Source organism: Thermobifida sp., assembly GCF_017577275.1.
Classification (GTDB): Bacteria; Actinomycetota; Actinomycetes; order Streptosporangiales; family Streptosporangiaceae; genus Thermobifida; species Thermobifida fusca.
The window spans coordinates 1-56,972 of sequence record NZ_PITY01000025.1; the positions used below are offsets into that span (position 1 = coordinate 1).

Genomic DNA, 56,972 nt, shown 5'->3' on the forward strand with positions numbered 1-56,972 from the left:
TGTTCGACCGCAGTGTTACAGCCACCCGAACAGTATACAGCTTGGATCTATCTAATGTCTGAGGATCGAGAGGGATGGGCTAACCCCACGGCTGAAGCCGGGGGTCTGCGCCCAAGAATTTCGATCAGAACCTGAGGAGACGGCCGAAAGCTCCTACGATTCTCGGGGATAAAAGCGGGTCTCCGTCGGCCTGGGTAGTCCGGAAGCGGAAGAAGAGGAAAACGCGGTCACGCGCTGGAAACCGCCGGCGGCGGCCATGTCCGGCACACCTGACAGGTGCGCTGCCCGCGCGGGATTTCCGGCGTGCAGGGGTCGGACAGCGCGCACTCACCGCCACGTCGAGGAATTCTGGGGTCCGGTACGTCGCACGCCATTGTGGGGATACGCACCAGATTGGTGCGGTGGTACTGCGGATCCGCGGCGGGGCTGCCGGAAACATCACACCTGGGGATGGAGTAACAGCGCATTATTTCCGAGAGAAATGGTCTACATTGTGGGAGCGCTCCCAAAGAGTGATTGGACCACCGACCATGACTGTTTCTCCATCCCCCGCCCCTGTCGCTGACCGAAGCGCCACGAAGCACCCGCCGGTGTGGTGGCGGCGCACGGTAGGTGCCCTTGTGTTCGCACTCGCCTCCGCAGTGATGGCGGTGGCGGCGCTCACCACCGTCTTCGCGCCGGTTGAACTGTTATGGCCGGACGACTCTTTCCCGTTAGCCCCTGGAGCCGTCATCGCCCTTGGGCTTGCGGGACTCCTGGCCCTCATCGGGCTGTGGGGAGTGCTGCGCCAGACCCTGCACAGCCTCGGCGTGCCGCGAAGCGCCGTGTTCACCACCTTCGCGCTGGTCGTCCCCCTGGGATATGCGATCGTGCGGGCCGCGGTGTACGGCACGGTCCTCAGCGTGTGGTGGACGACAGGGCTTTCCGCGGCCTGCGGGGTGGTGGTCTGCCTGGTGGCTGCTAGCCTGCACAAGCGCAGGACAGTGCCGATGATCCTCACCGGGATCACGTTCGCCACCCTCATCGGCGGGGTTGTCACGGAGAGCCAGGTGACGCAGACTGTGCTGCGCGCTGAATACGACCGGTATTCCGCCATCCCGGTGCTCCGCCACCCCGACTGGACGCTCACCAGCGTGGAGCCCCACCCGGAGCAGCAAGACGTCCTCGTGGAATACCGGCACGTCAAGAAGGCGAGCGCCCAGCCGATCCAGCTCTACGTGTACCGTCCTGAGGAGACGAACGGGCGGTACAAGGGGCAGCCTGACGACCACAGGATCTACCAGGTCATCGAATACGACGGCTTCACCGTGCTCAGCGACCCGTTCAGCGGTCCAGTCCTCCACATCCCCCTCGACATCTCCACCCGGGTACAGGTCGTCTGGGAAGGGGCCAGCCAAGAGGACCTGGTTGAGCTAGCCGGGTACATCGGCGCGGCGACCGATGTCGAACGCGCGGAACTCCGCGGCACGATCGGCGCTTCCCGGTACCGGAAAGTGGCGTAAGCACGGCAGCGCCGCGAGGCGCTCTGTGCCCGCTTTCCCTGCCAGCGGCACCGGGGTCCCGTAACGCCGAGCGACGGTCGGCTTCTCTGCGCAATCGTCCAGCACCGACCGGGCATCCCTCGGCACGTGGGGTGCAGCAGAGCTGACCAGTGCCGCGGTCACAGCCTGAGCCAGGGAACGGCAAGCCTGTGCCACGTCCAGAGTATCCAGGGCATCCACGGACAAGGCCCCCTGGTGGGGTGCCCGTCGAGCCGAGGTGTCTCGGCGGGCAGGCACGTCCGGCGACAGTGCAGCGGCCCTGGCCGACACCGATTTCTCAGAGACGACTTATCCGGATGACTCTGGCAGGGAATTCCGTGTCGCGGAACAATTCTGTGTGCGCAGATGTGAAGAAAAGGGATAAGACCGGGCTTTAAGGTGTTGTCTATTGGTGAGGGCGCTGTTACTCTCGGGCAATATTTGTTCTCCAGGTGAGAAAGGCATTCGCTATGCCTGACAAAGAAGAGGAAATGGCTAGCCCGACCGTCCGCTTCGTGGAGAACAGCGAGACGGCAGCGCAAGGCGACCTGCTGGCCGCTGTGCCCATGGGAGACCTAGACACCCTCCTTGCAGGCGAGACCGAGGAGCGTGCCGCACCAGAGGCGGTGCTCCGGGCGTTCGAGCTCTACCTTTCCCAGGAGACGCAGCGGGGATAGCCCCACCAGCGAACCGACAATTCGGTCGATAAGGGGGCGAAAAGCAGGAATAGGAGAGAAAAGGATTTTCTGTACTCTATTGCTGTCCTGTGACGCCCCCGCGACCGGATGTCTTCCCCAGCGGAAGGACATTCCGAATCCGCTGCACCACCCGGGAAACCCGGGGTGCTGAATTGCTCCGGCGCTTCAGCCCAGTCCGAGCGCCCGCAGGCTCGCCGTGGTCGCCGCGGCGATCACCAGCACGAGCAGAAAAGGGACCCGCAGGAGGAGAGCCACCACCGCGGCCGCGATCCCGCCGAGCCGCGGCAGGTCGACGACCAACTGGTTGCCCTCCGCTACGGTTTGCAGGGCGATGAGCGCGGCCAGCAGGGCCACGGGGACAGCCATCGCGAACCGGCGCACCAGCGGGTGGTCGAGAAGCGCACGCGGCGCCGCCATTCCCGCGTATTTGAGCAGATAGCAGCCGAGCCCGGTGGCCACCACGGCGATCCACAACATCATTTCCCGTCCTCCTCCACCGTGGTCTGCGCGGTGTCCGCGGCACGGTCCCCCAAAGCGAGCAGGGCAGCGATCGACGCCAGCAGCACCGGGACGCCCGGCGGCAGCAGGGGAGTCGTGGCCAGTGCGATCGCGGCCCCCAGCAGCGCGATAGCCAGCACGCGGTTCCCTTCCTTCAACCGCGGCCACAGCAGGGCCAGGAAAGTCGCCGGACCCACCACGTCGAGACCGAAAGTCGCAGGGTCGCCGATGCGCTCGGTCGCGATCGCGCCGATCACAGTGGTGGCGTTCCACAAGAGGAACAGGGTGGCGAAAGTCGTGGTGAAGCCGGCGCGGATGTCTGCCCGCCCGTGCTGCGCCAGAGCCACCGCGGTGGTCTCGTCGATCACTCCGTGAGCGGCGAGGGCCCGCGCTGGGCCGCGCCAGCCGAGGAGCTCGCTCATCCGCAGGCCGTACAACGTGTTGCGGAAGCCGAGGAGCAGCGCGCCCACCGCCCCCGCGATGAGGTTTCCGCCTCCAGCCACCACCCCGGCCAGCGCGAACTGGGAGGCGCCGGTAAACGCCAGCAGGCTGAGCACGCACGCCTGGGCAACAGAGAGGCCCGCGGTGGTTGCCGTGGTGCCGAAAGCGAGGCCGGAGAGGCCGACAGCGAGCCCGACCCCGAACCCGTCGCGGACGGGGGGTCGGCGCGCCAGCGCGAAAAGGCGGGACAGCGGGGTTGGACGATTCACGCCAGAGAACCTAGCCGACCCGCAGCCGAAGACAGAAACCTGACCTGGCTATCGCCGCGGCGGGCGAGACCCCGGTGAAACCGCCATAGCGGAGCGTGCGCGCCCGAAGGGGCATCCGGCCAGCGGTCAGGCGTCCCGTCGCGGACCGTACGGGGGAGGAGGGGACAGGATGTATCAATCCCCGAGAATGTGAATTTCATTCGACTTCCCCGGGGTACAGTAGTCCACAGACTTACTCGTAAGTAACATCGTGGTGGTTGCGGCGATTCCCACCGAGTTCACCTGTGACGAAGGGCTAATGACAATCCCATGACGGTCGATGCACACCCGATCGCTGACCTGCCTAACCCGGCCGACTACGGGTTCACCGTGGTCGACCGCCACGAACTCCCCGAGGAACTCCGCACCTTGGTCGCCCAAGTGCGGGAACTGGTCGACGCTGTGGCACACACGGAGGCCGACCCGGACGAACTCGCCGAAGCCAACCGGATCGTCAAAGAACTCACCGGGCGGCTCAACACCCGCCGCCGTCCCGTCGGCGCCATGGTGCGGCAGACGTGGGACGGCGGACGAATCGACTACAACACGATCGCGAACGCGGTGAGCGGCCCCGCCAACCCGATGGCCCCCCTCCAGAACCTGCGCGTCGAAGGCGACGGCCTCTACGGGGAAGTCACCCTCGACAGCTTCTACGAAGGCCCTCCCGGATTCGTGCACGGCGGGTGGGTCGCCGCCCTCCTCGACCAGGTGCTCGGCGAAGCCACCGCTGTCTTCGGCCGCGTCTGCCTGACCGGCAACCTCACCGTCGACTACCGCCGTCCCACACCGCTCAACACGCCGCTGGTCGTCTCCTCGCGGATCACCGGCGTGGAACGCCGCAAAGTGTTCGTCTCCGGGGAGATCCGCTGCAACGGCGAAGTCACCGCGGAAGGCCGGGCCATCATGGTGCAGTTGGAAACCCCGCCTGCCTAGCCCCACAGTCCACCCCCACGTCCCGTGGGCCGGGAAGGCACCCGAAACCAGCACGGGCGAGCCGCCGCACCAACCCACGGCCCCCAGGCAGGCACTCCCAGCCCTGCGCCCCACCCATCCCCACAAACCCCCTGCTGCCCGACCCAGCCACCCCGCCCCGGCAGCAGAGCCCGCGCCCAGTCGGAGACCCTAAGCGTGCGGGCCGGACACCTCGCCACCCCACGGGTGCACCGGCCCACCCAGGCAGCACACCGGCCCCAGCCCCCTGTCTACGCCGCGCTGCGCCCCGTCCTCAGTTCCGAGGCACACTCGAGCCGAGACCGGCATGGGACATCCGCGCATTCCTGTGCCCGCCGCCGGGTAAGCCATCGAACAGCACCCGCAGGGGAGCAGGCGCCTGCCCTGCCAGGCCCGGGAAGCGGCCAGCAGCCGAACAGCGGTGCTCCAACGCCCCGGGGGGCACAGTCCCACGAGGACACCCCTGAGCGAAGCGGCAGTCAGCCCCGAGGTCCCGCCCGCGAAGGCGCGGGATGCCCGAACCCCGCCTCACACGACCGGCAGGCGGCACCCCCTCTGCCGTCAGCGCCGCCTCCCCGCAGCCAGACACGAAGTACGGAACCCGGCCGGCGCTGCCTGCCTACGCCCTGCGGAAACCGCCCCGGCTTCTCCCCCGATCGGCGCACCTAGAAAGATACGCCCATGACCGAACGCATCCTCATCACCGGTGCAGGAGGCCGGATCGGCACCCTGCTGCGCCCCCGCATGGTCCGCCCCGGACGTATCCTCCGCCTGCACGACCGTCGCCCGCTCGAACCCGGGCCGGGCGTGGAGATCGTCACCTGTGATGCGACCGACCTGGACGCGATGACCGAGGCGATGGACGGGGTGGACGCCGTAGTCCACCTGGCTGCCCGCAGCACCGAAGCGCCGTGGGAAGAAATCCTGCACACCAACATCCACGGCGGATACGTGGCAGTAGAAGCGGCCCGCCGGGCCGGAGTCACCCGCATGGTGCTGGCCAGCTCCAACCACGCCGTAGGATTCCACCCCCGTGCTGCGGGCACCGCCCCCGACTACCTGTTCCCCCGACCCGACACCTACTACGGGGTCAGCAAAGTCGCCCTGGAAGCCCTGGGCAGCCTGTACGCCGACCGCTACGGCATGGACATCATCTGCCTGCGCATCGGCTACTGCGGACCCCACCCCTTCGGCCGCCACGGGCTGGCCACCTGGCTGTCCCCCGACGACTGCGCGAACCTCGTCGAAGCCTGCCTGCGCGCGCCCTCCCCGGGATTCCGGGTGGTGTGGGGCGTCTCCGACAACACCCGGCGCTGGTGGTCCCTGGACGAGGCCCGTGCCCTGGGATACACCCCCCGCGACGACGCTGAAGTGTTCGCCGACAAGTGGGAAGGGGACGCTCCGGAAGAAGACCTCGACCCCGAAGGGCCCACCGTCGGCGGTCTCTTCTGCGAACCCGACCTGGACGCCGACCGCCTCACCTAGCCGGACATCCGCCCACCCGCGGGCACTCCAGGACCACGCCGGGATTTCTCCCCGCACCCATGTGAGAAAAGTGGGCGGTTTGGGAAGTGGCGGCCGGTAAGTGAGTGCCTGACTGGTTTGCGTTCGGGGGGACTTTCATGGCGGTTTCTGGTGAACTGGGCACGGTTCCCTACGCCCTCGTCGACGACGTCGAAAGCACCGACGAACCCGAGGAAGAGCCGGAGCAGATCGGCGGGCACCGGATCGTCGAACGGATCGGCACCGGAGGCGCCGCGGCGGTCTACGCCGCCCTCGACTCCGCAGGCCACTGGGTGGCAGTCAAAGTCCTCCACCCGATGGTCGCCGCCAACACCACTTGCCGGAACCGGTTCGCCCGCGAAGTCGCCCTGCTGAGGGAGGTCGCCGACACGTACACGGCCCCGCTCCTCGACGCCGACATCCACACCGAGCGGCCCTGGCTGGCCATGCGCTACATCGCAGGCCCCACCGTGGGCCGCCGCGTCGACGCGGAAGGACCGCTCATGGGGGTAGAGCTCCTCGAGTTCGCCGCCGGGCTGGCCGAAGCGGTCGCGGCCCTCCACCGTGCCGGGATCGTGCACCGCGACCTCAAACCCGGCAATGTCCTCCTCGCCGGAGACGGCCCGAAGATCATCGACTTCGGGATCGCCCGGCGCACCAGCGAAACCGGCGACGCGGACAGCGGCAAGATCCTCGGGTCCCCCGGGTGGATCAGCCCAGAACAGTTCCACCACCGCGTTCCCGGACCCGCCGCCGACGTCTTCGCCTGGGGCGGCCTCGTCGCCTACGCCGCCACCGGGCGGCGGCCGTTCGGATCCGGCACACTGCGGCAGACCGTGGAACGCGTCCTCCACGGGGAAGCCGACCTGCGCGGCACCCCCAGCCTGCTGCTGCCCTGGGTGCAGGCCGCCTTGGACACCGACCCGGACCGCAGGCCCGCGGCAGCGGAACTCGCCGCAGCAATCCGCGCCCTCCGGGACGGGCACCAGCCCGTTCACGACGCGAGAAGCTGGGCTTCGATCAGCTCCCGGTAGAGGTCGTCGATGAGAAGCAGGTCGGTGTGTCTGCCCACGGCCCGAATCCGGCCGCCTTCCACAACCGCGATCCGGTCCGCGTCCACCACCGTCGACAACCGGTGCGCGATGATGATGACCGTCGTCGTCTTCGCGATAGCGACGACCACGTCCCGCAGCGCGGTCTCGTTGGTCGCGTCCAACTGCGACGTCGCCTCGTCCAACAGCAGCAGCCGGGGCCGCCGCAGCAGGGCCCGGGCGATCGCCACCCGCTGGCGCTCACCCCCCGACAAGGTGGTGCCCCGGTGGCCGACCTGCGTGTCCAACCCGTCCGGCAGCCGCTCCACGAGAGAGGTGAGCCGGGTGAGTTCCACGACCCGCCGGATCTCTTCTTCGTCGGCGTGTGGGGCCGCAAAGCAGAGGTTGTCGCGCAGCGTGCCCGCCAGGATGGGGGCGTCCTGCTCCACGTAGCCGATCATGGACCGCAGCCGGACCAGCGGAATGTCGCGCACGTCGACGCCGTCGATGGCGACCACGCCCTCATGCGGATCGTAGAACCGCTCCACCAGGGAAAACAGCGTAGTCTTCCCTGCCCCGGAGGGGCCCACCAGTGCGGTCAGCCCGCCCGCGGGCACGTCCAGCGTCACATTCCGCAAGGTCCACGGCCCGTCCTCGCGGTACCGGAACGACACCCCGGTGAACGAGACCGAAGCCGCGGAGGTCGCGGCCGGGGTGCGCCGCGGCGGTACGCCGATGTGCTCCACTGGGAGCTGCTCCACTTCCGCGATGCGGCGCATCGCAGCCAGCCCGCTCTGCAGGCTGCTGACCGCCTGCGCCAGTTGGGCGACGAAACCGGTGAGCCGCATCAGGTAGAGCAGGAACGCGATCAGCTCGGAGACGTCGATCGCCCCCATCGCTACCCGGGCGCCGCCTGCCCCCAGCACCACGAGGAACGCGGCCTGCGACGTGACGACAACAGCGACGTTGGTCGCCGCGGTCCACGCCGCGGAACGCACCCCTTCCCGCCACGCGGTCCGCACCGCGGCCTTGGCCGCGCTGATCTCCCGCCGCTCCGCTGAGCTGGCTTTGAGCGTGCGGAACGCGCCCAGTGCGCGCTCCACCAGCGCGCCCACCTCGCCCACAGCCCGCTGCGAACGTTCGTTGGCCCTGCGGATCGGCGGCATCATCACGGCCGACCCCACCCCGATCACCCCGATCACGGCCAGGCACACCAGCAGCAGCGGCAGGTCGATCCAGGCCATGAGCACGATCGAGCCGATCGCGACCAGCAGCGCGCTCCCGGAGTCGACCAGGGCCTGGCCGGCCGCGGAACGGATGTAGGTGGTGTCGGACGTCACCCGGGAGAGCAGGTCGCCGGGCTTGAGCCGGTCGAGCTCGGGCACGCGGAGCAGCAGAATGTGGGAGACCAGGCGTCTCCGGGCCGCGGCGACCATGCTCTCGGCGGTGCGGTGCAGCACATAGGAGCTCAGCCCGGCAAGCGCGGCCCCGCCGACGACCAGCACGGTGAGCAGGGCCAGCAGCCAGCCCAGCGGGGACCCTTCTCCTAGTGCGTCCACCACGGCCATGGCCACCAGCGGCTCAGCCAGGGTGCCGATACCGCCGAGCAGTCCGAGGAGCGCACCGAAGGCCACGGCCCGGCGGTGCGGCCACAGGTGGGCGACGAGCAGGCGCAGGGAGCGGGGAGGAGACAGAGGCACGGCAGGGTCAGTCCACGGTGATCAGACGGCTGAAGTAGTCGTAGCCGACGCCTTCTTCCACGAGGCGTCCTTCGGCCTCCACCCAGGCGTGTCCGATGAACGGCGGGCGGCGGGGAACCCCCACACACCAGGTGGCCCAGGTGCCGCGCATCCGGCACAGCAGTGCGATAGCCAGCGAACGCTGCAGGCAGGCCCGCAGTCCGGCGCAGCGCAGGCTGACCGCGAGCACCGCGTCCCGGGCGGCTTTGGCCTCTTCGTAGGTGGCGGGCCGCACCTCGCCCCGGAGACGCAGCAGGGTAGCGCGGATCCGCTCCGGGGGTTTGCGGGCCAAGAGCCGGGCCGCTCCCACCGCGCAGCGCGCCGCCCACTTCGTCCGCCACGACAGGCGCACGTTGCTGCGCTGCAGCACTACGTTCTCGCTCATGGCAGCGCCATCCCGTTCTCTTTCAGGCTGGTGACGAGCGCGGCGATGTCGCGTTCCGCGTCGGTCCGCTCCACCTCGTATTCGCTGGTGAGGAACTGGGCCACGTCGGCGGGGGAGTGCCCGTCCAGCAGCCGCTGCACGATCAGCGCCGCGGTGTCGTTGAGCTGCCAGTACTCACCGCTGCGGCCGTCCAGCAGCACCATGCCGTAGTCGGTTTGCGCGACTGAGATCTCGGGACGTAGCCGGAATTCAGCTCCTGTTGTCTCCACCGTTTGCTCCTTGGAGGACACGTTCGCGGGACCGCAGCCACAGCTCGACGGTGAGGGTGAGCTCCATGCCCCAGTCCGGGCCCCGGAACGAGTAGGGCTGTTTGACCCGTTCCACGAGCACGTCGGGGTGGATGAGCCCCAGTTCCGCCAGTCGGGACTCCCGCCATATCTGGATGATGCGATCGCGTTGTTCGGTGAACCCCTCCGCAGCGAGCGGAGTGCCGTCGGTCTTCGACTGGCGGGTCAAGAACTCCGCGGGGAGGAGGGAAGCCATGGCCGTTTTCATGAGGGACTTGAATTCGAACGGGTTCATCCGGCCTTCGTGGCGCACCTGAAGGCAGGCCTCCACCACGCGGTCGTCGAGGAACGGCGATTCCATGCGGGGCAGGTCGCTGCTGCCGAGCTGGTGCAGCAGTCGCAGGTCGCGGCCGGCCGCGCGGATCGCGGCCAGGTCAGCGTGCCTGCCTCGGGTCGGGGCGAGAGGCTCCAGCGACTCCAGGACCGCGTCGAAGCGGGCCAGCACGCGCTCGCGCGCCTCGGCGGTCAGCCACGGCCCGCACTTGGGCAGGACGTCCCATCCGAACAGGGAGCGGCGCGGCGGTTCTCCCGTGGCGATGGAGTGCCGGATATCGGCAAGCCATGCGCGGAGGTCACGGCGGTCAGCGAGCGAAGCGAAGGTCTCTGACAGCGACAGTCCCGCCAGGAGGCGGTGGCCGCGGATGAGCGGCAAGGCAGTCCACGGCCGCTGCCAGAGCAGATCGTGGTAGAGGCTGAGCGATCCGGTGAGGAGCTGGTCGCCGCCCAGGCCGTCCATGTGCAGGCGGGAGCCGTGGGCGCGGGCCGTGTGCAGCCGGCTCAGAATGCGCGGCGTGCTCAACATGGCCACGGACGGTTCGTCCAACAGGGGGAACTCCCCGTCGAGGCCAGCGTAGAAGCCGGGGATGTCCTCGGGGGAGAGCACCACGTGCTCCACCGAGGGAAAGGACTGGTGGGCGATCTTCGCCCAGCGGAGATCATCGTCCGTGTCAAGGCCGCTGCTGAAGGTCAGGGCGACGACTTTGGCCGGGCCGCGAGCGGCCAGGGCGCAGAGGGGAGTGGAGTCGAGCCCGCCGGACAGGTCGGCGCTAACCACTCCGCCACCGCGGGTGCGGGTGTCCACGGCTCCGGCCAGGGCAGTGCGCAGCAGGGGAGCTGCGGCGGTGACGTCGAGTTCCGCTTCCGGGGGATGCCACCACTGGACGACCCGGTGGCGGCCGTCATGCAAGCCGAGGCTGAGGTAGTGCCAGGCGGGGACGTGCTCCACCCCGGGCCATGGGGGCAGCTCGCTGAGCGGGTAGGGCAGGCCGTTGAACATCCGCAGCGCGAGCACGTCCGGGTCGGGGGAGACGCCGAGTACCGCGGCGAGCACGTCGGAGCGGTCCGCGGCGATTCGGGCTGTACCGACGTGGGCGTGGAAGACTCGGCGGAGCCCGGACACGCTTCCTTGGATCCGCATCTGGTCGCCGACGACCACGACCAGGTGAAAGCTGCCGTCCAGGGTGCGCGCGAGGCGGTCGAACTGGGCCACGTCGTCGATCTGGGCGAGTTCCGCACGCAGCCGCTCAGGCTCAGCCGAACAGTGTCCGATCACGGCGAGGCGGCGCTCCCCGGCCTCGACCAGCAGGAGCTGGTCGGCGGGGAGCGCGCCTACAAGCCAAGGGCGTCCCGAAGGGTGGGACGCCAGCGTCTGGGCTGCCGGAAGGCGGTCGGTTGCCTGCCCGAGAACGTCCTTATCAGGGAAAACAGCGAAGTAAGGACTGATGCAACCGACCACTGGTCCTCCGGCGAGAATGACAGATATTTTTGTGTGGAATTCCTACTATCTATCAGATGAAGCGCGGGAAGACGAAGATCAGCTCGAGGCCCCATTCCGCGGTGTACCAGCCGGTGGCCTCCTTGAATTCGCCGACCTTAGCGAGCTGCGGAGCGGTGTACTTCTTCTTTTCCATCTCTACCTCTCCTTTGGAATAGCCGTATCGGAGTGAGCGCTCTGTGTAACTGCCGGCACGTGGCACAAAGGTTAGGGGATCTAGTGACATATGGCAACAGATGAGGTCAGAAAGGATTGGTAAGACGTTTAAAGGAGAAAAAGACCGCGTGGTCTGTCGGATAACGTCCCGGTGAAGACGATCGTTTCTGCTGCTCAAAACGGATTTTATTGGGGTGCTGTCCGGTCTGCGGTTGCGTGTGGGGCGCGGGGGAGAGGTCTGATGAGCGAGGTGTTTCGCCCCGGGATGCGTGCGGGTTCTGCCCTGGAGTGTGGGATCCGCCGATCCGGCGCTGACCACTGATTTCGTGCAGTTGAGAACAAAAAAGAACGGGCGCTAGAGAGAGGTGGGGTGAAAAAAGATTGCCGCCCGGCTGCCAGAAGAAGACCTTGTGCAGGAATAGATCCGAAAGTATTTGAATATTCAAAGACGAGGGGAAGAATTTTTCGGGATTTCTCTGGTCTAGCGAAAAGGTTTTCGCAGGAAGAACAGGGGGTGCGGGCCGCTGTGGCCGGGGGCACACCGGTTTTTCTGTTGAAGAGGCGGGCCGGCGGTGGTATGTCACCCTGTCTCCCCCGCAGGGGATACGCTCAAGGCGGTACGACCCGGAGAAGACAGGTGGGAGCCGGTCATGGGGCGCACACTCGCCGTGGGAGCAGTGGTCTTCGGCGGAGTCACCCTGCTCGGGGTGCCGCTCGGGCTGCTGTGGTGGCTGATCGCCCCGCGCCCCGAGGCGACCGTCACCTCGCAAGGGCTCGCCTACTACCCGCTCTCCCAGACCTGGTTCGCGGTCGACGGCTACTACTCGATCATGATGCTGGTCGCCGGACTGGTGGTCGGCTACACCTGCTACCTCCTTCAGCAGCGGATCTCGCACCGCCACCGCCTGGACCTGCGACTGGCCACCCTGCTCGGCCTCGCCGCGGGGACCGTGGCGGGCTCCTTCACCGCCTGGGGAGTGGGGGCTGGACTCGACTTCCACGCCGCAGAACGCGCGCTGGCCCTGGCCGCCCCGGGTGACGTCGTCCCCGCGGGTCTGACCTTGCGGGCCCACAGCGCGCTGCTCCTGTGGTCGTTCAGCGCCGTCCTCCAGTACGGCCTGTTTGAAGCGCTCATGCTCCGTCAGAGCGACAAGGCCCGCGAGGCCGAGAAGACCGCGGAAGAGGCGGCCGCCCCGCAGGAAGGCCGCCCCAGCGCTGCCTAGACGGCGGGAGTGCTCCACCCAGCCGAGGCCCCGACGGGCGAGCTACAGCTCTTCATCGTCGGAGAGGTCATCCTCCGCGAGGATGCGGTAGACGCTCTTGCGCGCCTTGACCAGCAGTTGCTTGACTCGCTCCACCTGGGCGTCGGTGCCTACCTGGGAGACCTGGGCCACCGCCGCGGTCAACTGGGAGGCGAGTGACGCCAGCTCCAGATGCCGGGCGTGGGTCTCCTCGTACTCTTGCGCGGCGCTCTCCCACGGCGGGGTCAGCTCCGCAGCGTGCTCGGCAACGTAGGCGTGGCCCTGCTCTGTCAGCTCATACGGGCGGCGACGGCCCACGCCGGTAGCGGCGAGCGTGACGAGGCCTTCGCTTTCCAGCTGCTGCAGCACCGGGTAGACCGAGCCGGGGCTCAGCCGCCACACTCCGTTGCTGCGCTCGCGGCCCTCCTTGATGATCTCGTAGCCGCTCATCGGCCGTTCAGCCAGGAGCAGCAGGATGCCGGTGCGCACGTCGCCGCGCCGGGCGCGCATGCCGCGGCCGCCCCGGGGACCATGGAACTCGAAGGGGCCCCGCGGGCCGCCGAAGGCCGGGCCGCCGGGCGGCGGCCACGGGCCGGGGGGAATCGGCGGCGGGAAACCGCCGTGGTGGGCGAAGTGCCATCCGTGGTGGTGGCCAGCGTGACGACGTGCGCGGCAGCCCGCAGCCTGGCGGAAGAAACTGCCCGGCCCGACCGTGCGCCACCCCGCAGGTATCGCCATAGCGACCATCGTCCCCTCCTCTCCGAACACATAAGACAGTCTTTTGACTATCGACATTTAAACGATATATCGGATATCGATCGCTGGCAATGCCTGGGAGGGAAGAGTTCACTGGCCGTAGCAGGGGTCAGGGACGCTCACCGGGCGGCCGGTCCCGGTGGTGCCCGTCCCGCGGCGGGGGAGACGGCAGCGGCGGGATCTCCCCGCGCGTCATCCAGTTGCCCCGCCTCCCGTCCCACCCGAAGTCGCCCCCCACCCCCCGGTCCACGGCGCCGAAGGAGGAGGCGCAGGCCGTGGCGAAGGCGATCAGCCGCCCCACCCGAGGCGACCCCAGCGCCAGAGCCTTGCCCGCCCGCAGCCCGCGCAGCCCCACCACCGCGGTCGCCTGCAGCAGCGCCCGCACATCCCGGCGCGTTGCCAGCTCCGCACGGGCCTCCGCCAACAGCACGTCCCCGGCAACGGTGCGCGGCCCCAGCCTGCCCCCGGTCGCCCAGTAGGCCGCGTACGACACGAACCAGCCCCCGAACAGCACCGCGGCAACCAGCGACTCCGCCCGCGAAAACCCGCCCACCGCCCCGCTCACCGCAACCACGAGCGCTGCCATCCCGACCGCCCCCAGCCCGCCCGCAGCGCGGAACGCCACATGCAGCAGGAAGGGATAGCCCAGCAACACGACCAGCAGCAGCGGGACAAGAGAACGGTTCGCCGGTGCCGACGACACCGTCCACCCCACCAGGAACCCCGCGGCCAGCACCGTCACGGCCCCTAGCACCAACTGGGACAGCCACGCGGCCCTGCGGAGCACGGCCATGGCGCGCAACCGCTCCGGCGGCAGGAACAATCCGAGGCGGCGCAGCCGCCACAGCACAGCAGTGATCGCATCCCCGCACGTCGCTGCGGAGACCAACCGGTCCACTGCGAGGGGGCGGTTGACCGCGAGGCGGACGGAGAGCGCCCGCACGAACGGGGAATCCGACAGGCCGGGCGGAGCTGGAGCAGACTGCTGCGCGACCCCGGCCACCATGCCCGGACCCCACGCGGTGATCCGCCCAGTGAGGAACAGCTCGGCTACCGCGACCTCCCCCACCCGAGGGCGTCCCCCCGCAAGCAGGGCGAGTTCGTACGGGTCGAGTTCATCCACACCCACCGGGGGACGCCGCGGACCGGACGCCCGCACCTGCGAATAACGGATCCGAGTCGCCGCATAACAGAACGTGATGAGCAGGTAGTGCAGCACCGTGCCCCACACGATCGCGGCGACCATCGCGGACTCCTCGCCTGTCCTGTGTCAACCGGATATTGATCACAGTAGGCTGGTCCGCCGCGTCTGGAAAGAGCGGCACGCCCCGCAGGCCCCAACCCCGCACCCCGCCGGTCAGTTCAGGTTGATCACCTGGTGCGGGAAGCGCCCCGCAGGAAGCAACCGCAACGCAGAAAGCACCCGGTTTTCTCGCCGGAGCAGCTCCACGGCGCGGGCCAACCGCTCCGCCGCGGAGTCGGCCTCCAACAGCGCCTGCTTGTCCGGCATATCCAGCACGATGGCGTCGGCCAACGCGTAGGAGGCCGCCACCGGATCCTTAGGAAGGTCCGTGTCGTCGGCCACGATGATCCCAATCCGGTCGAGACGCTCCAAGTACACCGCGAAGTGGTGGGCGGCGCGCTCCCGCCACACCTCGGCCTCCTCGCCGACCTCCTCCGCCAGCGGCACCGTCTGCGCCCGCAGGTAGGGCGTGGTCCCATCCGGGGCGAGCCACTCCACCGCCCGGAAACGCTCCACCCCCGTGACCACGAGGTCGACACTCGAATTGGGACGGCGCTGCACCGTGCTGATCTCGGCGGTGCACCCCACGTCGGCCCACTGGTGCGCTGCTTTCTCCCCGACCTCGTGGCCCAGGGTGATGCCGACGACCCCGAACCGGCGGGGCTGGTCTGCCGGCAGGCTGAGCAGGTCGTTCACCAGGGTCAGATAGCGGTCCTCGAACACGTGCAGGGCCATGGTCATCCCAGGGAAGAGGACCGAGCCGAGTGGAAAGAGCGGCAACGTGGTGGACATCGTCCCAGTATGCCCGGCCGTGGCGGACGGTACGCGCCCGCAGACCGGGCCTGCCGCGGCGCGCCGAGACTCGACAACTCCCCGGCAACAGCAGTGCGGACCAGGCGGCCCTCCGCCGCGGCAGCGCTCTACGACGAGGAGCCGTCCCGCCTCGCGCTGTCCAGGACAGGAGACCCAGGGGAGCGCTGCCCCAGGCGCTGCGGTGCGGCACCACCCCTACAATGAGGTCCGTGATCTCCCGAATCGATCTTCGAGGCAACCCCGCAGACCCGCGCGCATCACTGCCGCGCGCTGAGATAGACGTCGCGTCCGCAGTCGAAAAAGTCCGACCCATCTGCGAAGACGTACGCCATCGCGGGGTTGAGGCGTTGATCGAGCTAGGGGAGCGCTTCGACGGCGTGCGCCCCGCCCACATCCGGGTGCCCGCCGACGCGCTGGAAACCGCCCTCGCCGGACTTGACCGGACCGTGCGCGCCGCACTGGAAGAGGCGATCCGCCGGGCCCGCATCGTCCACCGCGACCAGCGCCGCACCGACACCACCACCCGGGTCGTGCCCGGAGGAACCGTCACCGAACGCTGGGTGCCCGTCGACCGGGTCGGGCTGTACGTGCCCGGTGGCCGTGCCGTCTACCCCTCCAGCGTGGTCATGAACGTCGTGCCCGCCCAAGAAGCCGGGGTGCCCTCCCTCGCCGTGGCCTCCCCGCCGCAGGCCGAATTCGGTGGACTGCCGCACCCCACCATCCTGGCGGCCTGTGCCCTGCTCGGCGTAGACGAGGTGTACGCCGTGGGCGGTGCCCAGGCCATCGCCATGTTCGCGTACGGTGCGGGCGAGTGCGCTCCCGTCAGCATGGTGACCGGCCCCGGAAACATCTGGGTCGCCGCCGCCAAACGCCTCCTCAAAGGCATCATCGGCATCGACTCCGAGGCAGGGCCGACCGAGATCGCCATCCTCGCCGACGACACCGCCAACCCCGCCTACGTGGCAGCGGACCTGATCAGCCAGGCCGAACACGACGTCGTCGCCGCCTCGGTCCTCGTCACCCCGTCAACCGCCCTCGCCGACCGCGTGGAAGCCGAACTCGCGCGCCAGGTTCCCGCCGCCAAGCACCGGGAACGCATCACCCAGGCCCTGGGCGGCCCCCAGTCCGGCATTGTCCTCGTCGACGACATCGACCACGGCCTGGACGTCGTCAACGCCTATGCCCCCGAACACCTGGAGGTCATGACCGCCGACGCCCAGTCCGTTGCCGCCCGCGTCCGCAACGCGGGAGCGATCTTCATCGGCGACCACTCTCCGGTGTCGCTGGGAGACTACTGCGCGGGTTCCAACCACGTGCTCCCCACCGGCGGGGTGGCCGTCCACTCCTCGGGACTGAGCGTGCAGAGCTTCCTGCGCGGCATCCACGTCGTCGAATACGACCGTGCCGCACTGGCCGAAGTCGCCCACCACGTGGTGGCCCTCGCCGAAGCCGAAGACCTGCCCGCGCACGGTGCGGCTGTCACCGCGCGCATCCCCCGGGAGGAACAGCAGGCGTGAGCGACTTCGGACACACCGGATTCAGCATCGACGACCTGCCGCTCCGCGACGACCTGCGCGGCCAGGCCCCCTACGGCGCCCCCCAGTTGACGGTGAAAGCGGTCCTCAACACCAACGAGAACCCGTACCCGCCGTCCCCGGAACTGGTGGAGGCGATCGGCCGTGCCGCCGCGGAAGCCGCCGTCGGCCTCAACCGCTACCCCGACCGCGAAGCAACCGCCCTGCGCCAGGCCCTCGCCGACTACCTCGGCCACGGGGTGGACGCCGCCAACGTGTGGGCAGCCAACGGCTCCAACGAGATCCTCCAGCAGATCCTGCAGGCGTTCGGCGGGCCCGGGCACAAAGCCCTAGGGTTCGAACCGTCCTACTCCATGCACCCGATCATCGCGCGCGGCACCGCCACCGAATGGGTGTCGGTCCCCCGCACCGCAGACTTCGACGTGGATGCGGACGCCGCCGTCGCCGCGGTCAAAGAACACGAGCCGTCCGTCGTCTTCCTCACCTCGCCCAACAACCCCACCGGGACCGCGCTCCCGCTGGCCACGGTGGAGGCGATCGCTGCAGCCGCCCCCGGTGTCGTCGTCGTGGACGAGGCGTACGCCGAATTCCGCCGGGAAGGGACCCCCAGCGCGCTGTCGCTGCTGCGCACCTACCCCAACGTCATCGTGTCGCGCACCATGTCCAAGGCGTTCGCCATGGCAGGGGTCCGCTTGGGCTACCTGGCCGCGCACCCGGCTGTCGTCGACGCCCTGCAACTGGTGCGGCTGCCCTACCACTTGTCGACCGTGACCCAGGCGGTAGCCTTGACTGCCCTGCGGTACGCCGACGAACTGCTGAGTGCGGTCGCCACCCTCCGCGCCGAACGCGACGCCCTCGTCGACTGGCTGCGCGCCCACGGCTTCGAGGTCGCCGACTCCGACGCCAACTTCGTCCTCTTCGGGCGGTTCCCCGACCGCTCGGCGGTCTTCCAGCACCTTCTGGACCAGGGGGTGCTCATCCGGGAAGTGGGACCGCCCGAATGGCTGCGGGTCACCGTCGGCACCCCCGAGGAGATGGCGATCTTCCGAGAGGCGTTGCTCACGGCGACGGGGCGCGCCTGACCGCGGTCCTTGCCTGACAGATAGATTCGATATCCGGCGGATGTGTATCGCCACGACGAGGAGAACCAGCCCATGAGCCGCATCGGCCGCGTCGAACGCGCCACCAACGAGACCAAGGTTTTCGTCGAGGTCAACCTCGACGGCACCGGTGCCGCCGACATTTCCACCGGCGTCGGTTTCTACGACCACATGCTCCACCAGATCGCCAAGCACGGACTGTTCGACCTGACCGTGCGCACCGAAGGCGACCTGCACATCGACGCCCACCACACGATGGAGGACACCGCCCTCGCCCTGGGGGCGGCGTTCCGGGAAGCCCTCGGCGACCGGAGCGGGATCCGCCGCTTCGCCGACGCCAAAGTCCCCTTGGACGAGGCGCTCGCCGAAGTCACCGTCGACATTTCGGGCCGCCCCTACCTGGTGCACTCCGAACCCGAAGGCATGGCCCCGATGATCGGCCGGGACTACGACACCACGATGACCCGGCACATCTTCGAGTCCTTCGTCGCCCAGGCGCGGATCACCCTGCACGTCCACGTGCCCTACGGGCGCATCCCCCACCACATCGTGGAATGCCAGTTCAAGGCAGTGGCCCGCGCGCTGCGGTCCGCCTGCGAACGCGACCCCCGCGTCACCGGGGTGCCGTCCACCAAGGGCACGCTGTGAGCACAGCGATCATAGGGGTGTTGCTGATCGGCCTCAGCGGCCTGCTCGTCGGCGGCACCCTGTCCCTGTGGAAGATCAACCGGGTCATCGCCGCAGGGTTGGCTGTCTGCGCACTCCTCGCCCTTATCGCCGGAGTGCTCCGCCTCGGCTACTTCTGACCGTCCACACAGGAAGGCTCGTCCATCCGTGCAGCCACGCGTTGTCATCCTCGACTACGGATCGGGAAACCTCCGTTCCGCGCAGCGGGCCGTGGCGCGCGTCGGCGCCCACGCCACGATCAGCAGTGACCCGCACACCGCGTTGGAAGCCGACGGGCTCGTCGTCCCCGGAGTGGGGGCGTTTGCAGCGTGCATGCGCGGACTGCGTGCGCTCCGCGGCGACCGCGTCATCGGCAAACGCCTCGCCGGAGGCCGGCCCGTCCTCGGTATTTGCGTGGGCATGCAGATCCTGTTCGAACGGGGAGTCGAAAACGACGTCGTCACCGAAGGCTGCGCGGAATGGCCCGGCACCGTGGAACGGCTCGACGCTCCCGTCATCCCCCACATGGGCTGGAATACCGTGGACGCGCCCGCGGAATCCGCCATGTTCGCCGGAATCGACAAAGACACGCGCTTCTACTTCGTCCACTCCTACGGCGTGCGCACCTGGGAGATGCAGACCACAAGCCCGCACCTGAAACCGCCGCTGGTTACCTGGTCCACCCACGGCACCCCGTTCGTGGCGGCCGTGGAGAACGGTCCGCTGTGGGCCACCCAGTTCCACCCGGAGAAATCCGGGGACGCGGGCGCCCAACTGCTCGCCAACTGGGTGGCGACACTGTAGCGCCCCTGTGCTCGTACGCCCGTGAAAGGTTCACCACCATGGCGCCCATCCTTGAACTCCTTCCCGCCGTCGACGTCGCCGGCGGCCAGGCAGTCCAACTCGTCCAGGGCAAAGACGGAACCGGCGGCCGGTACGGCGACCCACTCAACGCCGCGCTGACCTGGCAGAACGCCGGAGCCGAGTGGATCCACCTCGTGGACTTGGACGCTGCGTTCGGCCGCGGCCACAACCGGGAACTCCTCGCCTCCATCGTCGGCAAGCTCGACATCAAAGTGGAACTGTCCGGAGGGATTCGCGACGACGAGTCGCTGAACGCAGCCCTGGCCACCGGCTGCCACCGCGTCAACATCGGCACCGCCGCGCTGGAAAACCCCGACTGGTGCGCCAAGGTCATCGCAGAACACGGCGACCGGGTCGCGATCGGTCTGGACGTCCGCGGCACGACCCTGGCCGCGCGCGGCTGGACCCGCGACGGCGGCGACCTCTACGAGACCCTGGAACGGCTGGAAGCTGCGGGCTGCGCCCGCTACATCGTCACCGACGTCAACAAGGACGGCACCCTCAAAGGCCCCAACCTCGACCTGCTGCGGGACGTGTGCTCCCGCACCGACAAGCCGGTCGTCGCCAGCGGCGGTATCTCCAGCCTCGACGACCTGCGCGCACTGGCCGCGCTCGTGCCCGAAGGGGTGGAAGGCGCCATCATGGGCACCGCCCTGTACGAGGGCGCGTTCACCCTGGAAGAAGCCCTGGCTACCGTGCGCGAGGTTGCCCAATGAGCCTGGCAGTACGCGTCATCCCCTGCTTGGACGTGGATGGGGGCCGGGTCGTCAAAGGCGTCAACTTCCAGAACCTGCGGGACGCGGGCGACCCGGTGGAGCTGGCCCGGCGCTACGACGCTGAAGGCGCCGACGAGCTGACGTTCCTCGACGTCACCGCGTCCAGCAGCAACCGCGAGACCACCTACGACGTGGTGCGCCGCACCGCCGAGCAGGTGTTCATCCCCCTCACCGTGGGGGGAGGGGTGCGCAGCACCGAGGACGTCGACCGGCTCCTGCGCGCCGGAGCAGACAAGGTCAGCATCAACACCGCGGCCGTGCGGCGGCCCGAACTGATCCGCGAAATCGCCCAGGAGTTCGGCAGCCAGGTCCTCGTGCTCTCCGCGGACGTGCGCCGCACCGTCAACGGCACGGCCACCCCCAGCGGTTTCGAGATCACCACCCACGGGGGCCGCCAAGGGACCGGCATCGACGCGGTCGAATGGGTGCAGCAGGCTGAAGAGCTCGGGGCCGGGGAGATCCTGCTCAACTCCATGGACGCCGACGGCACCAAGTCCGGCTTCGACCTGGAGCTCATCCGCGCAGTCCGGAAAGCGGTGAACGTGCCGCTCATCGCCAGCGGGGGAGCGGGCGCGGTCGAACACTTCGCCCCCGCCGTGGACGCGGGCGCCAATGCGGTCCTCGCCGCCAGCGTGTTCCACTTCGGGGAGATCACCATCAGCGACGTCAAAGCCGAGCTGCGGGCCAAAGGCTACCCGGTGCGCTGACCCGCGGGCCGCACCTGGACTGTTCCCTGCCGGTGGGGGGACGGGAGCGCGCTACCGTCCCCCCACCGGCATGCCATGCCGCGGCCGCATCCGGACAGCAGCAGCCGCACACCCCGTCGAACACCGGACCCGTCTGCCCAGCTCATCGAGCTAGAACCGGGGGAGCGGGGCAGTCCCGGCAGGAGCGGCACGGCCAGCCCAAGCCCTCGGACTGGAATAAGTTCGGCAATCCCCGGCGCTGAACCTGACCGGTGCACCCTGACGGTCCGGTAGGTACGGTGAGGAACCGTTGCGCCTGCCAGGGGAGCACTGCACACCACGACAACACAACGGGGGGATGAATGGCGCAGGGGCCAGCCGCAGCGAAGCCCGACGTCAGCTCTCGAGTCTTCACCGAGGGGATGCGCATCCTGTGGATCGCCATCCGCACGGAACCGTGGGTCTTCAGTGCCGCCGTGGCCGGTGCAGTCCTCTACGCGGTCGCCGCTGTCGCCTCAGCCTCCGTCCTCGGCGCCGTCGCCGAACAGGTCATCCTGCCCGCCATCATGGAGCAGCGCACCACCGTGGCCGCGGTCGCCACCGCGTCCGCGGTCGTGTTCGCGGTCGGCTTCCTCAAAGCCCTCGGACTGGGGGCGCGCCGCTTCTACGCCGGGCTCATGCAGTACCGCATGCAGGCGCGCTACCGGCGCGCGGTCGCCCGCCGGTACCTGGAACTCCCGCTGGCCTGGCACCAGCGGCACCCCGCAGGGCAGCTCCTGTCCAACGCCAACGCCGACGTTGAAGCGACCTGGCAGCCGCTTGCCCCGCTCCCCATGGCCGTGGGCAGCACCGCCATGCTGGTGATCGCCGCGGGGGCGATGCTCGCCACCGACCTCGTGCTCGCCCTGGTGGGCTTCGTCGTCTTCCCGCTCCTCGCCATCGCCAACCTCGTCTTCCAGCGCCGCGTGTCCCCCGCAGCCACCCACGCGCAAGCCCTGCGCTCCCAGGTGAGCGAGGTCGCCCACGAGTCCTTCGACGGCGCACTCGTCGTCAAGACCCTGGGCCGCGAAGACATGGAGACGGAACGGTTCACCCGGGCCGCGGAACGCCTCCGCGACGCCCAGATCCGCGTGGGCCGGATGCGGGCCGCATTCGACCCGCTGCTGGAGGCACTGCCCAACCTGGGCGTGCTCGTGGTGCTGCTCATCGGGTTGATCCGCTTGCAGCGGGGCGACGTCACCGCAGGCGACATCGTCCAGATCGCCTACCTGTTCACCCTGCTGTCGCTCCCGATCCGCTCCCTGGGCTGGCTGCTCGGGGACCTGCCCCGCAGCGTGGTGGGCTGGCGGCGGGTCAGCGCAGTGCTCAACGCGCAAGGAGGCACCGACTACGGCAAGGAACGGCTGCACGGCGAGGGCGGCCTGGCGGTAAGCGTCCGCAACCTCAGCTTCTCCTACGCCGACACCTCCCCCGCCGACCTCGGCCGGGACACCCTGGAAGGCGGACGCGGCCTGGACGCGACCGGAAACGAAGAAACACCACGCATCACCGTGCTGCGCGACGTCACCCTGGACCTGGCGCCGGGGAAGGTGACCGCCCTGGTCGGCCCCACCGGGTCCGGGAAGTCCACCCTCACCATGTTGCTGGCCCGCCTCGTCGACCCCGACCACGGCGACGTCCTGGTGAACGGGGTGGACGCCCGCCGCTACGCCCCCGGGGAACTCGCCCGCGCTATCGCGCTCGTGCCGCAGACGACGTTCATCTTCGACGACACTGTCCGCGACAACATCACCCTGGGCTTGGACGTCGACGACACCGAAGTCTGGCAGGCCCTGCGCCTCGCCCACGCCGACTCTTTCGTGGCGGCCCTGCCCCAAGGGCTCGACACGCGGCTGGGGGAGCGCGGCACCAGCCTGTCCGGCGGGCAGCGGCAGCGCCTCGCCCTGGCCCGCTCCCTGGTGCGCCGACCCCGACTGCTCATCCTGGACGACGCGACCTCCGCGGTCGACCCCCAGGTCGAAGCCCGGATTCTCGGCGGGCTACGGGAAGCCGACCTGGCGGGAGCCACCGTCGTGGTCGTGGCCTACCGCCGGGCCACTATCGAACTCGCCGACGAAGTCGTCTACCTCGAACAAGGCACAGTCCGCGACCGGGGCACCCACGAAGAGCTGCTGGCCCGCTCCCCCGGATACCGCCGTCTCGTCACCGCCTACGAGCAGGCTGCCCAACGGCGCGCTGCCGCCGCGTCCCGATCCGCCGACCAGGAGGCTGTCCGATGAGCGCCCCGACCCGTACCCGGACTTCCCCCGCCCAGGCCCCCGCGGAGGCTTCCACGCCTGCGCCCACCGCGCCCGCCCTGCACCGGTCTACCGAGTCAGCGTGGGCCACTCTGCGCCGCGGGGTCGCCCTGTCCCCCGAATTCACTCGCGGCCTGCCGGTGACCGTGGCCCTCGCCGTGGTGGCGACCCTCGGCAAAGTGATCGTGCCGCTCGCCGTCCAGCAGATCATCGACAACGGGCTGCTCGCCGAAGGCGGACCCGACATCGGCTTCGTGGTGGCCACGGTCGCGCTCTGCACAGCCCTGGTCGTCGTCACCGCGCTGTGCTCCTACCTGATGAACGCGCGCCTCTACCAGTCCACCGAATCCGGGCTGGCCACGCTGCGCCGCACAGCGTTCCGCCACGTGCACGACCTGTCGGTGCTCACCCAGAACAGTGAACGCAAAGGCGCCCTGGTCTCCCGCGTCACCAGCGACGTCGACCAGATCAGCACCTTCATGCAGTGGGGCGGCATCCTGCTCATCGTCAGCACCGGCCAGTTGGCGATCGCCACCGTGCTCATGGCCGTGTACTCCTGGCAGTTGACCCTGCTGGTGTGGGTGTGCTTCCTGCCCCTGCTTTTCGGGGTGCGCTGGCTGCAGCGGCTGCTCTCCAAGGCCTACCTGAAAGTCCGGGAACGCACGGGGGAGATGCTCGGCGTCATCGGGGAGACCGTGGTGGGCGCCGCGGTGATCCGCGCCTACGGCACCGAGGAGCGCACGGCGCGGCGCATCGACCGGACCGTACTGGCCACCCGCAACGCCCAAGTCAAAGCCCAGCGCCTCTCCATGGCGGTCTCCCCGCTGGCCGAGCTCGTCTCCGCGTTCACCTACGCGGTCGTCATCGCGGTCGGTATCTGGCTGGGGGTCATCGGCTCGCTCACCGCGGGACAGCTCGTGGCCTTCCTGTTCCTCATCAACCTGTTCGTCGCCCCCATGACGATGGCCACCGAGATCTTCAACGAAGCCCAGAACGCGATCGCGGGCTGGCGACGGGTCCTGGGGGTCCTCGACACCGAACCCGACATCGCGGATCCGGGAGCCTCCGGCACCCCCCTGCCGCACGGCCCGATCTCCATCCGCTTCGACCACGTCAACTACGCCTACCCCGGCGGCCCCCGCGTGCTCGACGACATCACCGTGGAGATCGCCCCGGGCAGCCGTGTCGCCGTGGTCGGGGAGACCGGTTCCGGCAAGACCACCTTCGTCAAACTCCTTACCCGGCTCATGGACCCGGACGAAGGCAAGATCCTGCTCAACGGGGTGAACCTGCGCGAAGTGGCGTTCTCCTCGCTGCGCTCCCGCGTGGTGCTGGTCCCCCAGGAAGGGTTCCTGTTCGACAGCACTCTGGCCGACAACATCCGCTTCGCTCGGCCTGAGGCCACCGACGAGCAGATCACCGAGGCGATCACCCAGTTGGGGCTCAGCGAATGGCTGGCGGGCCTACCGCACGGCCTGGCCACGCCCGTGGGGCAGCGCGGCGAGTCCCTGTCCGCGGGGGAGCGGCAGCTCGTTGCCTTGATCCGGGCCTACATTGCCGACCCCGATCTGCTCATCCTGGACGAGGCCACCTCGGCGGTCGACCCGGCCACGGAGGTCCGCATCCAGCACGCCCTGGACCTCCTCACCCGGGGCCGCACTTCGGTGGCGATCGCGCACCGGCTGCCCACCGCGGAGGCCGCCGACGAAGTGCTGGTCTTCGACCGCGGCCGGATCGTCCAGCGCGGCACCCACGCCGAACTGGTCGCCCGTCCCGGCGTGTACGCGGACTTGCACGCCTCCTGGGTGCGCAGCTCCGCGTGAGCAGCCTGCGGTCCGCGGTTGGATCAGGCGTCGCGCTCCCGCCACCAGTGCAGGGCGAGCAGTTCGCTGACCAGCGGGTCCACGAGGAGGCGCACGTCTGGATCCTGCTCGCCCGGGTAGCGCAGGCTCATCGCCGCCCCCGGCACGTCGCCCCCTACGGCGGCGAAGACGCCGCGCAGCGCAGTCAGGTGGGCGGCGAACCGCTCGTCGAACCGCGACCCGGTGAACAGCAGGGCACGGTAGTCCTGGAGCGCAGCCAGGTAGCGGTCGACGTGCGACCATTCCCCGGTCTCGCAGGCGTGCGCCACCAGGACCGGGCCGCGCCGCAGCGTCAACGCGCCGAACTGGGCAGCAGGCAGCAGTTCCGCGGGCGCCACCAGGGCGGTGCCCGCAGGCCCGTGCAGCGTCTGAGCCAGGGCGGGCACCCAGTGGGGGGAGCGCTCCCACAGGTCGGTGATCGAGTTCGCGGCACGGCGCAGGGTCGCCGCCGGGTCAGCCACCCCGGGAGTGGACGCGCCCAGCCGGGCCGCCAGCACCAGCAGCAGCGCCACCGCCTGCTGGTAGGCCAGGACCTCGAGTTCCCGCGCGGTATCCCCGGCCATGAGGGGCGCCACAATATCGGCGTAGCGGGCCTCCGGAGCCTCCGGGGACTCGGCGAGCACGATCACCGGGCTGGAGCCCGCATAGTGCTCCAGCGACTCGCACAGCTCCCGCCGCCCGCTGCCCAGTGCCACCGCGACCACCAGCGTGTCCGGACCGCCCGGGGGAAGCTGGGCCCGGGTCGCTGATTCCGCGAACGCTCCCAGGCCGGCGCGGCGCAGCCGCATGCCCGCGGCCTGGCACGCGTAGTAGCCCGCCCCCACCCCCAGCAGCACGACCGCGGCAGGCTCGTCGTCCAACAGGGACGGCAGCGCCGTGTACGGGTCGTTTCGGGCCAGGTGGTCGGCCAGCCGGTGCAAAGCCGCGGCTTTAGCGGACAGGTCGGTCGCGAGTTGGTCGACGGTTACCAAGGCTCCTCCTCGACGGTGCGCGCGGTGGCGGGAAGCCGCCCGCACGTCGCGGTGCGTTTCCCGCCCCAGATAAGCACAGCCCGGTCCGGGAACGCGATCCCGCAGCCGTAGGCTTGCAGGTATGAGCGGTAGCCCTCCCCAACTGGACCCCGAAATCGCAGCACGTCTCAAACGCACCCCTGACGGACTCGTCCCCGCCATCGTGCAGCAGTACGACACCGGGGAGGTCCTCATGCTCGCCTGGATGGACGACGAAGCGCTGCGCCGCACGCTCACCACCCGGGCCGCCACCTACTGGTCGCGCAGCCGAGGCGAGTACTGGGTCAAAGGCGCGACGTCGGGAAACACCCAGCGGGTCGTCTCGGTGTCCCTCGACTGCGACGGCGACACCCTGCTCGTCAAAGTCGACCAGACCGGCGGGGCCTGCCACACCGGGGACCGCACCTGTTTCGACGCGGACCGGCTGCTGTGAGCAACAGCACTCCTCGCCCGGTCCGCCGCGAGTACCTGGCCGCGCTTGCCCTGCTCGCGCTGGGCGCAGTCGCGCTGCTCGCCGCTGCCCCGCAGGTGTGGGCTGCGGTCCGCATCGACCTGGCCGAGGACCTCGCCCCCGTCACCGTGGAACTGTCCGCCGCCGAGCTCGCCCCGGTCTCTTCCGCGCTGGGCTGGACCGCGCTCGCCGCGCTCGCGGCGGTGGTAGCGACCAGGGGAGCGGCACGGCGAGCCGTGGGGGCCCTGGTCGTGCTGCTGGGGGTCGGTGCCGGCACCGCTGTTGTGCTGGGAATACGCCCCACGGCGCTGGCGGCTGCCGCGGAGCAGGCCACCACCGTGGAGGGGACACTGGGCGACCCCGCTGTGGCATGGCAGTGGCCTGTCCTGGCGGGCGCAGGCGCGGTACTGCTGTGCGTCGCAGGGGTGCTGACCCTGGTCAGGGGTACTGCATGGCCGGTCATGAGCAGTCGGTACGATCGCCACAGCGCCCCCCGCGCGACCCGTACCGGTGCTCCCGCAGATTTGTGGCGGTCGCTCGACAGCGGCGCGGATCCCACCGATGAGAACGCTGAACCTAAGGAGCGTTGATGGCCGAACACCATGACGACCACGGCAACACCGTTGCCGGCTGGTTCCTCACCATCTCGTGGATCGTCGTCTGGCTTGCATCCGCGGTTGCGATCATCGCTGGTCTGAACTTCCTCACCTGCACCCTGGTCGGGTTGGGCGCCAGCGTGGTGTGTGCTGTCGTGGCCGGTGTGATGAAGAAAGCGGGACTGGGTCGCAAGGCGCCCCGCCCTCGCCCGATGACCCGCGAAGAGTACGAGGCGAAGCTCGCCCAGCAGACCAAGAACAGCGAGAAAGCAACGGTGTGACCGCCCGGTCTCCGGGACTTGTTCCGGGGACCGGAGCAACCGGATGGTGAGGGCCGCTGCTCCCGCTGCCAGACCAAGCCAGGCATAGCGCGCAAAAATCTGGCATTATTCGGTCGTTCGTGTGCATCCGGGGCAGTAGGTTCAACCGTGACACCCGTTGGATCCTCTCCCTGGATTGCGACGCGTCCTGAAGAAACGCAACTACGGAAAGACACGAACGATGAGCTACGGTCCTCCGCCCGGTCCGCCCCCCGGTGGCTTCACCCCGCCCCCCGGCTACCCCAGCGGGGGTCAGCCTGCCGCGCAGCCGCCCAAGAACTACCTGTGGATGAACATCCTGGGCATCCTCGGCTGCACGGTCATCGGCATCATCGGCCTGGTCTTCTCGCTTCAAGTCAACAAGAAGTGGGAGATGGGTGACTACGCCGGAGCCGAGAGTGCGTCCAGCACCGCCAAGATCCTGGGGATCATCGGCGTGATCGGCTTCGCCATCGGGATCGTCATGCTGCTGCTCAGCATCATCTTCACGGTCATGCTGGGCGCCGCCGTCACCAGCGATCCCTCCTACCCCTACACCACTCCCTGACGACACCATGGTCGAGCCGTCGATACCAGAGAGACGGCGCCGCCTGCATCCTGCGGCGGCGCCGCTCGCTCTCGGCGTTCTCGGCCTCCTCGGCGCGGTCGTCGTGCACGTCGTCGACCCCAACGTGCCGGGGCGCTATCCCGTCTGCCCGTGGCTGACGGTCACCGGAACCTACTGCCCGGGCTGCGGGACCACCCGGGCGCTGCACGCGCTCACCTACTTCGACATTGTCGGCGCCGCGCAGATGAACCTCCTGCTGCTGGCCGTACTGCCGTTCCTCGCGTTCGCCTACGTGCGCTGGGTGTACCGGTCCTTCCGCCCGCCGCCCACGCCTCCCGCACCGCCCGCGCCGCTCCATCCGTTCTGGACGTGGGCCCTGCCCGGAGCCATCCTCGTCTTCTGGGTGGTGCGCAACCTCCCCTTCGCGACCTTCCTCGCCCCCGGCGGGGTCCCCGCGCCGATCCTGTCGTAACCGGGTCCCGAGCACTACTGTCGGAGCGGCAGCCGCGGGCCGCCACCGAAACAGCGGAAAACCGTCCGTCTGCCCGCGGAAAACCGCAAAGAGCGGTACCGGTGTCCGAAAGAGTCCTGGGATGGATACGATCGGGACATACGGCGGGAGTGAGCGCTCTCACTCCCAGTGACCCAGTCGACAGCAGAAGGGGCCCCCTTACGTGAGCGTGCTCGACGAGATCATCGACGGAGTGCGCGCGGACCTCGCGGAACGCCAGGCCGCCGTGCCCTTGGATAAGCTCAAAGAGCAGGCCGCGGCCCTACCGTGGCCCAAGGACGTGGTGGCGGCGCTACGCGCTCCCGGAGTCCAGGTCATCGCCGAGGTGAAGCGCTCCAGCCCTTCCAAGGGCGCTCTCGCCGCGATCGCTGACCCCGCCGCGCTGGCACGCGACTACGCCGCGGGCGGCGCCTGCATGATCAGCGTCCTGACCGAGCAGCGCCGTTTTGCCGGCAGCCTGGCCGACCTGGCGGCGGTCCGCGCCGCTGTGGACACGCCGCTGCTGCGCAAGGACTTCGTGGTCAGCTCCTACCAGTTGTGGGAGGCGCGGGTCTACGGTGCGGACGCGGTCCTCCTCATCGTGGCTGCGCTGTCCCAGGACGCCCTGGTCTCCCTGGTGGAGCGGGCCGAATCCCTCGGGTTGACTCCGCTCGTCGAAGTGCACACCGAAGAAGAGGTCGAACGTGCCTTGGACGCCGGAGCCACGGTGATCGGTGTCAACGCTCGGGACCTGAAGACCTTGAAGGTCGACCGCGGCACTTTTGCCCGGTTGGCTCCGCTGATCCCCGACGACAAGATCAAGATCGCCGAGTCGGGGGTGCGCGGACCCCACGACCTGCTCGCCTACGCGAGCGCGGGAGCCGACGCCGTCCTGGTGGGGGAGAGCCTGGTCATCGGACGCAAACCCCGCGAGGCCGTTGCCGACCTGGTCACGGCAGGTGCCCACCCCGCGCTGCGGGACCGGCACTGACCGCCGCCCACGGACCCTCTCCGTGCGCCCTGCGGACCGCCGCGGTCCGGCACGGGCGCCGGAGAGCCCATGCCCGGTGGTTGGCGGAGCGTCCCTGACGCGCTACCCGCGGCGGGGACGTTTCCCGGCATACTGTCGGTAGGCGCGGCGTGATCCGCAGCGCCGTTCCGGGAGCGATACGCGTCGAGGAACCGGCGAGGCGCGCGACGACCGCTCCCCGGTCCACCCGCCCCGCAGGGCGACCGCGGACGTCCCACACAGCCCCACTGCTCTGTCCGGCTGGCGGAAGCGGGTTCTGCCGCGACCGACCGTCCACCCGATGCCGTGCCCCCGCCAGGGCACCTGGAGACCTGATGACAACCAACAACACACTTCCCGTGCCTCCCTACCTGGGTGAGGGCGGGCACTATGGCCGGTTCGGCGGCCGGTTCAGCCCAGAGGCCCTGGTCGCCGCGCTCGACGAGGTCGCCGTGGCCTGGGAGAAAGCGAAGAACGACCCGGACTTCCAGGCGGAACTGCAGCGTCTCCTCACCGAGTACACGGGCCGCCCCAGCCCGCTCACCGAAGCCCACAACTTCCGCGAGCACTGCAACGGGGCCCGGATCCTGCTCAAACGTGAAGACCTCAACCACACGGGCTCGCACAAGATCAACAACGTGCTCGGCCAGGCGCTGCTCACCAAGCGCATGGGCAAGACCCGGGTGATCGCCGAGACCGGGGCCGGGCAGCACGGCGTGGCCACCGCCACCGCGTGCGCGCTGCTCGGACTGGAATGCGTGATCTACATGGGCGAGGAAGACACACGCCGGCAAGCCCTCAACGTCGCCCGCATGCGCATGCTCGGCGCCGAAGTCATCCCGGTCACCGTGGGCAGCCGGACCCTCAAAGACGCGGTCAACGAGGCCTTCCGGGACTGGGTGACGAACGTCGAGACCACCCACTACCTGCTGGGGACGGTCGCCGGACCGCACCCGTTCCCGTCCATGGTCCGCGACCTGCACTACATCATCGGCGCAGAAGCGCGCCAGCAGGTCCTGGACCGCACCGGGGCCCTCCCGGACGCGGTCGCCGCCTGTGTCGGCGGCGGCTCCAACGCCATCGGGATCTTCGCGGCGTTCATCCCCGACGAGTCCGTGCGGCTGTACGGGTTCGAAGCGGGCGGCGACGGCTTGGACACGGGACGCCACGCCGCTTCCATCACCGGCGGAAGCGTCGGCGTCTTCCAAGGCGCCCGCACCTTCGTCCTGCAGGACGAATACGGACAGACCGTGCCCAGCCACTCCATTTCCGCCGGGCTCGACTATCCCGCGGTCGGCCCCGAGCACGCCTGGCTGGCCGAGAGCGGACGCGCCACCTACGCTCCGATCACGGATGCGGAAGCCATGGAAGCGTTCCGCCTGCTGTGCCGCACCGAAGGCATCATCCCGGCGATTGAAAGCGCGCACGCGCTCGCCGGGGCCCGGAAGATCGGAGCCGAACTGGGACCGGACGCCACCATCCTGGTCAACGTGTCGGGCCGCGGCGACAAGGACATGACGACCGCCGCCACCTACTTCGGGCTGCTCGACGACGAGGGGAAGCAGGACCGATGACCGTGTTGCGCCGCAAACTCGCCGAAGCCAAAGCAGAAGGGCGAGCCGCACTGGTCGGCTACTACCCGGCCGGTTTCCCCGACGTCGCGTCCTCCATCCGGGTCGTCCAAGCCATGGTGGCGGGCGGCTGCGACGTGATCGAAGTAGGGTTCCCCTACTCCGACCCCACCATGGACGGCCCCGTGATCCAGCAGGCCGCTGACCGGGCGCTCGCCGCGGGCACCACCCCTAAGGACGTGCTCGCCGTGGTGCGCGCCGTCGCCGACGCCGGGGCCGCGGCCCTCGTCATGTCCTACTGGAACCCCATCGAAAAGTACGGGGTGGACGCGTTCGCCGCCGACCTGGCCGCCGCCGGAGGGTCGGGACTCATCACCCCGGACCTGATCCCCGAAGAAGCCGAGCCGTGGATCAAGGCCAGCGACGCCGCGGGGATCGACCGGATCTTCCTGGTCGCCCCGTCCTCCACCGACGAGCGGCTCGCCAAGACCTGCGCGGCGTCCCGCGGATTCGTCTACGCCGCCTCGCTGATGGGGGTGACGGGGACCCGCGACAAGGTGGCCGCGACCGCGCGGAGGCTCGTGGAACGCACCCGCGCCGTCACCCGAGACAGCGGACTGCCTATCTGCGTCGGACTCGGGATTTCCAACGGTGCCCAAGCCGCCGAAGTCGCTTCCTACGCCGACGGGGTCATTGTCGGCACCGGCTTCTGCCAGCGGGTTCTGGACGCGCCCGACGTGGACACCGCATGCCAGCAGGTCCGCGACTTCGCCGCGGAACTCGCGGCGGGGGTGCGTGCGGCCGCTCGGTGAGAATCTGGTGAGATTTCTCCGCCACAGCCCTCCGGCACATGCCGGAGGGCTAATGTGCGTGTGCAGAGACGCCGCACCAAGACTCTGAGTTTTTGTGACTCTCTCAATACAGAGAGTAGTAGTCTCTTGTCGTTCCCGCGGCGTCCCCTAGCCAGGCGCACCGCGCCCACACACCCAACCACCACGTTCAGGAGAGGCATGTCGACCGGCACCGAGGAGAACGCCCTCAGCGGCGGAGCGGACAGCATCCGAGACGAGGCGCCACCGGCGGAGCCAGCCGCCACCTCCCGGTGGGCGGCAGTCCAGCCATGGCTGAGCTTGATCGTGCGCGTAGCCCTGGCCGGAATCCTGGGATACGCCGGATACACCAAAGTGATCGTGCCCGCGCTCTCCGTCGAGTCGGTAGCCGCCTATGAGCTTTTCGGAGAGACCCTCAACCAGCTCATCGGCTACACCCTGCCCCTGTTCGAACTCGCCCTGGCCCTGCTCCTGCTCGCCGGGCTGGCGACCAGGGTCACAGGGATCATCTCCGCCCTGCTCATGGCAGTCTTCATCGCGGGCATCGCCTCGGCCTGGGCCCGCGGCCTCACCATCGACTGCGGCTGCTTCGGCACCGGAGGCGTGGTCGACGCCGACGAGACCACCTACGCGCTGGACATCGCGCGTGACCTCGGCTTCATGGCGTTGGGACTGTTCCTCGCGATCTGGCCGCGTTCCCGGTACTCCCTGGACGGGGCCCTTGGCCTCTACTCGTCCTCAGACGAAGAACGGTAAAAATCCACCAATTCTGCCGGCGGGCTGCCCGCACGGCACAGCGACACGGACGGCGGTCACGCCCCGCTCCGGTCAACACTAGGGTTCCAGCAAGAGAATGGTGATCGGCTGATGAGCAAGGAGTCGCGGCGCACCAACCGCGAGCGCCTCAGGCAGGAGCGCATCAAGCAGAAAAAGCGGGCCAAACGCAACAGACTCCTGGCCACCATCGGTGCGGCGGTTGCCGTGATCGCCCTCGTCGTGGGCGGTGGCTACCTGATCGTGCAGGCGTCCAACGGGACCTCCGCGGAGGAGTACACGGGCACTCTCGCCCCCCAAACCCTCCAAGAGGACGGCAGCGTCGTCATGGCACTCGACGGTGTCGCCGCACCCGTCGTCGAGGTCTACGCCGACTACCAGTGCTCCCACTGCGCCCGGTTCGAAATGATCAACGGGGACACCCTCAAAGAACTGGCCGCGCAAGGGGAAGCGATCGTCCACTATCGACCGGTGAGCATCTTCGCGGACGCGGGCGACCCCGCGGGAGCGAACTCGCTGCGCGCGGCCGCCGCAGCCCGGGCCGCCGCCGAACACGGCAAGTTCGTCGAATACAGCGACATCCTCTTCGACAACCAGCCCAGCACCCGCCAGCAGGGCTACGCCGTCGACGACCTGATCGCCTGGGGAGAAGAAGTCGGCATCACCGATCCCGCCTTCGCGGAGCGCGTGCGTTCCGAAAGCGAGATCGTGGAGGAGTTCGTCACGAACTACTACCCTGAACTGTCGACCAAGGCGCGGGCTGAGATCCCCGAGGACCAGCTCCGCACCATGCGGCTGAACGACCTCATCGAATGGGGGGAGGACAACGGCGTGGACTCCTCGTTCATGGACGGCAGCCACGTCCGGTCCGTGCTCGACGCCACCGCCGCGGTCAACGCCAAATATTCTGAGGGGGCCAACGCGTTCGGCGGCACCCCGTCCATCTACATCAACGGGACGCTCCTGGGCAACGAAACCTACTCCGCGACCGACTTCCGCGAGGCGGTCCTGGCCGCACCCCCCGGCCAAGTCGACACCCGTCCGGCAGCGGAGGAGGACACCGATGCAACGCCCTCGGAGCCGCCGTCTCCCTCCCCACCGGCCTAAGGAAAACCCGAAGTTATGACGAGTCCGTTGAGCACTACCGCGGGCGCGGCCGAGCTGGGCCGCGCCCTTGCGGCTATTCCCAGTCCCGGTATGAACGCCATCGAACTGGGACCCTTGAAGATCCACTTCTACGCGCTGTGCATCCTGACCGGGGTCATCGCAGCGGTCTACTGGAGTGAACGCCGCTGGAAAGCCCTGGGCGGCCGCCCCGGGACCATCCTGGACCTGGCGGTACCCGCGGTGCTTCTCGGACTCATCGGCGGGCGCCTCTACCACGTCATCACCGACTACGACCTGTACTTCGCACCGGGGAAAGACCCCATGGGCGCCCTCTACATCTGGAACGGGGGACTGGGCATCTGGGGGGCGATCCCGCTGGGCGCGCTCGGCGTGTGGTGGGTGGCCCACCGCCGCGGCCTGTCGCTGTCGCAACTGTCGTTCGCTATCGCCCCGACTATCCCGCTCGCCCAAGCGTTCGGACGCTGGGGCAACTACTTCAACCAGGAGCTGTTCGGCGCCCCCACCGACCTGCCGTGGGCACTGCACGTGACCCCCTACGACAACGGTGCCCTGCGCCCCGGCATGGTCCCCGGCGCGGAGACCTACCACCCCACGTTCCTCTACGAGTCCCTGTGGTGCCTCGCCCTCGCCGGGCTCCTGGCCTGGCTGGGCCGCCGCTACACTGAACAGCTCCGCGGCGGACGGCTGTTCGCGCTCTACGTCATGGGCTACTGTGTGGGACGGTTCTGGATTGAATACCTGCGGGTCGACCCCACCCATGAGATCCTCGGCCTGCGCCTCAACAACTGGACCGCCCTGGTCGTCTTCCTCGGCGCCCTCGCCTACTTCGTGTGGGCCGGACAGCGTCTCGACACCTTCTCTTCGCGGGTCGTGCCCGAAGGCGAAGACGAAGGCACGCAGATGATCGCGGCCGAGACCGAGGAAGAGGAACCCGACACTGTCCTGAGCACCGAGACCCCGGAGAAGGAAGAGGAGCCCGTATCCTCGCGTTCTTCACTGTCAGGGCAGAGCACCGAGACCACGCCGCCCGAATCCACCACCCGGGAAGACGAGCCACGGGACTGACACACAAGGTTTTCCCCCTCGCCGTTCACGGCGAGGGGCCCGCACCCCTTGGATGAGTACGTGAAGCTGGACAAAGCCGAACCCACCGGGCGTCGCGCCCGCTCTCGTTCGGGATCCCAGCCCACCACTGGGTACCGCCAGGACGAGTACTACGACGACTTCCCCGAAACCGACCACCGGTCGAGCGGAGCCCACCAGGGATCCCGCAAAGGCCGCCGCTCCACTGGGCGGATCACCAACAAGGTGAACGGCCGCGGCCGCAGAAGCGCGAAAGCCGGCCGCGGCGGAGCCGCGGAACGCGGCAGGACCGCCGCGGACAGTCCGCGCCGCGCCAGCCGCACCCGCAAACCGAAGGCAGTCGACCGTGTCTCCCGGTTCTCCGCTTCCGCGCTCCGTAAAGTCACCGTGCTCGGCGACCGGCCCGAACAGGTCGTCTACACCCTGGCCGAGCAGAGCCGCCAAAAACACGGCACTTATGTGCTCATCACCCTGCTGGTCCTAGCGGTCATCTCCCTGCTCGCGCTGCTGGCCGCCCTGGTCATGCAAGTGCTCAATCCGGAGGCCGCGGCCAACCGGACCCCCGCACCCATCGTCCAACCGCCCGCCGGGCACAGCACGCTGCGCCCGGAACTGTTCCACGCCCAAGGCCAGCAGGACATCTTCGACCCGATCGCGGAACGCGACCCCAACGCGGAACCGCTCACCGAAGAGCAGATCTTCGGCCCAGTCCAGGAGCTGTCGCTCAACGGGATGGAACTCACCCTGCGCGAATCCGAGGTGACCGACACGTGTACCGCGGTGGTGTGGGGTGAAGAACTCGCCCAGACCCTGTCCACCGGCTCCTGCACTTCCGCGGCCCGCGGCGTCTACCTGGACAGCGACGACGAGTACGTGGCGCAGTTCACGCTCTTCGACCTGGCGGACGCGGAAGCCGCCACCGCCACCCTGGAAAGCCTGGACTCGGACCGCAGCCCCGGCTTCGTGCTGCCCATGAAGGACGACATCAAGGGACTGCACACCGGCTACAGCCAGGCCACCGCCCAGGCCATGGGTCACTATGTCGCGGTGTTCTGGGTGGCCCGGGCCGACGGCGGCGAACCCTCCGGGGACGACTCCATGGCCACGCTCAACGTCGCCGCCATGGACGCTGCCCTCGTCGTCTACGAACAGGTCCGCGACGCCAAGGAAGAGGAGTGATCCTGCCGGCACCCCGCCGGAGAGTCCTCTATCCTTCCCTACAGCCCTCCCGAAACCGTTCCGTTCAGCGAAGAGGTCACAGGTGTCAGCTACCGAGTCGCCCGTGTCCGGCGCCCCTGGCCGACGCAGGAAACCCCCGGCCCCCGCCCCCCAGGACCACGCTGGGCGGAGTCGGGGAACCCGCCGCCGCAAAGGCGGGCGACGCGCGAACCGACGCTCCCCCCTCATCCCGATCCTCGTCGGCGCGCTCATCATCGCGGTGATCGCGCTGGTCGTGACCGTGGTCCTCCAGTTCACCGGATCGAGTGACTCGCAGACCATCCAAGCCATGCCCTCCCGCTACCAGGTCTACGAGTCGGGGCAGGCCAACGAGCTCCTCGCCAACCGCGACGACGACCCGCGCCCCTTCACCGAACGCGACTTCTTCCGCGAGGGCGACACCGACATCAGCTCCCGGGAACTGACCTTCACCCTGCACGCCCAGGACATCACCGAGAACTGCACCGAAGCGGTGTGGGGTCCGCGGGCCGTGGCCGCGGTGGAAGGCGCTGACTGCTCCCAGGTGGTGCGCGCCGCCTACCTGTCCGACGACTACTTGGGCGTGGCCGCGGTCTTCAAACTCCGCGACATCGAGGCCTCCCGCGCGCTCGCCGACGGGCTTGCCCCCGCCGACGACGACCCGGAAGGCGGCGGCGGATTCCTCGTCCCGCCCACCACGGAAGAGCCGTTCACCCAGCTCGGCTCCGGCTACAGCTCGGCCGAAGCCACCGTCAACGGCCACTACCTGCTCGTGCTGTGGGTGCAGTCGAAGACCTCCACCTCCACTGAGGAGATCGAGGTGCTCCAGCAGCCGCTGGTCACGCTGAGCCGCTTCGACATGCCGATCTACCAGCGGATCAACGAACGCAAGAACTTCTTGGAAACCCAAGGCGAAGGCACTGGGGACGCCCAGGAGCAGGCCGAGGACACGGGGGCGGGCGAGGCGCCTGCCGGAGACGCCGGGATGGGCGAGGCGCCCGCCGGGGACACCGGGATGGGCGAGGCAGGCACCGGTCTAGCCGGGGAAACCGGGTAAGCCGCATCCCGATGAGCGACTCGACCACCCCGCACGCCCTGCTCGCCGCGCAGGGCGTGCACGCGGCCCGCGGCCACCTGGTCCTCGCCGCACTCTCCGACGGGCGCTGGTGGACCACCCGCGACCTGGTGCGCGCCACCGCGGTCGCCCACCGGGTCGTCGTGGACACGCTGGCCGCGGTCGACACGGAACTCGAACGCGACGGCGACCGGGTCCGGCTCCACGACCCGGCCCGGTACGCCCGCCTCGCGGACCGCCCCCGGCTCGCCGACCCGGTGGGCCACCTCGTCGACGCCTACTCCGACGTCGAAGCGGAACTCGGCAGACTGGTCGAAGCAGCGCCCCCGCCCCGCACCGACCTGGACCACGTGTCCGCCACGGCCCGCACCGCGCTCCGCCGCGCCCTGTTCCTCACCACCCGGTTCACCACCCACGGCGCCCGGCTGCTCTGCGTCGGCGACCACGACCTCACTTCGCTCGCGCTGACCCTGGTCGACCCGGACGCGGAAGCGATCGTGGTGGACATCGACGAGCGCATGCTCGACTACATCGACACCGCGGCGGCCCGGCTCGGTCGGAACGTCCGCTGCTACTTCGCTGACCTGCGGGTCGGCTTGCCGCCCGCGGTCCGCGGCAGCGCCGACCTGGTCTTCACCGACCCGCCCTACACACCGGAAGGGGTGGAACTGTTCGTCCGCCGCGGCTTGGAAGGCGCCGTGGATCCGAAGAACACGCGCATCCTCCTCGCCTACGGGGCCAGCGAAACCACCCCGGCGCTCGCCGCCCGCGTCCAGCAGCGCTTCACCCGCCTTCACCTGGCCATCGAAGCGCTCTGGCCGGACTTCAACCGCTACCTGGGGGCGGAAGCGATCGGTGCGGCAAGCGACCTGTACGTGCTGCGCGCCACCGCCCGCACCCCCGTGGGCCGGATGCGGGGGACCACGACACGGATCTACACCCAAGGGGCCCAGGCCCGCGAAGCCGCCGCACCCCTCACCACCGCGGATCTGGCCCGCATCTGGGGAGACACCCCGCCCGACGTCTGTGTGGGCGAATGGCCGACCCCGCTTCCCGACGGCGTGCGCTCCGTCTCCGTGGCCGCGTGGCTGGCCGAACCGAACCAGGTGCAGCGCGCCGCCGTGAACCTGACCGGCGGGGCCGACGCCCTCGTACCACGCGTGATTCTTGTCTCACCTGCCGTGGAGCTGGTCGTGGTAGTGGACTCGCACTCCTCCCACGTCCGGGATGCGGCCGGGCAGGAAGGACTGCGCCGCCTCCTGGGCCCCCACCGCCCGGTCCGCTTCCTGCGCGGCGTGCCCGCCCCCCGGCGCACCGTCATCCGCGTCGGCGCAGCCTCCCGCCGTCCGGACGCCACCACTGATCCGGTCGACTGGCTCGCCTCCTACCTGCACGACCGCGCCCACGGCTCGGTCGCCTCCGTGCTGCGGCAAGGCCTCGTCCGGCTCGCCGCCCACACCCGCCGTCCCGTCAACAAAAAATGGGCGCGCACTCACGTGGCCGAGGCCCTGCCGTGGCTGGCCGGGCACACCCTGCTGGACCTGCCTGCACACCGGTTCTCTGCGCTCTACGACGCCCTCGACGGACTCGTCGCCGCCCTGCCGGCCCCGGAAGAACCCGCTCCTCTACCGACCCCGCCTGGTCACGAGTAGGCCACGGACCTTGTAGGCTTACTCCGCTCGATGAAATCTCTCCTCCGAGAGGTTTCCCGACACCGTCCGCGGGATACAACACGGCACGCTGCACCTGTCCCACAGGTCCCGCGGACCTCTGCCGGACCGACCCTTTCCAGGGCCCGCGGACTACCGCAGCACCGCCCAGGATGCGGTCCGCAGCCCGGAACCCTCGGGCTGTTCCACAACTGAATCCGCTGGTGGCACTGCCTCTCCCACCCTTCGGGCCCGACAGCACGCCCGGAGCGTCGAGCATCGCCGCATGACCCGGGAAAGCAGTACGCCGCCACGCAAACGCAGCAGGGCCAACGTCGTCCCTCTGCGCTTTCCGTTACACGAAGCACAGAGCAGAAGACGACAGGAGGGCCAATGGCTGCAGGCCACAACAGGCGTCCCACCGGTCAATCCCGCCCCCGCGCCACAGCTGAAGGGCTCTACGACAGCTCCTACGAACACGACTCCTGCGGTGTGGGTTTCGTCGCCGACCTGACGGGACGCCGCAGCCACGCCATTGTTGACCAGGCACTCACCGTCCTCCGTAACCTCGACCACCGCGGCGCTTCAGGAGCCGACCCCGACGACGGCGACGGGGTGGGCATCCTCACCCACATCCCCCACGAGCTCTACCGCGACGTCTGCGGTTTCCCGCTCCCCGACGCTGGGGCCTACGCCGCAGGAATCGCGTTCCTCCCCACCGACGAAGCCGCCCGCGCCGCCGCGGTCGCCACCATCAACCGCATCGCCGCAGAAGAACACCTCACCGTGCTCGGCTGGCGCGACCTGCCCGTCGACCCGCGGCACTGCGGACCGGTGGCCCGCGAAACCATGCCGTTCTTCGCGCAAGTGTTCCTCGCCGGCCGTCCCGGGACCCCCACCGAAGGGCTCACCGGGATCGACCTGGAACGCTACGCCTACTGCGTGCGCAAGCGCGCCGAACACGAAGCCGGCGTCTACTTCGCCAGCCTTTCGCCGCGCACCATCACCTACAAGGGCATGCTGACCACACCCCAGCTCAAGCCCTTCTTCCCTGACCTCGCCGACCCGCGGTACACGTCGGGGCTGGCGCTGGTGCACTCGCGGTTCTCCACCAACACCTTCCCGTCGTGGCCCTTGGCGCACCCTTTCCGCTACATCGCCCACAACGGGGAGATCAACACGGTCAAAGGCAACCGCAACTGGATGCGGGCCCGCGAAGCAACCCTCGCCAGCGACCTCATCCCCGGCGACCTCTCCCGGCTCTTCCCCATCGTCGACCCCGACGAGTCCGACACCGCGTCCTTCGACGCCGCTCTTGAACTGCTGCACTTGGGCGGACGGTCCCTGCCGCACGCGGTGCTCATGATGATCCCCGAGCCGTGGGAAAACCACACCGAAATGGACCCGGCGGTGCGGGCCTTCTACGAGTTCCACGCCATGCTCATGGAGCCGTGGGACGGACCGGCCTCGGTCACCTTCACGGACGGCACGGTCATCGGCGCGGTCCTGGACCGCAACGGCTTGCGCCCCGGCCGCTACTGGGTCACCGACGACGGGCTTGTCGTCATGGCCAGCGAAGTCGGAGTCCTCGACATCGACCCGGCGCGCATCGTCCGCAAAGGCCGGCTGCAGCCCGGGCGGATCTTCGTCGTCGACACCGCGCGCGGCCGCATCCTCGACGACGCGGAAGTCAAAGCGGAACTCGCCGCCGAACACCCCTACGCCGAGTGGCTCGCCGACAACGTGGTGCGCCTCGCCGACCTGCCCGCAGTCCCAGCGGAGCCCGTCGACGACCTCGTCCACCACCAGCGGGTCTTCGGCTACACCGAAGAAGAGCTGCGCCTGCTGCTCACGCCCATGGCCCGCACCGGCGCCGAAGCCGTCGGCTCCATGGGCACCGACACCCCGGTGGCGGTACTGTCCCACCGGCCCCGCCAGCTCTTCGACTACTTCACCCAGAACTTCGCCCAGGTCACGAACCCGCCGCTGGACGCGATCCGCGAAGAACTGGTCACCAGCCTCCGCACGGTGCTGGGCTCAGAGGAGAACGTGCTCTCCCCGGACCCCGAAGACTGCCGCCGGATCGTGCTGGACACCCCCGTCCTCCAGGAAGCCGAGCTCGCCGCCCTCCTGCGCGCCGGCAGCGTGGACGGCGACCCTGCTTTCCGCGCCCACATCGTCCGCGGCGTCTACCCCGCCTCCGGCGGTGGTAAAGCCCTGACCGCGCGCCTCGACGAGATCTGCGCGGAAGTGTCCCAGGCCATCGCGGACGGTGCGCACCTCATCGTGCTCAGCGACCGCGGCGCCGACGCCGACCACGCGCCTATCCCGTCGCTGCTGCTCACCGGCACCGTCCACCACCATCTCGTGCGGGAGAAGACCCGCACCGAGGTCGGCCTCATCGTGGAATCCGGCGACGCCCGCGAATGCCACCACATCGCCCTGCTGCTGGGCTACGGCGCCTCCGCTGTCGTCCCCTACCTGGCTCTGGCCACGGTCCGCGACCTTGCCCGCAGCGGCGTCATCCCCGGCATCGACCCGGACACGGCCGCCCGCAACACGGTCAAAGCCTTCGGCAAAGGCCTGCTGAAGATCATGTCCAAGATGGGCGTGTCCACGGTCAGCTCCTACACGGGCGCGCAGATCTTCGAAGCCCTCGGCCTCGGCCAAGAGGTCATCGACCGGGCGTTCGCCGGCACGACGTCGCGGCTCGGCGGCATCGGCTTCGACGTGCTCGCGGAAGAAGTGCGCCGCCGCCACGCCGCCGCCTACGCGCCCAACCCTGCCGCGCACCGCCGGCTCCCAGTCGGCGGCGAATACCAGTGGCGCCGGGAAGGCGAACCGCACCTGTTCAACCCGGAGACCGTCGCGAAACTCCAGCACGCCACCCGGACCGGGAGCTACGACCTGTTCAAGGAGTACACCGCCAAAGTCGACCAGCAGGCCGAAACGCTCATGACCCTGCGCGGCCTGTTCACCCTCCGCGAAGGCGTGCGCTCGCCCGTGCCGCTCGACGAAGTCGAACCGGTCGAGTCGATCGTCGCACGCTTCTCCACCGGGGCCATGTCCTACGGCTCCATCTCCGCGGAAGCCCACGAAACCCTCGCCATCGCCATGAACCGGCTCGGCGGCAAATCCAACACCGGGGAAGGCGGCGAAGACCCGCGCCGCTTCACCCCGGACCCCAACGGGGACCTGCGGCGCAGCGCCATCAAACAGGTGGCGTCCGGCCGTTTCGGCGTCACCGCGCTCTACCTGACCAACGCCGACGACATCCAGATCAAGATGGCGCAGGGCGCTAAGCCGGGGGAGGGCGGCCAGCTGCCCGGCCACAAGGTCTACCCGTGGGTGGCGGAAACCCGGCACTCCACCCCCGGTGTCGGCCTGATCTCCCCGCCGCCGCACCACGACATCTACTCGATTGAGGACCTAGCCCAGCTCATTCACGACTTGAAGAACGCCAACCCGGCGGCGCGCATCCACGTCAAACTGGTCTCCGAAGCCGGGGTGGGCACGATCGCCGCGGGAGTGGCCAAAGCCCACGCGGACGTGGTCCTCATCTCCGGGCACGACGGCGGCACCGGGGCGTCCCCGCTCACCTCCATCAAGCACGCGGGCACCCCTTGGGAGCTCGGCCTCGCCGAAACCCAGCAGACCCTGCTGCGCAACGGGCTGCGCGACCGCATCGTCGTGCAGGTCGACGGCCAGCTCAAAACCGGTCGGGACGTGATCATCGCCGCCCTGCTGGGCGCGGAAGAGTTCGGGTTCGCCACCGCGCCGCTCGTCGTCTCCGGGTGCGTCATGATGCGGGTCTGCCACCTGGACACCTGCCCGGTAGGGGTGGCCACCCAAAACCCTGAACTGCGTAAACGCTTCAGCGGCAAGCCCGAGTATCTGGTGAACTTCTTCACGTTCATCGCCCAAGAGGTGCGCGAATACCTGGCCGCGCTCGGCTTCCGCAGCCTGGACGAGGCCATCGGGGCCGTGGAGCTCCTCGACGTGCGCGACGCTGTCGACCACTGGAAAGCGTCCGGGCTCGACCTGTCCCCGATCCTGCACCGGGTGGAGCCGCAGCCGCACGACCACCGCCGCCAGGTCCGCGCGCAAGACCACGGCCTGGACCGGGCCCTGGACCGCACCCTCATCCAACTGTCGGCGGGCGCACTGGAATACGGCACCCCGCTCACCCTCGACCTGCCGATCCGCAACGTCAACCGGACTGTCGGCACCATGCTCGGCCACGAGGTCACCAAACGCTACGGCGCCAAAGGTCTGCCCGACAACACCATCGACATCACCTTCACCGGCTCCGCCGGCCAGTCGTTCGGCGCGTTCCTCCCCCGTGGGATCACGCTGCGCCTTGTCGGCGACGCCAACGACTACGTCGGCAAAGGCCTGTCCGGGGGACGGATCATCGTCCGCCCCGCGGACACCGCCCCGTTCGCCGCTGAAGAGAACATCATCGCCGGCAACGTCATCGCCTACGGCGCCACCTCCGGGGAACTGTTCCTCCGCGGCATCGTCGGAGAACGGTTCTGCGTCCGCAACTCGGGGGCGCTCGCCGTGGTCGAAGGGGTCGGCGACCACGGATGCGAGTACATGACCGGGGGCCGCGCCGTCATCCTCGGACCTACCGGACGCAACTTCGCGGCCGGCATGTCCGGCGGCATCGCCTACGTCCTCGACCTGGACGAGCGGCGTGTCAACACCGAGATGGTGGACATCGACCCGCTCGACGACGCCGACCGCGCCTTCCTGAAAGAGGTGCTCACCCGCCACCACGCCGAGACCGGCTCCCCGGTGGCGCAGCGCCTGCTTGCCGACTTCGCCACCGCGGTCACCCGCTTCGCCAAGATCATGCCGCGCGACTACAAGCGCGTCCTGGCTGCCGTAGCCGAAGCCGAACGTGACGGACGTGACGCGGCCGAAGCCATCATGGCCGCCGCCCAGTCCTGACATCTCAACACCCGCGAAAGGAGGGACGACAACCCATGGCCGACCCCAAAGGCTTCCTCAAGATCACCGAACGGGAGCTGCCCTCCCACCGGCCCGTGCCCGTTCGGATCCAGGACTGGCGCGAAGTCTACGAGGACTTCGACCGCGCGGCCCTCATCAGGCAGGCCTCCCGCTGCATGGACTGCGGCATCCCGTTCTGCCACAACGGCTGCCCGCTCGGCAACCTCATCCCCGAGTGGAACGACCTGGTCTACCGGCACGACTGGCGGGACGCCATCGAACGGCTGCACGCCACCAACAACTTCCCTGAATTCACCGGCCGCCTGTGCCCGGCCCCGTGTGAGTCCGCGTGCGTGCTGGGCATCAACCAGCCCGCCGTGACCATCAAGAACGTCGAAGTGTCGATCATCGACCGGGCCTGGGAAGAAGGCTGGGTCCGCCCGCAGCCTCCCGCCCAGCACACCGGGAAGAAGGTCGCCGTCGTCGGCTCCGGCCCCGCAGGGCTCGCCGCCGCCCAGCAGCTCACCCGGGCCGGGCACACCGTCACCGTCTACGAGCGGGCCGACCGGATCGGCGGACTGCTGCGCTACGGCATCCCCGAATTCAAACTGGAAAAACGGCACCTGGAGCGGCGGCTCGCCCAGATGCGCGCCGAAGGCACCGAGTTCCGCACCGGCGTCAACGTCGGCGTGGACCTCACCGCCGACCAGCTGCGCGCCGACCACGACGCCGTCATCCTCGCCGGAGGCGCCACCGTGTGGCGGGACCTGCCCATCCCGGGCCGCCACCTCGCCGGCGTCCACCAGGCCATGGAATACCTGCCGCTCGCCAACCGGGTCCAGGAAGGCGACTTCGCTACTCCGCCCATCACCGCGGAAGGCAAGCACGTCGTCGTCATCGGCGGCGGCGACACCGGCGCCGACTGTGTCGGCACCGCCCACCGCCAAGGGGCGCGCTCCGTCACCCAACTGGAGATCATGCCGAAGCCGCCGACCACGCGGCCCCCGCACCAGCCGTGGCCGACCATGCCCCTGCTCTACAAGGTCACCAGTGCGCACGAGGAGGGAGGCGAACGTCTCTACTCGGTCAACACCCTGGAGTTCCTCGACGACGGAACAGGCGCGGTGCGTGGCCTCAAAGTCGTCGACGTCACCCGCACCGCGGAGGGGTTCGCACCGGTGCCCGGCACGGAACGCGAAATCCCCGCCCAGCTCGTCGTCCTCGCCCTGGGCTTCCTCGGCCCGCAGCGGGAAGGGCTCCTGGAGCAGCTCGGCGTGGCGCTCGACGAACGCGGCAACGTGCAGCGCGGACCCGACTACGCCACCAGCGTGCCAGGAGTGTTCTGCGCGGGAGACATGGGCCGCGGGCAGTCCCTCATCGTGTGGGCGATCGCGGAAGGGCGCAGCGCTGCCGCCGCCGTCGACGCCTACCTGTGCGGGGAAACGGCCCTGCCCACCGCGATCCCTCCGACCGCGCGGCCGTTGACGCTCTGAACCGCCCTCGTGGCCCCTGGCCTCAGGCGCTGCGGCGCCCCCGCCAGGGGCCACGGGCCCCGGTCAAGGCTCCTGCGGGAAACCTGGCGTTTCAGGGTAGCGGCGGCAGCGTGCGCTACCCGCTGATCGCCGATACGGTCATGGCCGTCCACTTCGCGTTCCTGGCCTACCTCGTCTGCGGGGGGTCTCGCGTGGCGGTGGCCCCGCATGTTCTGGCCGCACCTTGCAGCCGCCGCCTACGGGCTCGGCACCGTGGTCGTGGGCTGGCCGTGCCCGCTCACCCGACTGGAGAACTGGGCCCGCAGCAAAGCCGGACAGCAAGGCCTCGACCCGGGAGGGTTCATCTCCCACTACCTCACCGGTGTCCTCTACCCGGCTGACCGCCTGCCCCACGTCCAAGCCGCCGAGGGCGTCATCGTCGTCCTGTCGTGGGCCGGGGCCCTGTGGACGGTCCGCCGCCGCAGCCCTACAGCCCTGCGCCTGCCGCACCGGTGAAAACCCTGATGGCTGGCGACGCGTCTGCCCGGTACCGTCCGGGTATGGGGTATCTGCTCGTGGCCGAAGCCGCTATGGCGGTCCACTTCCTGTTCATTGCCTACGTCGTCTGCGGGGGGTTCCTCGCGTGGCGGTGGCCCCGCATGTTCTGGCCGCACCTCGCAGCCGCCGCCTACGGGCTGGGGGTCACCGTCATCGGCTGGCTGTGCCCGCTCACCTGGTTGGAGCACTGGGGGCGTGTCAACGCGGGACAGCACGGACTCGACGCGGAAGGGTTCATCTCCCACTACCTCACCGGCGTCATCTACCCCGCGGAATACCTGCGGGAAATCCAGCTCGCCGCGGCCGCGGTCGTCGCACTCTCCTGGGTCGGCGCCGCCTACAGTGCCCGCCGCCGTGCCCGCCGCGCACACGTCCACGCCACCCCACGCCTGCCCGAAAAATCCGATTTCCCGGAGGTTTGAAGTCGCGTTTCGGCGGCACGTGCCCACCATGGACACCACAACACGAGACATGCTCCACGCCGCCGAACACTTCATCGCCCGCAACGCCCGGCTCCTGGACCGCTACCGGTACGCCCACCACTTCCAAAGCGAACCGGCCCGCACCGTCCGGGCAGTCCTCAACACCTACCGCAACGTCGACGGCGGGTACGGCAACGCGCTCCACCCGGAACTGCGCGGCCACGGCAGCCAACCGATCGTCACCGCCCGAGCCCTGCGCATCCTCGACGAACTCGGCTACCTGCCCGCCAGCCTCGTCGACGCCGCCTGCCGCTACCTGCGCAGCGTCACCCAGCCGGACGGGGGAGTCCCACCTGTCCTGCCGAACGTCCGCTACACCGAATCCGCCCCCTGGTGGCGGGAGCACGACGACTTCGCCAGCGCCCTCAACCCCACCGCGGCCATCGCGGGCCTACTGCACAAGCACCGCGCCACCAGCGAGTGGCGGGACCGCGCCACCGCCTTCTCCTGGCAGCGCATCTCGGCCCTGAACTGGACCGACGCTGAGGAAGCCGAAGCGGTCTGCCTCTTCCTCCAACACGCGCCCGACCAGGAGCGAGCCCGCGCCGAATTCGCCCGCCTCGCCCCCGTGCTCCGCGCCACCGTAGCCCTCGACCCTGCCGCGCACGGCCGTGCCCACACCCCGCTGGACCTGGCGCGCCGCCCCGACGACTGGGCCCGCACCCTCTTCTCCGACGCGGAGATCAACGCCCACCTCGACGCGCTGGCTGCCGCGCAGGAAGAGGACGGCGGGTGGCGGTACCGGGACACCTGGTCTCCCGGGCCCGACATGGAACAGCGCGGCGCCTACACCGTGGACTGCCTGCTCACCCTGCGTGCCTACGGGCGCCTGTCGCGCCCCGCATCGGGCAGCGTGCCCCGCCCCACTCCACCGGCGCGCGCATGAACCCTCCCGCTCTGGGCAGAGGACCCCCGACCCTGTCCGCACACCAAGGGGGGAACGACTGCCATGGCCCGCACCGCACTCGACGGAGTCGACGTCGCTGTCCTCATTGCTCCGGAAGGCGCCGAACAGGTGGAGCTCACCGTCCCCTGGGACGCGATCCGTGACGCCGGGGGCCGCCCCCGACTGATCTCCACCACCGGCGGCCGTGTCCAAGCCTTCGACCACCTCGACCGGGCCGACACGTTTACCGTGGACACCACCGTCCACCAGGTCACTGCCCACGACTTCGACGCGCTCCTGCTCCCCGGAGGAGTAGCCAACCCCGACTACCTGCGCACCCATGAGCGCGCGGTCGCGTTCGTCCGTGAGTTTTTCGACACAGGGCGGCCGGTCGCCGCGATCTGCCACGCCCCGTGGATCCTCATCGAAGCCGGAGTGGTCCGCGGCCGCACTCTCACGTCGTATCCCAGCCTGCGCACGGATCTCGTCAACGCCGGGGCCACGTGGGTGGATCGAGAGGTCGTCGTCTCCACTGAAGGCCCCAGTACGCTCATCACCAGCCGCAACCCCAAAGACCTTCCGGCGTTCACCAAAGCCATCGTCGAGGAGTTCGCGGTGAAGACAACAGCGTGACGCTCACTCGCAACTTGGTTTAGACCAATTGCCAACAGAAAAGCTCTAAAGTGTTACACGTGACACGTCGAGCAAAGATTGTCGCGACCCTTGGACCGGCTACCTCGAGCCCTGAAGTCCTCCGCAAGCTCGTCGACGCCGGCCTGGACGTAGCGCGACTCAACCTCAGCCACGGTACCCACGACGACCACCAAACCATGTATCGCAACGTCCGCGCCGCAGCGGAGGCCAGCGGACGTAATGTCGGTATTCTCGCCGACCTGCAAGGGCCGAAGATCCGTCTCGGGACGTTCGTCGACGGATCCGTGACCCTCAGCCCCGGTGACGAGTTCACCATCACCATCGACGATGTACCCGGGGACCGCCACCGGGTCTCCACCACATATAAAGGACTCCCTGGTGATGTCCGTCCTGGCGACCGCGTCCTCATCGACGACGGTCGCGTTGTTTTGGAATGCGTCAAAAGCACCAGCACGGATGTCCACACCCGCGTCATCGTCGGCGGCCCGGTATCCAACCACAAAGGGCTCAACCTGCCCGGGGTGTCGGTTGCGGTCCCCGCGCTGACCGAAAAAGACGAACGGGACCTGCGCTGGGCCCTGGAGCAGGGCGTCGACATGGTGGCGCTCTCTTTTGTGCGCAGCCCCGCCGACGCGGAAGACGTCCACCGGGTCATGGACGAGATGGGCGTGCACGTCCCCCTCATCGCCAAGATCGAAAAACCTCAGGCGGTGGAGCGGCTTCAGGACATCATCGAGGCTTTCGACGGCGTCATGGTCGCCCGCGGCGACCTCGGTGTCGAACTCCCCCTCGAAAATGTGCCCATGGTGCAGAAACGCGCCATTGAACGGTGCCGGGACAAAGCCAAACCGGTCATCGTCGCCACGCAGATGCTCGAATCCATGATCCACAACCCGCGCCCCACGCGGGCTGAGGCTTCTGACGTGGCTAACGCCGTCCTCGACGGCGCGGACGCAGTCATGCTCTCCGGCGAGACCAGCGTCGGAAAGTACCCCGTGGAGACCGTGCAGACCATGGCGCGGATCATCGCCGCCGCCGAACAGGAGTCCCTGCGCGCCTCCCACATCCTCCACCGGGTCCCGGAGACCGTGGGCGGGTCGATCGTCCGAGCCGCTGCCGAAGTCGGAGCCACCGTGGGCGCCAAGGCCCTTGTCGCCTTCACCAGCAGCGGGGAGACTGCACGCCGGCTCGCCCGCTACCGTTCCCCCATTCCGCTGCTGGCGTTCACCACCGAGCCTGCCACCCGCGCCCAGCTCTCCCTCACCTGGGGTGTGGAAACCCACCTCGTGCCGTGGGTGGACAACACCGACGACATGGTCCGCCAGGTCGAGAACGAACTCCTGGACATGGACTACCAGAAGGGCGACAAAGTCGTCATCGTCGCGGGAAGCCCGCCTGGCACCCGAGGGTCGACCAACATGTTGCGCGTGCACCGTATGGGTGACGCCATCTCAAACTGATGATGACCCGTTCCTACCGTGGCCGTTCCCCGGCGGGGTGACCACGCCGCACCCCGCCCGGGGAATCCGGCACATCCCACCGAGGGGAAGCCCGCTACGGGCGAGTCTCGTTCCGTTCCCCCGCCACAATCCGGTCGAGCGGCATGTCCCACGGCAGCAGCCGCCACGGGCTCGCAGGATCAGTGGTCAACAAGCCCAACGCGTCCCACATCCGCTCCGCACCCGCGGCAGCAGCACCGTCCTGGTCGAGCAGCCAGCCCGCGTGGAACGCCGCGGACAACTGGCTCCACCCCCCGAACCGCGGCTGCAAGTCCGCGGCCACCCGGCGGAGCAGTCCTTGAGTCTCCACAGGGCTGAGCCAGTTCAACGTGGCGCCCCCGCAAATCAACGGGACCAGGTAGACGGCCCGCCACCACTGGTAGGCGCCCACCACCACCGTGTCAGCGGACTCTTGGGCCCCCGTCACGGTGCGCAGCCGCGCGACTTGCTCGGGGGTGAGCACCACCGTCCGATCGGGGGCAGAACGGTCCGCGCAGCGGCTGCGCGCGATCCCGGAACGCAAATCCACAAGCAGGTCGGTATCCGGCGCGGTGTGCAGCTCACGCCACAGGCGTTCGATCTCGGCGAGCAGCCCGGCCCGGTCGGTGATGCCCCGCTCCCGGGCGAACGTGCGCCGGTACCGGCCCCGCAACTGGGGGCGGACGATCACGTCCCACGGTTCTGCCACCGCCACCCGGAAGGGGGCGGCCACCGCGGCAACCCACCGCTCCGTGCTCAGCGGAGCGTCCGGGTCCTTGGTGCGCAGCATGGGGGCTTCCTTCGTCTCCACGACCAATCCCGCGAACGTCCCCGCGATCAGGGCCGCCGTGGAGAGCAGCGACCACCCGGGAAACCCGGCGACGAGCAGCACCACGGTGAGGAGCGCGAGGGGGGCCATCAGCCACGGCAGACGGTGAGTGGACGCCCAGGACACCACGGCCCACGCACCGATCGCCAGTGCGCCCACGATCCCGGCCACCGCGGTGAACACCTGTCACCCCTTTCCTCGCCGTCCGTGGCAGGACGAAGCAAAACCGTCTCTTCCAGGATCGAGTACCGAGAGCAGCGACGGAAACCAAAGCGGCATGTTGTACTCAGGTTGTGGCCGGGATGTGATCCGCTATGGCCCTAAGCAGCCAAGAAACTGCAGGTAGTAGAGCTATCCACGCCGATCGCCAGCAGGAAGTGGCGCAGCACACACCCGGATGGGCCCGTTACGGCAGGGTTTCTGGACGGCCGGTGCGCCCCGTTGCTTCGGAACCGCAACGGAGCCACCCCGTGCCGCGCACCATGCCGCCCGCCTCAGGCTCTGGGCAGCGTCCCCCACCACAGACGGGTCGCGGGCGGGCCAGTCCTGCTCCGTCCCCGGCCGGAGGCAGGAAGGGGGCAGCCCTGGCACGGGAGAGTCGGACACGAGCCTCGAAATATTCCCGGAAAAGTGAGCGAGGCCACGGCGGGACAGGTGCGGCCCCGGTCAGCCAAGAACGGCCGGAAAACCAAACGAAAAAGCCACCTGGTTTCAGGTGGCTTCCCCGCAGATCCGGAGCGGGATGACATCTCTGGTGCCGAAGGCGGGACTCGAACCCGCACGCCCTTACGGGCAGACGATTTTGAGTCGTCAATGTCTACCAATTCCATCACTTCGGCTTGCTGACCAGCCACATTCAATTATATGTCAGCACCTCGGAGGCGTCCTTGGCTTTTCCGATAAGCCAGCGCCTCCCAGGGATAGGCCGGCCACGGCGATGCGAACCATCTTAGCGGATCTCTGTACCCTCTTGTTTGTGACGCAGACGCAGAGCCGCGTGGTGATCGCGGAAGACGAGGCCCTGATCCGACTGGATCTCAAAGAGATGTTGGAGGAGGACGGCTACGAGGTCGTGGGAGAGGCCGGGGACGGGGAGACCGCGGTCCGCCTCGCCACCGAGCTGCGACCCGACCTCGTCATCCTCGACATCAAGATGCCCGTTCTGGACGGCCTATCCGCCGCCGAGCGGATCGCCGCAGAACGCATCGCGCCCGTAGTCATCTTGACCGCGTTCTCCCAGCGTGACCTGGTAGAGCGCGCCCGGGACGCCGGAGCAATGGCCTATCTGGTCAAACCCTTCACCAAGAGTGACCTGGTGCCCGCCATCGAGATGGCGGTCAGCCGGTACGCGGAGATCACCGCACTGGAAGCCGAGGTCACCGGACTCACCGAACGTCTCGAAACCCGCAAGATCGTCGAGCGTGCCAAAGGGCTGCTGCAGAAGAAGTACGGTCTCAGCGAACCCGAGGCGTTCCGGTGGATCCAGAAGAACTCCATGGACCGCAGGCTCACCATGCGCAAGGTGGCTGAGACGGTAGTGGAGACCCTCAGTGACCAGTAGCCAGCCCCCGCCCCGGTGCACCCCCCGTAAAGTTCCCGGCCGCCCACCCTCGGTGGACGGCCTTTCTTCTGCCTTGACCAGCTAAGACAGGTCAACTGCAGAAGTGTTCCGATTGCGTCACGGTTGCACACGAAGTCATGACGTTTGGGTCACGTGGCTTAAGCGACCCTGAATGAAATGGCTAAATCGGGCTAAACTCGCGCCACCGAAGCAGCTAAGTATCCGGCCCGTGGGTCAAGCCCCAGGGCCTTTTCAAGATGCGCAAGGGAGCGCGCACGTGCGCAGACGCCTCGTGACTGTCCTCCTCGCCGTAGTCACCGCCATCCTGGTGACACCGGCTGTGGCGGTGGCAGACACTCAGGGCGGTGAGACGCTCAACGGTCAAATCCGCAAACCCGAGACCGTGGCAGGGATCGACATCACGGTCTTCCAGGGGGACGAGGAGATCGGGACAGCGACCACCGACTCTGAGGGGAGATGGGAAGTAGCGTTGCCCGGACCGGGCAACTACCGTGTCGTATTGGACGAGGAGTCCGTTCCCGATGAGTTCGTCGTTGCAGACCAACCCGGAGCCGAACACGCCGACGTCAACGTCCGGCCGGGACAGCAACGCACGGTGATCTTCGTCCTCGCCTACGCCGACGAAGCGAGCACCGAACCGTCCCCGAGCCAGAGCAGCGACGACGCTGACGACGGGGCAGGGGCCGCAGCCAGCGATACGGAGGATGGCCTTGCCGCACCGGGTGTCTCCTCCAATGCTTCTTTCGGCACCAAGGCCATCCAGCTCACTGTTGCCGGACTGCTCTACGGGCTCATCATCGCTATCTCAGCGGTCGGCCTCTCCCTCATCTTCGGGACGACCAAGCTGACGAACTTCGCCCACGGCGACATGGTGACCTTCGGCGCCCTCATGGCCCTCCTGGTCAGCGGGATGACGCTGTTCGCCGGACTCCACACCGCGGTCACGAACCTGCTGGCCGACGTGTGGCTCCTCGGACCGGTGCTGGGCTTCGTCACCCGTCCCATGGTGCTGGGCACGGTGGTGGCGGTCCTCTTGGGCGCGGCCCTCGGCGCATTCCTCGAGCGGTTCATCTGGCGGCCGCTGCGCAAACGCAATGTGGCGCTCATCCAGATGTTCATCGTCTCCATCGGCCTGGCAATGGTGCTGCGGCACGTCCTGATGGTGGCGTTCGGCAGCAACCGCATGTCCTACCCGGACTTCCAGCTCCAGGCGATGCTGCGGCTAGGGCCGATCGCGATCACCCCTCGAGACCTGGTCCTCATGATCCTCTCCGTGCTGGTGCTCGTCGGGGTCGCCGCCCTGCTGCAGTTCACCCGAGTGGGGAAAGCGATGCGGGCGGTCTCCGACAACCGGGACCTCGCCGAATCCTCCGGCATCAACGTGGACCGGGTGACGCTGTATGTGTGGACCCTGGGCGGAGCCCTGACCGCGCTCGGCGGCGTCTTCTACGGCCTCAACCAGATCGTCCACTGGCAGATGGGCTTCCACCTGCTGCTCTTGATGTTCGCCGCGGTCATCCTGGGCGGTTTGGGCACCGCCTACGGAGCGATGGTCGGCGGACTCATCATCGGCCTGGTGGCGCAGTTGTCCACGCTCTGGTTCCCCTCGCAGCTCATGAACGCGTGGGCGCTGGGACTCATGATCATCATGCTGCTGGTTCGGCCGCAGGGCATCCTGGGCCGGCGTGAGCGAGTCGGCTAGGAGAGGGACGGATGGATATTCTGCAGGTCCTTGCCGACGCCACGCGGTCGGCGATCGGCCCGGTGGCTGCCGTTTACGCACTCGCCGCCATCGGTTTGAACATGCACTTCGGCTACACCGGCCTGCTCAACTTCGGGCAAGTGGGCTTCATGCTCGTGGGCGGCTACGGTGTCGCGGTCAGCGTCAGCACCTTCGGGCTCCCCCTGGGAGTGGGCTTCCTCATCGGCATCGCCTCCGCCGTGGCCCTCGCCCTGGTGCTCGGCCTACCGACCCTGCGGCTGCGCGCCGACTACCTGGCGATCACGACAATCGCGGTAGCCGAGGTGGCGCGGCTCATCTACCGGGCCGAGTTCCTCCGCGACATCACCGGCGGTGTCTACGGCCTCCAGAGCTTCTCCACCGCCTTCTACCAGTGGAACCCCTTCCCCTCCGGCACCTACGGTTTCGGGTGGCTGAGCTTCAGCGCCCGCGACCTGTGGGTGATGACGGTGACGTGGGGCCTGGTGCTCGTCGGCAGCGCGGTCATGTGGCTGCTGATCCACAGCCCGTGGGGGCGGGTCATCAAAGGCATCCGCGAAGACGAAGACGCGGTCCGCAGCCTCGGCAAGAACGTCTTCGTCTACAAGATGCAGAGCCTGATCATCGGCGGCGTCTTCGGCGCCCTGGCCGGCGCCATGCTCGTGGTCAACCAGCAGACCATCACCCCCGACCAGTTCATGCCGCAAGTGACGTTCTACCTGTGGGCGATCCTCCTGCTGGGCGGTGCCGGGCGCACCCTCGGCCCGGTGCTGGGATCGGTCGTCATGTGGTTCCTGCTGTCCGTGACCGACAGCGTGCTGCGCCAGCTCATCGCCGCCGACGTGATCACCTTCATCGCCAGTTCCGAGATCGGCGGCGTGCGGCACGCCCTGGTGGGTGTGGCGCTGCTGGTGCTGATCATCTTCCGGCCGCAGGGGCTCATCGGCAACCGCAAGGAGATGCTGATCAATGTCAAGTGACGTGAACGGAGCCACGGTCGACCGGATGGCCGGAGTGGACCCGGTACCGGGGGTTGCCAAACCCGACCCGATCCTCGTCGTCGACGGGGTACGGCGCAGCTTCGGCGGTCTGACCGCGGTCGACGTGGAGCACCTCGAGGTGCAGCGCGGCACGATCACGGCGTTGATCGGCCCCAACGGAGCAGGAAAGTCCACGCTGTTCAACCTCTTGACGGGGTTCGACCGAGTAGACAGCGGCACGTGGACGTTCCAAGGCAAGCAGCTCAACGGGCTGGGGGGACACCGGATCGCCCGCGAGGGCATGGTCCGCACCTTCCAGTTGACCAAGGCGCTGACCCGGCTGACCGTCATGGAGAACATGCTGCTGGCAGCGCCAGGCCAGACAGGGGAGCGGATCCTCGGCTCCTTCCTGCGCCCCCAGTGGCGGAAGCAGGAGGAGGCCAACCGGGCCCGGGCCGAGCAGTTGCTGGAACGGTTCAAACTGCTGGCCAAGAAGGACGAGATGGCGGGCAGCCTCTCCGGCGGGCAGCGCAAACTGCTGGAGATGGCTCGCGCGCTCATGGTGAACCCGACGATGATCATGCTGGACGAGCCCATGGCAGGGGTCAACCCTGCCCTGGTGCAGTCGCTGCTGGAGCACATCACCGCCCTGCGCGACGAGGGCATGACAGTGCTCTTCGTCGAGCATGACATGGACGTCATCATGGGGATCAGCGACTGGATCGTCGTGCTGTCGGAGGGGAAGGTCATCGCTGAGGGACGGCCCTCTGACATCCGCGCTGACCAGCGAGTGATCGACGCCTACCTGGGTTCTGGGTACGAGGAATCCGGTCGCGAGCCGCAGACCGACACCGGAGAAAGCCATGAGTGAGCAGGAGAAGACCGGTCCCGGCGCGCTGCCGGACGAGGCGTCTGTGGAAGCCCAGCAGCAGGCGCGCGAGGAGATCCTCAAGCACGCCGCGGCGGAGGAGATCGGCGACGACAGCGACTACCTGCTGGTGGCGCGCGACCTGGTCGCGGGATACGTGCCCGGGGTGAACATCCTCAACGGATGCACGCTGACCCTGTCCGAAGGCGAGATCGTGGCGATCATCGGCCCTAACGGGGCAGGCAAGTCCACGCTGATCAAAACGGTCTTCGGGCTGATCCCGGTGCGCAGCGGCAGCCTGTCGCTGCGCGGGGAGAGCATCGTCGCACTGCCCGCGCACGAGCTGGTGAAGCGCGGAGTGGGCTATGTCCCGCAGACGAACAACGTGTTCCCCTCCCTGACTATCGAGGAGAACCTGCAGATGGGGGCCTACCTGCGCCCCAAGCAGTTCGCTGAGCGGTTTGCGGCGGTCGCCGAACTGTTCCCGCTGCTGGCCAAGCGGCGCAAGGCCAAGGCCGGGTCGCTGTCCGGCGGTGAGCGCCAGATGGTGGCGATGGGACGGGCGCTGATGATGAACCCGTCCGTGCTGCTGCTGGACGAGCCGACGGCAGGCCTGTCCCCCCTCTACCAGGAGGAGGTCTTCCAGCGGGTCAAGCAGATCAACGCCACCGGGGTCTCCGTGCTCATGGTGGAGCAGAACGCGCGGCGCTGCCTGCAGATCAGCGACCGAGGCTACGTGCTGGACCAGGGGCGGAACGCCTACACCGGCACCGGCCAGGAACTGCTGAACGACCCGAACGTGATCGAGCTGTACCTGGGGACGCTGGCGAAAGCCTGACCCTGCCCGTCGCAAAGGGGGTTCTGGACCAAGTCCAGAACCCCCTTCCTTATACGGGTAGCAAGTCCTGCCCCGGAGGCGCGCAAAGAGCGGGGGCCGGAACCTGGTGGTTCCGGCCCCCGCGGCGCGAGGAGGACTGCTAGTTGCCGCCGCTTTCCACGTAGTCGAGGATCTCGTACTCGCCCTTGTCGTTGAAGCCGTAGATCATGAAGGAGGCAGCGGTGACGTTACCGTTGTCGTCGAAGTCCAGCGGACCGCTGATGCCGTCGTAGTCGATGTCAGCACCCTCGGCCAGCAGGTCGCGGCACTCGACGAACGAGGTGCACTTCTCACCGTCGCGGGTCACGTTGACCATCTCGGACACGAAGTCCTTCGGGTCGGTGCTTCCGGCAGCTTCCGCGGCAAGCGCGATGGTGATGGCGCAGTCGTAGACCTGCGCGGCGAACTGGTAGTCCTGCAGGTCCGGGTTGAACTCGGCGAGAGCCTGCTCGAACTCGGGAGCGTTCACGCCGGGAGCGGTGCCCGTGAACCCGGCGAGCACCGAGGGGTCGTCCGCGTTGACGCTCGAGCTGAGGTCACTGGAGTTCATGCCGTCGGCGCTGTACATCTGGTCGGCCTTGAGACCGGCTTCCAGCAGGCCGGAGATGGCCTGGACGCCTTCCTCGAAGGAGGCGAGGAAGACCGCTTCGGGCTTGGAATTGACGACAGCGTTGACCGCAGCGTCGAAGTTGGTGGCGTTGGGGTCGTAG

General features: G+C 68.8%; 55 protein-coding genes, 1 tRNA gene and 1 pseudogene (1 of these 57 running past the window's edge). 41 read left to right on the forward strand and 16 right to left on the reverse strand.

The features are described from left to right. Positions 1-620 precede the first annotated feature (620 nt). Both CW348_RS12660 and CW348_RS12665 read left to right on the forward strand, forming a co-directional pair. Entirely contained in the window at positions 621-1,502 is an 882-nt protein-coding gene (locus CW348_RS12660; protein WP_104612997.1) for a hypothetical protein, read from the forward strand. Between the two features lie 509 nt (positions 1,503-2,011). Next, positions 2,012-2,197: a hypothetical protein gene (locus CW348_RS12665; RefSeq protein ID WP_227480842.1), complete on the forward strand. Its 186-nt coding sequence runs from the start codon at positions 2,012-2,014 to the stop codon at positions 2,195-2,197. A gap of 186 nt (positions 2,198-2,383) precedes the next feature. Here CW348_RS12665 and CW348_RS12670 read toward each other — a convergent pair whose 3' ends face one another. Both CW348_RS12670 and CW348_RS12675 read right to left on the reverse strand, forming a co-directional pair. Continuing rightward, complete coding sequence (locus CW348_RS12670; protein ID WP_011291584.1) at positions 2,384-2,698, reverse strand: AzlD domain-containing protein; 315 nt, start codon at positions 2,696-2,698, stop codon at positions 2,384-2,386. Beyond that, positions 2,695-3,426: an AzlC family ABC transporter permease gene (locus CW348_RS12675; protein WP_061783576.1), complete on the reverse strand. Its 732-nt coding sequence runs from the start codon at positions 3,424-3,426 to the stop codon at positions 2,695-2,697. Before CW348_RS12675 ends, CW348_RS12670 begins: the two co-directional genes overlap by 4 nt. A gap of 309 nt (positions 3,427-3,735) precedes the next feature. Here CW348_RS12675 and CW348_RS12680 point away from each other — a divergent pair, with 309 nt between their 5' ends. The 3 genes from CW348_RS12680 to CW348_RS12690 all read left to right on the forward strand — a co-directional run bounded on the left by CW348_RS12680 (position 3,736) and on the right by CW348_RS12690 (position 6,953). Continuing rightward, a complete protein-coding gene (locus CW348_RS12680) occupies positions 3,736-4,398 on the forward strand; it encodes a PaaI family thioesterase (RefSeq protein WP_011291586.1) in 663 nt (220 codons plus the stop codon). Between the two features lie 699 nt (positions 4,399-5,097). Then, complete coding sequence (locus CW348_RS12685) at positions 5,098-5,901, forward strand: NAD(P)-dependent oxidoreductase (protein WP_104612996.1); 804 nt, start codon at positions 5,098-5,100, stop codon at positions 5,899-5,901. 137 nt (positions 5,902-6,038) lie between these two features. Further along, the gene (locus tag CW348_RS12690; RefSeq protein ID WP_278459682.1) at positions 6,039-6,953 is read left to right on the forward strand and encodes a serine/threonine-protein kinase; all 915 of its coding nucleotides are present in this window, start codon (positions 6,039-6,041) and stop codon (positions 6,951-6,953) included. On the opposite strand, the gene CW348_RS15985 is transcribed toward CW348_RS12690, so the two are convergent. The 7 genes and pseudogenes from CW348_RS15985 to CW348_RS12720 form a co-directional block, all read right to left on the reverse strand. After that, the gene (locus tag CW348_RS15985; protein WP_370492657.1) at positions 6,914-7,798 is read right to left on the reverse strand and encodes an ABC transporter ATP-binding protein; all 885 of its coding nucleotides are present in this window, start codon (positions 7,796-7,798) and stop codon (positions 6,914-6,916) included. The two genes, CW348_RS12690 and CW348_RS15985, sit on opposite strands and share 40 nt — an antisense overlap. Further along, a pseudogene (locus tag CW348_RS15990) lies at positions 7,799-8,620 on the reverse strand (ABC transporter ATP-binding protein); the annotation flags it as partial. A gap of 37 nt (positions 8,621-8,657) precedes the next feature. Further along, positions 8,658-9,074, reverse strand: a complete 417-nt coding sequence (locus CW348_RS12700; protein ID WP_011291590.1) for a lasso peptide biosynthesis B2 protein — start codon at positions 9,072-9,074, stop codon at positions 8,658-8,660. Then, positions 9,071-9,343: a lasso peptide biosynthesis PqqD family chaperone gene (locus CW348_RS12705; RefSeq protein WP_011291591.1), complete on the reverse strand. Its 273-nt coding sequence runs from the start codon at positions 9,341-9,343 to the stop codon at positions 9,071-9,073. Before CW348_RS12705 ends, CW348_RS12700 begins: the two co-directional genes overlap by 4 nt. After that, positions 9,324-11,156: an asparagine synthase-related protein gene (locus CW348_RS12710; protein WP_104612995.1), complete on the reverse strand. Its 1,833-nt coding sequence runs from the start codon at positions 11,154-11,156 to the stop codon at positions 9,324-9,326. The genes CW348_RS12705 and CW348_RS12710 overlap by 20 nt, the downstream gene beginning before the upstream one ends. 52 nt (positions 11,157-11,208) lie before the next feature. After that, positions 11,209-11,331, reverse strand: coding sequence for a hypothetical protein (locus tag CW348_RS12715; RefSeq protein WP_255266122.1), 123 nt, complete (start codon positions 11,329-11,331; stop codon positions 11,209-11,211). A gap of 106 nt (positions 11,332-11,437) precedes the next feature. Beyond that, complete coding sequence (locus CW348_RS12720) at positions 11,438-11,935, reverse strand: hypothetical protein (protein WP_287463849.1); 498 nt, start codon at positions 11,933-11,935, stop codon at positions 11,438-11,440. 66 nt (positions 11,936-12,001) lie between these two features. Between CW348_RS12720 and CW348_RS12725 the strand changes: the two genes are divergently transcribed. After that, positions 12,002-12,574 carry a hypothetical protein gene (locus tag CW348_RS12725; protein ID WP_011291593.1) on the forward strand — a complete coding sequence of 191 codons (573 nt, stop codon included), beginning with the start codon at positions 12,002-12,004 and terminating at the stop codon, positions 12,572-12,574. Between the two features lie 42 nt (positions 12,575-12,616). On the opposite strand, the gene CW348_RS12730 is transcribed toward CW348_RS12725, so the two are convergent. The 3 genes from CW348_RS12730 to CW348_RS12740 form a co-directional block, all read right to left on the reverse strand. Continuing rightward, positions 12,617-13,339: a PadR family transcriptional regulator gene (locus CW348_RS12730; protein WP_181140051.1), complete on the reverse strand. Its 723-nt coding sequence runs from the start codon at positions 13,337-13,339 to the stop codon at positions 12,617-12,619. A 118-nt stretch (positions 13,340-13,457) separates the two neighbouring features. Beyond that, positions 13,458-14,594, reverse strand: coding sequence for a TIGR04222 domain-containing membrane protein (locus CW348_RS12735; protein WP_287463852.1), 1,137 nt, complete (start codon positions 14,592-14,594; stop codon positions 13,458-13,460). Positions 14,595-14,705: 111 nt separating this feature from the next. After that, entirely contained in the window at positions 14,706-15,383 is a 678-nt protein-coding gene (locus CW348_RS12740) for an LON peptidase substrate-binding domain-containing protein (protein WP_011291596.1), read from the reverse strand. A gap of 230 nt (positions 15,384-15,613) precedes the next feature. On the opposite strand from CW348_RS12740, the gene hisD reads away from it, so the two are divergent. The 9 genes from hisD (at position 15,614) to CW348_RS12785 (ending at position 25,151) form a co-directional block, all read left to right on the forward strand. Further along, a complete protein-coding gene (gene hisD, locus CW348_RS12745; protein WP_038043568.1) occupies positions 15,614-16,921 on the forward strand; it encodes a histidinol dehydrogenase in 1,308 nt (435 codons plus the stop codon). Continuing rightward, entirely contained in the window at positions 16,918-18,021 is a 1,104-nt protein-coding gene (locus CW348_RS12750; protein WP_011291598.1) for a histidinol-phosphate transaminase, read from the forward strand. Before hisD ends, CW348_RS12750 begins: the two co-directional genes overlap by 4 nt. Positions 18,022-18,093: 72 nt before the next feature. Further along, on the forward strand, positions 18,094-18,687 hold the full coding sequence (gene hisB, locus CW348_RS12755) for an imidazoleglycerol-phosphate dehydratase HisB (RefSeq protein ID WP_011291599.1): 594 nt from the start codon (positions 18,094-18,096) through the stop codon (positions 18,685-18,687). Further along, on the forward strand, positions 18,684-18,845 hold the full coding sequence (locus CW348_RS12760; protein WP_011291600.1) for a hypothetical protein: 162 nt from the start codon (positions 18,684-18,686) through the stop codon (positions 18,843-18,845). The genes hisB and CW348_RS12760 overlap by 4 nt, the downstream gene beginning before the upstream one ends. A 28-nt stretch (positions 18,846-18,873) precedes the next feature. Continuing rightward, on the forward strand, positions 18,874-19,509 hold the full coding sequence (gene hisH, locus CW348_RS12765) for an imidazole glycerol phosphate synthase subunit HisH (protein ID WP_011291601.1): 636 nt from the start codon (positions 18,874-18,876) through the stop codon (positions 19,507-19,509). A gap of 38 nt (positions 19,510-19,547) precedes the next feature. Next, the gene (priA, locus tag CW348_RS12770) at positions 19,548-20,285 is read left to right on the forward strand and encodes a bifunctional 1-(5-phosphoribosyl)-5-((5-phosphoribosylamino)methylideneamino)imidazole-4-carboxamide isomerase/phosphoribosylanthranilate isomerase PriA (RefSeq protein ID WP_011291602.1); all 738 of its coding nucleotides are present in this window, start codon (positions 19,548-19,550) and stop codon (positions 20,283-20,285) included. Beyond that, a complete protein-coding gene (gene hisF, locus CW348_RS12775) occupies positions 20,282-21,052 on the forward strand; it encodes an imidazole glycerol phosphate synthase subunit HisF (protein WP_011291603.1) in 771 nt (256 codons plus the stop codon). The genes priA and hisF overlap by 4 nt, the downstream gene beginning before the upstream one ends. A 341-nt stretch (positions 21,053-21,393) precedes the next feature. After that, positions 21,394-23,310 carry an ABC transporter ATP-binding protein gene (locus CW348_RS12780; protein ID WP_038043579.1) on the forward strand — a complete coding sequence of 639 codons (1,917 nt, stop codon included), beginning with the start codon at positions 21,394-21,396 and terminating at the stop codon, positions 23,308-23,310. Beyond that, complete coding sequence (locus tag CW348_RS12785; protein WP_104612993.1) at positions 23,307-25,151, forward strand: ABC transporter ATP-binding protein; 1,845 nt, start codon at positions 23,307-23,309, stop codon at positions 25,149-25,151. Before CW348_RS12780 ends, CW348_RS12785 begins: the two co-directional genes overlap by 4 nt. 23 nt (positions 25,152-25,174) lie before the next feature. On the opposite strand, the gene CW348_RS12790 is transcribed toward CW348_RS12785, so the two are convergent. Next, entirely contained in the window at positions 25,175-26,161 is a 987-nt protein-coding gene (locus CW348_RS12790; RefSeq protein WP_016188513.1) for a hypothetical protein, read from the reverse strand. 121 nt (positions 26,162-26,282) lie between these two features. Between CW348_RS12790 and hisI the strand changes: the two genes are divergently transcribed. The 21 genes from hisI (at position 26,283) to pyk (ending at position 49,388) form a co-directional block, all read left to right on the forward strand. Further along, positions 26,283-26,633: a phosphoribosyl-AMP cyclohydrolase gene (hisI, locus tag CW348_RS12795; RefSeq protein WP_011291606.1), complete on the forward strand. Its 351-nt coding sequence runs from the start codon at positions 26,283-26,285 to the stop codon at positions 26,631-26,633. Next, complete coding sequence (locus CW348_RS12800) at positions 26,630-27,241, forward strand: Trp biosynthesis-associated membrane protein (protein ID WP_104612992.1); 612 nt, start codon at positions 26,630-26,632, stop codon at positions 27,239-27,241. Before hisI ends, CW348_RS12800 begins: the two co-directional genes overlap by 4 nt. Further along, positions 27,241-27,528, forward strand: a complete 288-nt coding sequence (locus CW348_RS12805; RefSeq protein ID WP_011291608.1) for an HGxxPAAW family protein — start codon at positions 27,241-27,243, stop codon at positions 27,526-27,528. Before CW348_RS12800 ends, CW348_RS12805 begins: the two co-directional genes overlap by 1 nt. Positions 27,529-27,748: 220 nt before the next feature. Next, positions 27,749-28,114, forward strand: a complete 366-nt coding sequence (locus CW348_RS12810) for a CD225/dispanin family protein (protein ID WP_016188516.1) — start codon at positions 27,749-27,751, stop codon at positions 28,112-28,114. 7 nt (positions 28,115-28,121) lie between these two features. Further along, positions 28,122-28,586: a DUF2752 domain-containing protein gene (locus CW348_RS12815; protein WP_011291610.1), complete on the forward strand. Its 465-nt coding sequence runs from the start codon at positions 28,122-28,124 to the stop codon at positions 28,584-28,586. A gap of 202 nt (positions 28,587-28,788) precedes the next feature. Further along, positions 28,789-29,595: an indole-3-glycerol phosphate synthase TrpC gene (gene trpC / locus CW348_RS12820; RefSeq protein WP_011291611.1), complete on the forward strand. Its 807-nt coding sequence runs from the start codon at positions 28,789-28,791 to the stop codon at positions 29,593-29,595. 353 nt (positions 29,596-29,948) lie between these two features. Then, a complete protein-coding gene (gene trpB, locus CW348_RS12825) occupies positions 29,949-31,187 on the forward strand; it encodes a tryptophan synthase subunit beta (RefSeq protein ID WP_011291612.1) in 1,239 nt (412 codons plus the stop codon). After that, the gene (gene trpA / locus CW348_RS12830) at positions 31,184-31,996 is read left to right on the forward strand and encodes a tryptophan synthase subunit alpha (protein ID WP_011291613.1); all 813 of its coding nucleotides are present in this window, start codon (positions 31,184-31,186) and stop codon (positions 31,994-31,996) included. Before trpB ends, trpA begins: the two co-directional genes overlap by 4 nt. Positions 31,997-32,194: 198 nt before the next feature. Next, complete coding sequence (locus CW348_RS12835) at positions 32,195-32,770, forward strand: MauE/DoxX family redox-associated membrane protein (RefSeq protein WP_011291614.1); 576 nt, start codon at positions 32,195-32,197, stop codon at positions 32,768-32,770. A gap of 111 nt (positions 32,771-32,881) precedes the next feature. Further along, the gene (locus CW348_RS12840) at positions 32,882-33,895 is read left to right on the forward strand and encodes a DsbA family protein (RefSeq protein WP_011291615.1); all 1,014 of its coding nucleotides are present in this window, start codon (positions 32,882-32,884) and stop codon (positions 33,893-33,895) included. A gap of 15 nt (positions 33,896-33,910) precedes the next feature. Then, positions 33,911-34,981 carry a prolipoprotein diacylglyceryl transferase gene (lgt, locus tag CW348_RS12845; RefSeq protein ID WP_011291616.1) on the forward strand — a complete coding sequence of 357 codons (1,071 nt, stop codon included), beginning with the start codon at positions 33,911-33,913 and terminating at the stop codon, positions 34,979-34,981. A 48-nt stretch (positions 34,982-35,029) separates the two neighbouring features. Beyond that, complete coding sequence (locus CW348_RS12850) at positions 35,030-36,178, forward strand: hypothetical protein (RefSeq protein ID WP_011291617.1); 1,149 nt, start codon at positions 35,030-35,032, stop codon at positions 36,176-36,178. Between the two features lie 103 nt (positions 36,179-36,281). Then, positions 36,282-37,253, forward strand: a complete 972-nt coding sequence (locus CW348_RS12855) for a hypothetical protein (protein ID WP_227480844.1) — start codon at positions 36,282-36,284, stop codon at positions 37,251-37,253. Between the two features lie 11 nt (positions 37,254-37,264). Beyond that, positions 37,265-38,923 carry a bis-aminopropyl spermidine synthase family protein gene (locus CW348_RS12860; protein ID WP_104612909.1) on the forward strand — a complete coding sequence of 553 codons (1,659 nt, stop codon included), beginning with the start codon at positions 37,265-37,267 and terminating at the stop codon, positions 38,921-38,923. Positions 38,924-39,313: 390 nt separating this feature from the next. Then, a complete protein-coding gene (gltB, locus tag CW348_RS12865) occupies positions 39,314-43,876 on the forward strand; it encodes a glutamate synthase large subunit (RefSeq protein WP_016188520.1) in 4,563 nt (1,520 codons plus the stop codon). Between the two features lie 35 nt (positions 43,877-43,911). Continuing rightward, the gene (locus tag CW348_RS12870; RefSeq protein WP_011291621.1) at positions 43,912-45,369 is read left to right on the forward strand and encodes a glutamate synthase subunit beta; all 1,458 of its coding nucleotides are present in this window, start codon (positions 43,912-43,914) and stop codon (positions 45,367-45,369) included. A 207-nt stretch (positions 45,370-45,576) separates the two neighbouring features. Further along, a complete protein-coding gene (locus CW348_RS12875; RefSeq protein WP_338114581.1) occupies positions 45,577-45,864 on the forward strand; it encodes a DUF2784 domain-containing protein in 288 nt (95 codons plus the stop codon). A 44-nt stretch (positions 45,865-45,908) separates the two neighbouring features. After that, positions 45,909-46,328 carry a DUF2784 domain-containing protein gene (locus tag CW348_RS12880; protein ID WP_181140041.1) on the forward strand — a complete coding sequence of 140 codons (420 nt, stop codon included), beginning with the start codon at positions 45,909-45,911 and terminating at the stop codon, positions 46,326-46,328. A 28-nt stretch (positions 46,329-46,356) separates the two neighbouring features. Further along, positions 46,357-47,274, forward strand: coding sequence for a hypothetical protein (locus CW348_RS12885; RefSeq protein ID WP_011291624.1), 918 nt, complete (start codon positions 46,357-46,359; stop codon positions 47,272-47,274). Between the two features lie 63 nt (positions 47,275-47,337). Next, positions 47,338-47,907, forward strand: a complete 570-nt coding sequence (locus tag CW348_RS12890) for a type 1 glutamine amidotransferase domain-containing protein (protein WP_016188523.1) — start codon at positions 47,338-47,340, stop codon at positions 47,905-47,907. 59 nt (positions 47,908-47,966) lie between these two features. After that, positions 47,967-49,388 (forward strand): pyruvate kinase, encoded by a 1,422-nt coding sequence (pyk, locus tag CW348_RS12895; RefSeq protein ID WP_104612907.1) that lies wholly within the window; start codon positions 47,967-47,969, stop codon positions 49,386-49,388. Positions 49,389-49,482: 94 nt separating this feature from the next. Here pyk and CW348_RS12900 read toward each other — a convergent pair whose 3' ends face one another. Beyond that, the gene (locus tag CW348_RS12900) at positions 49,483-50,418 is read right to left on the reverse strand and encodes a DUF1266 domain-containing protein (protein ID WP_011291627.1); all 936 of its coding nucleotides are present in this window, start codon (positions 50,416-50,418) and stop codon (positions 49,483-49,485) included. 569 nt (positions 50,419-50,987) lie between these two features. Beyond that, positions 50,988-51,074: transfer RNA gene (locus CW348_RS12905), tRNA-Leu, on the reverse strand. A gap of 137 nt (positions 51,075-51,211) precedes the next feature. Here CW348_RS12905 and CW348_RS12910 point away from each other — a divergent pair. The 5 genes from CW348_RS12910 to CW348_RS12930 all read left to right on the forward strand — a co-directional run bounded on the left by CW348_RS12910 (position 51,212) and on the right by CW348_RS12930 (position 56,223). Continuing rightward, a complete protein-coding gene (locus CW348_RS12910) occupies positions 51,212-51,796 on the forward strand; it encodes an ANTAR domain-containing response regulator (RefSeq protein ID WP_159055920.1) in 585 nt (194 codons plus the stop codon). Positions 51,797-52,073: 277 nt separating this feature from the next. After that, positions 52,074-53,519, forward strand: coding sequence for a branched-chain amino acid ABC transporter permease (locus CW348_RS12915; protein ID WP_011291629.1), 1,446 nt, complete (start codon positions 52,074-52,076; stop codon positions 53,517-53,519). A gap of 11 nt (positions 53,520-53,530) precedes the next feature. Beyond that, positions 53,531-54,517, forward strand: coding sequence for a branched-chain amino acid ABC transporter permease (locus CW348_RS12920; RefSeq protein ID WP_011291630.1), 987 nt, complete (start codon positions 53,531-53,533; stop codon positions 54,515-54,517). Then, a complete protein-coding gene (locus tag CW348_RS12925) occupies positions 54,507-55,388 on the forward strand; it encodes an ABC transporter ATP-binding protein (RefSeq protein WP_011291631.1) in 882 nt (293 codons plus the stop codon). Before CW348_RS12920 ends, CW348_RS12925 begins: the two co-directional genes overlap by 11 nt. After that, complete coding sequence (locus tag CW348_RS12930; protein WP_011291632.1) at positions 55,381-56,223, forward strand: ABC transporter ATP-binding protein; 843 nt, start codon at positions 55,381-55,383, stop codon at positions 56,221-56,223. The genes CW348_RS12925 and CW348_RS12930 overlap by 8 nt, the downstream gene beginning before the upstream one ends. A gap of 139 nt (positions 56,224-56,362) precedes the next feature. On the opposite strand, the gene CW348_RS12935 is transcribed toward CW348_RS12930, so the two are convergent. Further along, positions 56,363-56,972, reverse strand: the 3' end of a protein-coding gene (locus CW348_RS12935) for an ABC transporter substrate-binding protein (RefSeq protein ID WP_104612906.1). Its footprint extends 638 nt past the window's final position; 610 of the gene's 1,248 nt are visible here — the last part of the coding sequence; its start codon lies beyond the right edge, outside the window; its stop codon occupies positions 56,363-56,365.

Excerpts from the sequence above, each read along its gene's own strand:
- CW348_RS12665 (WP_227480842.1), top strand. The coding sequence starts at position 2,012 with ATGGCTAGCCCGACCGTCCGCTTCGTGGAGAACAGCGAGACGGCAGCG.
- CW348_RS12670 (WP_011291584.1), bottom strand. The coding sequence starts at position 2,698 with ATGATGTTGTGGATCGCCGTGGTGGCCACCGGGCTCGGCTGCTATCTG.
- CW348_RS12680 (WP_011291586.1), top strand. The coding sequence starts at position 3,736 with ATGACGGTCGATGCACACCCGATCGCTGACCTGCCTAACCCGGCCGAC.
- CW348_RS12685 (WP_104612996.1), top strand. The coding sequence starts at position 5,098 with ATGACCGAACGCATCCTCATCACCGGTGCAGGAGGCCGGATCGGCACC.
- CW348_RS12690 (WP_278459682.1), top strand. The coding sequence starts at position 6,039 with ATGGCGGTTTCTGGTGAACTGGGCACGGTTCCCTACGCCCTCGTCGAC.
- CW348_RS15985 (WP_370492657.1), bottom strand. The coding sequence starts at position 7,798 with ATGCGGCTCACCGGTTTCGTCGCCCAACTGGCGCAGGCGGTCAGCAGC.
- CW348_RS12700 (WP_011291590.1), bottom strand. The coding sequence starts at position 9,074 with ATGAGCGAGAACGTAGTGCTGCAGCGCAGCAACGTGCGCCTGTCGTGG.
- CW348_RS12715 (WP_255266122.1), bottom strand. The coding sequence starts at position 11,331 with ATGGAAAAGAAGAAGTACACCGCTCCGCAGCTCGCTAAGGTCGGCGAA.
- CW348_RS12725 (WP_011291593.1), top strand. The coding sequence starts at position 12,002 with ATGGGGCGCACACTCGCCGTGGGAGCAGTGGTCTTCGGCGGAGTCACC.
- CW348_RS12730 (WP_181140051.1), bottom strand. The coding sequence starts at position 13,339 with ATGGTCGCTATGGCGATACCTGCGGGGTGGCGCACGGTCGGGCCGGGC.
- CW348_RS12735 (WP_287463852.1), bottom strand. The coding sequence starts at position 14,594 with ATGGTCGCCGCGATCGTGTGGGGCACGGTGCTGCACTACCTGCTCATC.
- CW348_RS12740 (WP_011291596.1), bottom strand. The coding sequence starts at position 15,383 with ATGTCCACCACGTTGCCGCTCTTTCCACTCGGCTCGGTCCTCTTCCCT.
- hisB (WP_011291599.1), top strand. The coding sequence starts at position 18,094 with ATGAGCCGCATCGGCCGCGTCGAACGCGCCACCAACGAGACCAAGGTT.
- priA (WP_011291602.1), top strand. The coding sequence starts at position 19,548 with ATGGCGCCCATCCTTGAACTCCTTCCCGCCGTCGACGTCGCCGGCGGC.
- hisF (WP_011291603.1), top strand. The coding sequence starts at position 20,282 with ATGAGCCTGGCAGTACGCGTCATCCCCTGCTTGGACGTGGATGGGGGC.
- CW348_RS12780 (WP_038043579.1), top strand. The coding sequence starts at position 21,394 with ATGGCGCAGGGGCCAGCCGCAGCGAAGCCCGACGTCAGCTCTCGAGTC.
- CW348_RS12785 (WP_104612993.1), top strand. The coding sequence starts at position 23,307 with ATGAGCGCCCCGACCCGTACCCGGACTTCCCCCGCCCAGGCCCCCGCG.
- hisI (WP_011291606.1), top strand. The coding sequence starts at position 26,283 with ATGAGCGGTAGCCCTCCCCAACTGGACCCCGAAATCGCAGCACGTCTC.
- CW348_RS12805 (WP_011291608.1), top strand. The coding sequence starts at position 27,241 with ATGGCCGAACACCATGACGACCACGGCAACACCGTTGCCGGCTGGTTC.
- CW348_RS12810 (WP_016188516.1), top strand. The coding sequence starts at position 27,749 with ATGAGCTACGGTCCTCCGCCCGGTCCGCCCCCCGGTGGCTTCACCCCG.
- CW348_RS12815 (WP_011291610.1), top strand. The coding sequence starts at position 28,122 with ATGGTCGAGCCGTCGATACCAGAGAGACGGCGCCGCCTGCATCCTGCG.
- trpB (WP_011291612.1), top strand. The coding sequence starts at position 29,949 with ATGACAACCAACAACACACTTCCCGTGCCTCCCTACCTGGGTGAGGGC.
- trpA (WP_011291613.1), top strand. The coding sequence starts at position 31,184 with ATGACCGTGTTGCGCCGCAAACTCGCCGAAGCCAAAGCAGAAGGGCGA.
- CW348_RS12835 (WP_011291614.1), top strand. The coding sequence starts at position 32,195 with ATGTCGACCGGCACCGAGGAGAACGCCCTCAGCGGCGGAGCGGACAGC.
- CW348_RS12840 (WP_011291615.1), top strand. The coding sequence starts at position 32,882 with ATGAGCAAGGAGTCGCGGCGCACCAACCGCGAGCGCCTCAGGCAGGAG.
- lgt (WP_011291616.1), top strand. The coding sequence starts at position 33,911 with ATGACGAGTCCGTTGAGCACTACCGCGGGCGCGGCCGAGCTGGGCCGC.
- CW348_RS12860 (WP_104612909.1), top strand. The coding sequence starts at position 37,265 with ATGAGCGACTCGACCACCCCGCACGCCCTGCTCGCCGCGCAGGGCGTG.
- gltB (WP_016188520.1), top strand. The coding sequence starts at position 39,314 with ATGGCTGCAGGCCACAACAGGCGTCCCACCGGTCAATCCCGCCCCCGC.
- CW348_RS12870 (WP_011291621.1), top strand. The coding sequence starts at position 43,912 with ATGGCCGACCCCAAAGGCTTCCTCAAGATCACCGAACGGGAGCTGCCC.
- CW348_RS12875 (WP_338114581.1), top strand. The coding sequence starts at position 45,577 with ATGTTCTGGCCGCACCTTGCAGCCGCCGCCTACGGGCTCGGCACCGTG.
- CW348_RS12880 (WP_181140041.1), top strand. The coding sequence starts at position 45,909 with ATGGGGTATCTGCTCGTGGCCGAAGCCGCTATGGCGGTCCACTTCCTG.
- CW348_RS12885 (WP_011291624.1), top strand. The coding sequence starts at position 46,357 with ATGGACACCACAACACGAGACATGCTCCACGCCGCCGAACACTTCATC.
- CW348_RS12890 (WP_016188523.1), top strand. The coding sequence starts at position 47,338 with ATGGCCCGCACCGCACTCGACGGAGTCGACGTCGCTGTCCTCATTGCT.
- CW348_RS12920 (WP_011291630.1), top strand. The coding sequence starts at position 53,531 with ATGGATATTCTGCAGGTCCTTGCCGACGCCACGCGGTCGGCGATCGGC.
- CW348_RS12925 (WP_011291631.1), top strand. The coding sequence starts at position 54,507 with ATGTCAAGTGACGTGAACGGAGCCACGGTCGACCGGATGGCCGGAGTG.
- CW348_RS12930 (WP_011291632.1), top strand. The coding sequence starts at position 55,381 with ATGAGTGAGCAGGAGAAGACCGGTCCCGGCGCGCTGCCGGACGAGGCG.